The organism is Candidatus Neomarinimicrobiota bacterium (genome assembly GCA_016784545.1).
Taxonomy (GTDB): domain Bacteria; phylum Fidelibacterota; class UBA8477; order UBA8477; family JABMPR01; genus JABMPR01.
Genome location: JADHUM010000022.1, coordinates 1 through 51,877, shown reverse-complemented (window position 1 = coordinate 51,877; position 51,877 = coordinate 1). Strand labels below are relative to the sequence as shown.

Annotated in this window: 38 protein-coding genes and 1 tRNA gene; 37 read left to right on the top strand and 2 right to left on the bottom strand. The window is 45.2% G+C overall.

Annotation, left to right across the window (positions count from 1 at the left end):
* From ISR87_06640 to ISR87_06625, 4 genes are all read left to right on the top strand, one after another.
* Positions 1-263, top strand: a 263-nt coding sequence (locus ISR87_06640) for a cell division protein ZapA (GenBank protein ID MBL7025119.1), incomplete at its 5' end; no start/stop codon positions are given.
* Between the two features lie 96 nt (positions 264-359).
* Positions 360-1,916, top strand: a complete 1,557-nt coding sequence (gene rny, locus ISR87_06635; GenBank protein MBL7025118.1) for a ribonuclease Y — start codon at positions 360-362, stop codon at positions 1,914-1,916.
* Entirely contained in the window at positions 1,906-2,793 is an 888-nt protein-coding gene (gene folD, locus ISR87_06630; protein MBL7025117.1) for a bifunctional methylenetetrahydrofolate dehydrogenase/methenyltetrahydrofolate cyclohydrolase FolD, read from the top strand. Before rny ends, folD begins: the two co-directional genes overlap by 11 nt.
* Positions 2,794-2,837: 44 nt before the next feature.
* A tRNA-Arg gene (locus ISR87_06625) sits at positions 2,838-2,911 on the top strand.
* A 279-nt stretch (positions 2,912-3,190) separates the two neighbouring features.
* Here the strand turns inward: ISR87_06625 and ISR87_06620 are convergent.
* Positions 3,191-4,372, bottom strand: coding sequence for an ankyrin repeat domain-containing protein (locus ISR87_06620; protein ID MBL7025116.1), 1,182 nt, complete (start codon positions 4,370-4,372; stop codon positions 3,191-3,193).
* 358 nt (positions 4,373-4,730) lie between these two features.
* Here ISR87_06620 and add point away from each other — a divergent pair, with 358 nt between their 5' ends.
* The 19 genes from add (at position 4,731) to ISR87_06525 (ending at position 28,394) form a co-directional block, all read left to right on the top strand.
* Positions 4,731-5,753 (top strand): adenosine deaminase, encoded by a 1,023-nt coding sequence (add, locus tag ISR87_06615; GenBank protein ID MBL7025115.1) that lies wholly within the window; start codon positions 4,731-4,733, stop codon positions 5,751-5,753.
* Positions 5,754-5,967: 214 nt separating this feature from the next.
* Positions 5,968-6,963, top strand: a complete 996-nt coding sequence (locus tag ISR87_06610) for an ABC transporter substrate-binding protein (protein ID MBL7025114.1) — start codon at positions 5,968-5,970, stop codon at positions 6,961-6,963.
* 11 nt (positions 6,964-6,974) lie between these two features.
* Positions 6,975-7,805 carry a hypothetical protein gene (locus ISR87_06605; GenBank protein ID MBL7025113.1) on the top strand — a complete coding sequence of 277 codons (831 nt, stop codon included), beginning with the start codon at positions 6,975-6,977 and terminating at the stop codon, positions 7,803-7,805.
* The gene (locus ISR87_06600) at positions 7,802-8,791 is read left to right on the top strand and encodes an ADP-ribosylglycohydrolase family protein (protein ID MBL7025112.1); all 990 of its coding nucleotides are present in this window, start codon (positions 7,802-7,804) and stop codon (positions 8,789-8,791) included. The genes ISR87_06605 and ISR87_06600 overlap by 4 nt, the downstream gene beginning before the upstream one ends.
* Positions 8,792-8,827: 36 nt before the next feature.
* Positions 8,828-10,747 (top strand): TonB-dependent receptor, encoded by a 1,920-nt coding sequence (locus ISR87_06595; GenBank protein ID MBL7025111.1) that lies wholly within the window; start codon positions 8,828-8,830, stop codon positions 10,745-10,747.
* An 18-nt stretch (positions 10,748-10,765) separates the two neighbouring features.
* The gene (locus ISR87_06590; protein ID MBL7025110.1) at positions 10,766-12,964 is read left to right on the top strand and encodes a TonB-dependent receptor; all 2,199 of its coding nucleotides are present in this window, start codon (positions 10,766-10,768) and stop codon (positions 12,962-12,964) included.
* A gap of 44 nt (positions 12,965-13,008) precedes the next feature.
* Positions 13,009-14,025 carry a YncE family protein gene (locus ISR87_06585; protein ID MBL7025109.1) on the top strand — a complete coding sequence of 339 codons (1,017 nt, stop codon included), beginning with the start codon at positions 13,009-13,011 and terminating at the stop codon, positions 14,023-14,025.
* 172 nt (positions 14,026-14,197) lie between these two features.
* A complete protein-coding gene (locus ISR87_06580) occupies positions 14,198-15,421 on the top strand; it encodes an adenosylhomocysteinase (GenBank protein ID MBL7025108.1) in 1,224 nt (407 codons plus the stop codon).
* Positions 15,422-15,424: 3 nt separating this feature from the next.
* Positions 15,425-16,729: a nucleoside transporter gene (locus tag ISR87_06575; GenBank protein MBL7025107.1), complete on the top strand. Its 1,305-nt coding sequence runs from the start codon at positions 15,425-15,427 to the stop codon at positions 16,727-16,729.
* Positions 16,730-16,743: 14 nt separating this feature from the next.
* Positions 16,744-17,667, top strand: a complete 924-nt coding sequence (locus tag ISR87_06570; GenBank protein ID MBL7025106.1) for a hypothetical protein — start codon at positions 16,744-16,746, stop codon at positions 17,665-17,667.
* A gap of 22 nt (positions 17,668-17,689) precedes the next feature.
* Complete coding sequence (locus ISR87_06565; GenBank protein MBL7025105.1) at positions 17,690-19,069, top strand: metallophosphoesterase; 1,380 nt, start codon at positions 17,690-17,692, stop codon at positions 19,067-19,069.
* 40 nt (positions 19,070-19,109) lie between these two features.
* Positions 19,110-19,868, top strand: coding sequence for a GntR family transcriptional regulator (locus ISR87_06560; GenBank protein MBL7025104.1), 759 nt, complete (start codon positions 19,110-19,112; stop codon positions 19,866-19,868).
* Positions 19,869-20,143: 275 nt separating this feature from the next.
* Positions 20,144-22,600, top strand: coding sequence for a hypothetical protein (locus ISR87_06555; GenBank protein ID MBL7025103.1), 2,457 nt, complete (start codon positions 20,144-20,146; stop codon positions 22,598-22,600).
* 74 nt (positions 22,601-22,674) lie between these two features.
* Complete coding sequence (locus ISR87_06550) at positions 22,675-23,643, top strand: aldo/keto reductase (protein ID MBL7025102.1); 969 nt, start codon at positions 22,675-22,677, stop codon at positions 23,641-23,643.
* Between the two features lie 39 nt (positions 23,644-23,682).
* Positions 23,683-24,681, top strand: a complete 999-nt coding sequence (locus ISR87_06545) for an alcohol dehydrogenase catalytic domain-containing protein (GenBank protein ID MBL7025101.1) — start codon at positions 23,683-23,685, stop codon at positions 24,679-24,681.
* A gap of 15 nt (positions 24,682-24,696) precedes the next feature.
* Entirely contained in the window at positions 24,697-25,488 is a 792-nt protein-coding gene (locus ISR87_06540; protein ID MBL7025100.1) for a DUF1868 domain-containing protein, read from the top strand.
* Positions 25,466-27,019, top strand: coding sequence for a hypothetical protein (locus ISR87_06535; GenBank protein ID MBL7025099.1), 1,554 nt, complete (start codon positions 25,466-25,468; stop codon positions 27,017-27,019). The genes ISR87_06540 and ISR87_06535 overlap by 23 nt, the downstream gene beginning before the upstream one ends.
* Before the next feature lie 47 nt (positions 27,020-27,066).
* Complete coding sequence (locus tag ISR87_06530; protein ID MBL7025098.1) at positions 27,067-27,426, top strand: hypothetical protein; 360 nt, start codon at positions 27,067-27,069, stop codon at positions 27,424-27,426.
* Between the two features lie 38 nt (positions 27,427-27,464).
* The gene (locus ISR87_06525; protein MBL7025097.1) at positions 27,465-28,394 is read left to right on the top strand and encodes a glycosyl hydrolase family 32; all 930 of its coding nucleotides are present in this window, start codon (positions 27,465-27,467) and stop codon (positions 28,392-28,394) included.
* A 4-nt stretch (positions 28,395-28,398) separates the two neighbouring features.
* Here the strand turns inward: ISR87_06525 and ISR87_06520 are convergent, their stop codons facing one another.
* Entirely contained in the window at positions 28,399-29,706 is a 1,308-nt protein-coding gene (locus ISR87_06520; protein MBL7025096.1) for a glycoside hydrolase, read from the bottom strand.
* 107 nt (positions 29,707-29,813) lie between these two features.
* Between ISR87_06520 and ISR87_06515 the strand changes: the two genes are divergently transcribed.
* The 14 genes from ISR87_06515 to ISR87_06450 form a co-directional block, all read left to right on the top strand.
* On the top strand, positions 29,814-30,830 hold the full coding sequence (locus ISR87_06515; protein ID MBL7025095.1) for a LacI family DNA-binding transcriptional regulator: 1,017 nt from the start codon (positions 29,814-29,816) through the stop codon (positions 30,828-30,830).
* A gap of 4 nt (positions 30,831-30,834) precedes the next feature.
* Positions 30,835-32,832 carry a hypothetical protein gene (locus ISR87_06510; GenBank protein ID MBL7025094.1) on the top strand — a complete coding sequence of 666 codons (1,998 nt, stop codon included), beginning with the start codon at positions 30,835-30,837 and terminating at the stop codon, positions 32,830-32,832.
* Between the two features lie 16 nt (positions 32,833-32,848).
* Positions 32,849-35,344, top strand: coding sequence for a T9SS type A sorting domain-containing protein (locus ISR87_06505; GenBank protein MBL7025093.1), 2,496 nt, complete (start codon positions 32,849-32,851; stop codon positions 35,342-35,344).
* Positions 35,345-35,441: 97 nt separating this feature from the next.
* Entirely contained in the window at positions 35,442-38,099 is a 2,658-nt protein-coding gene (locus ISR87_06500) for a TonB-dependent receptor (protein ID MBL7025092.1), read from the top strand.
* Positions 38,096-41,332 carry a hypothetical protein gene (locus ISR87_06495; GenBank protein ID MBL7025091.1) on the top strand — a complete coding sequence of 1,079 codons (3,237 nt, stop codon included), beginning with the start codon at positions 38,096-38,098 and terminating at the stop codon, positions 41,330-41,332. The genes ISR87_06500 and ISR87_06495 overlap by 4 nt, the downstream gene beginning before the upstream one ends.
* Before the next feature lie 17 nt (positions 41,333-41,349).
* Positions 41,350-42,708, top strand: coding sequence for a hypothetical protein (locus ISR87_06490; GenBank protein ID MBL7025090.1), 1,359 nt, complete (start codon positions 41,350-41,352; stop codon positions 42,706-42,708).
* Between the two features lie 16 nt (positions 42,709-42,724).
* The gene (locus ISR87_06485) at positions 42,725-43,765 is read left to right on the top strand and encodes a PorV/PorQ family protein (GenBank protein MBL7025089.1); all 1,041 of its coding nucleotides are present in this window, start codon (positions 42,725-42,727) and stop codon (positions 43,763-43,765) included.
* 79 nt (positions 43,766-43,844) lie between these two features.
* A complete protein-coding gene (locus ISR87_06480) occupies positions 43,845-45,131 on the top strand; it encodes an extracellular solute-binding protein (GenBank protein ID MBL7025088.1) in 1,287 nt (428 codons plus the stop codon).
* On the top strand, positions 45,128-46,003 hold the full coding sequence (locus tag ISR87_06475; protein MBL7025087.1) for a sugar ABC transporter permease: 876 nt from the start codon (positions 45,128-45,130) through the stop codon (positions 46,001-46,003). Before ISR87_06480 ends, ISR87_06475 begins: the two co-directional genes overlap by 4 nt.
* A gap of 9 nt (positions 46,004-46,012) precedes the next feature.
* Positions 46,013-46,822, top strand: a complete 810-nt coding sequence (locus ISR87_06470; protein MBL7025086.1) for a carbohydrate ABC transporter permease — start codon at positions 46,013-46,015, stop codon at positions 46,820-46,822.
* 157 nt (positions 46,823-46,979) lie between these two features.
* Positions 46,980-47,888: a glycosidase gene (locus ISR87_06465; GenBank protein ID MBL7025085.1), complete on the top strand. Its 909-nt coding sequence runs from the start codon at positions 46,980-46,982 to the stop codon at positions 47,886-47,888.
* Positions 47,889-48,247: 359 nt separating this feature from the next.
* Complete coding sequence (locus ISR87_06460; GenBank protein ID MBL7025084.1) at positions 48,248-49,339, top strand: hypothetical protein; 1,092 nt, start codon at positions 48,248-48,250, stop codon at positions 49,337-49,339.
* Positions 49,340-49,346: 7 nt separating this feature from the next.
* Complete coding sequence (locus ISR87_06455) at positions 49,347-50,471, top strand: glycosidase (GenBank protein MBL7025083.1); 1,125 nt, start codon at positions 49,347-49,349, stop codon at positions 50,469-50,471.
* A 36-nt stretch (positions 50,472-50,507) separates the two neighbouring features.
* Positions 50,508-51,877 (top strand): laminin G (locus ISR87_06450; protein ID MBL7025082.1); only part of this gene is annotated, 1,370 nt, incomplete at its 3' end.

Sequence of the window (51,877 nt, the reverse complement as noted above, 5' to 3'; positions counted from 1 at the left end):
TATATGGAAAAACTTACACTATCAAGGGTAAGGCAGATTCCAGTTATATCAGTGGTGTCGCTAATTACGTCGATATGAAAATGAGAGAAGTTGACGATGGTCCCAATACTGCTTCGGCTGAGGGGAAGATAGCCATTCTAGCTGGAATGAACATTACTGATGAGTTGTTTTCAGCACGTCAGGAGAATGAAAAGTTAGCAAATCGATTCGAGGAGCGCGTACAGGCACTCACCGAACTCATTGACGAAACACTTAGCACTTAGGCTTAGAATTCCGTACAACGGTGTGTCAGCACCGAGTTCCTGTTTACAGGCATAAAATTCCCAGAGGTTTTCATTCTAATATGAAAGGTGAAACCTATGGATTTTTCCCAATTCCTGCCCCTCATTGCTGTCATCTTGGGCTTCGGCATCGCTATACCCCTTGTATCCTATTCCTTTAAACAAAACGCGAGAAATGCTGGTATGCTGGCTGAACAAATTCTTGCCACAGCCGAAAAAGACGCCATCTCAATCAAGAAGGAAAAAGAGCTGGAAGCAAGGGATGAAGCCATAAGTATCATTCACCAGGCTGAAGACGAGGCCAAGGTAAAACTGCAAGAAGTTCGTGAGTCTCAAAAAAACATCTCTAACCGTGAGATCAAGCTGGATAACAAATCGGAAGCTCTGGACAGAAAAGAAGTGGAGATTCGGAAAGTAGAAGCTCAGGTTTCCCAATCATTAAGTGAGATTGAAGCAGAAAAGCAACGCTACGAAGATATACTCAAGGAAGAGAATGAGAAGCTTGAGCGAATTGCCCGGATGACCCAGGAAGAAGCCAAAAATAGCCTCATTGAAAATTTAAAAGAAGTTGCCCATGCTGAAGGCGCAGTGGTTGCCAAACAAATTCGTGAGACCGCTATATCCAATGCAACCAAGGAAGCGAATAAAATTGTCATTTCTGCCATCCAAAGATCTGCTGCAGATCATACAGCAGAATCAACCGTTTCAGTTGTGGAATTACCTTCGGATCAGATGAAGGGTCGGGTCATTGGACGTGAAGGAAGAAACATCCGTACCTTCGAACAGCTTACTGGTGTTGAGCTCATTGTTGACGATACTCCTGAGGCAGTTGTGCTTTCAGGTTTTGATCCCGTCCGTCGGGAGATTGCCCGGGTAGCCCTGACAAATCTGGTTCAGGATGGACGTATTCACCCCGCACGAATTGAAGAAATGATTGCAAAAGCGACAGCCGAAGTGGACGAGGAGATGCGGGTTGCAGCAGAGGAGGCTCTGGCAGAATTACATTTGCCAGCATTCCATGCTCAAATTATGCAGCTTATTGGTCGGCTTAAATATCGGACAAGTTATGGACAGAATATCTTGAAGCACAGTATTGAGGTAGGTTGGTTAACCGGTCTCATGGCATCAGAATTAGGCCTGGATGGCGTAATGGCCAGACGTGCTGGGTTTCTCCATGATTTAGGGAAAGCAATTGACAGGAATACCGACGGCACCCACGCCTTGATTGGCGGGGAGTATGCCCGCAAGTATGGTGAACCAGAAGCCGTTATTAACGCTATTGAATCTCACCATGAAGAAGTGCCTATGACAGGACCCATTTCAGCGCTTGTTCAATCCGCAGATGCCATAAGTGGTTCCAGACGTGGCGCTCGTGGTGATACACTGGAGAGCTATATAAAACGACTTCGGAATCTTGAAGGCATTGCAACAGGTTTTGACGGTGTTTCCAAATCATATGCTATCCAGGCTGGCCGTGAAGTCAGGGTTATGGTTGAAAGTGACAAGATTGATGACACGAGAGCACAATCATTGAGCATGGAAATTGCCGGACGCATAGAAGCAGAAATGACCTATCCAGGTCAGATCAAAGTAGTCGTGATTAGAGAATCAAGGAGTACTGCACTTGCCAAATAGTCCGCTTATCCTCAGTGGAAAAGAAGTGTCCCTGGCCGTTAAGTCTGACCTTAAGGGTCGAATCGAGAAACTTGCTGAAAAGGGAATCAAGCCTGGATTAACAGCAGTGCTGGTTGGGGAGGATCCCGCCTCTCAGGTTTATGTGAGATCTAAAGAGCGACAGAGTGCCAAGCTGGGATTCAATTCTCAGGTACTTAGACTGGATGCGACAACTTCTCAGGACGAGCTATTGAAAGTTGTTCAGGATCTCAACAGAGATGATATGGTCCATGGCATTCTGGTTCAATTGCCACTTCCTAAGCATATTGATTCACAGATGATCATTGAGACCATTGATCCCAACAAAGACGTTGATGGTTTCCATCCTGTAAGTGTAGGTAAGCTGGTGTTGGATTTAGATGGATTTGTCTCCTGCACACCGGCTGGAATTCTTGAAATCATGAAGTATTATAAGATTGAAACTTCTGGCAAGCATGTTGTAGTAGTCGGTCGTTCAAACATTGTGGGTAAACCCATGGCCAATCTCATGATTCAGAAAAAGGATCTGGGAAATGCCACCGTGACATTGGTTCATACCAGGACACCTGATATGGGTGTGCACACACGTCAGGCTGATATTCTGATTGCTGCAGCTGGTGTCCCAGAATTTATCACTGAGGACATGGTCAAAGAAGGTGTAGTTGTGATTGATGTGGGGATTAATCGGGTTGATGATAATAGTACTGAAAAGGGATATCGTCTGGTTGGCGATGTTGATTTCGCAAATGTTTCAGGAAAATGCGCTGCCATCACGCCTGTTCCAGGTGGTGTGGGTCCCATGACCATCGCCATGTTGCTCTCAAACACGGTTAAATCGGCTGAGAACAGTCTGAAATAGATTTACAAGGGGAGAGGCTGAGTATACCTTGCCCTGCCATATTCGCGCCCGTAGCTCAGCTGGATAGAGCGTCGGTTTCCGGTACCGAAGGCCGCAGGTTCGACTCCTGCCGGGCGTACATCCAAACCATATACCTGCGGCATGCAGGATAAGTAGCGTTCGAACCGAAGTGTATCGGAGGAAGGCGAGCGCAGCACGTAGTGCGGAGGCACAGCCACTCCTGCCTGCCAGGCCGAAGCTTGAAAAGCGTAGGCTGGCCGGGCGTACTAATCTACGCCCCCGATTGGGGGCTACGATTAGCAATCTAATCCCTAATAGGGAATATGGTCTTTTTCCAACTATTAATATGAAGTTATTTTACTTTATATTTTCTTTCACTAAAATGATGTTATCGTCTTCATTTTGTCCCATACGCTCTCAATAAATCTTCAACATCCTTTCTCCCTTTTTTAATGGCGAGGTCCAAGGGTGTTTCATACTTAAAAATAGCTTCAGTATCTGCACCGGCTTCAAGGAGTACCTTTACCTGCTCAAGTGAGCCATACTGGACTGCTTCATGCAAAACGGGTTTCCAGAAACCATCACGTGAATTGGGGTCAGCGCCACGCTCGAGGAAGAGTTTCAGGATTTCAATCCGGCGTCCCCTACCGATGGCACTATGAATAGATATATCCTCGGTTTGAATACCATGATCCAGGAAAAGTTTCACAATATTCAGCTCTGTGTCAGGATCCAGATCATCCTGAAAGGCATAACTAAAATTACGACTATTAATCTGTGCCCCTCGGTCAAGAAGATCCTTCACAACTGATATTCTACCTTGTTCGGCAGCCCACTGGAGAGCCGTTGCCTCTTGGTAGCCAGCGAGATTCACATCCGCACCCTGCTCTAAAAGGTAGTTCACAATAATGTCATCGGCTTTCCAGATCGCCAAATTCAGGGGTGTTTCCATGTGGTAGGTTTTATTATTAACATTGACTTCTTTTGCAAGTAGATACTTACACACTTCAAAATGATTGTTTTGGATAGCTTCTGCTAGTGCCTTTTCAAGCACATTATTTTCAATCTCACCAAATTGCTTTCTTTTAAAATACTCAAACCTGAGTTTTAAGAGCTGACCTTTCTGTGCACACTGAATCAACATATCAGTGTTTTCTGCAAAAGGGTCATTGCTTGTGACGGTGTTATCTGGAAATATGGTATTTAAGATGAGCAGCAATGCACAGATGGGAATCAGCCAGATCAGACCCATTCCAATGACCTCACTTGATCCTGCTTTGTTAGCCTCTTGCTCAAGCATTTGTAGATAGGTGTCCTTCTGGGTTTTGCCATACCAGATTTGGACAGTTGCCACAGCAAGGAAAGGTATAATTCCAAGAAATGGACCATTAGGAAGAAACACTGCTACAAGTACCTCGAGCAGCATGACAACGATTCCTATAGCGATAGTTGTTTTACTTTTTTCAGGTTTGCCAAACCGGCGAAAATTGCGTGCCATTAAAATGGCAGATGCTGCCGGTGTTCCAATAAATGCAGCTAATGCGACTTGTCGCTGACTATAAAGCATGACTTGACCCATAAGATCCCCCTTACTGATATCATTTGGTGATAGTCAAATATAAATTTTCACGAGACGCTTGCCATGGTTTTTGAATTCTAATCAAGCACTATATTTTTGGAGACTTTTCGACAAAAGACATTTATTCTTGAAAATAGACCCCTGGATTCCGAGCTAAGTTTGTGTTTTGTAGCCCTGGATTAAGATATATAGAACTAAGGTTTCCAGGGCTGTTTCGTATTAATTTGAATAGGCAAGGGAGTCAAAAAAAAGAAATCGAATGTGACATGCTTCAATTCATTTCATACATTACACACCACCCTACCTGGCATGATCATCTGCCACTAAAGAGATTATTACATCTGGAGGATTTGAAAAAGTGCAATCTCAAACAGATTTGAAGTGGTTCCATAGCATACCTAAAATTGAGCTTCACCTGCATCTTGAAGGTGCCATTCCTCTATCTACGATGTGGGAGCTGGTAAAAAAGTATGGTGGGGATCAATCTGTTGCAGATATTGACGCACTTAAAGAAAAGTTCAGGTATACTGACTTCCCACATTTCATTGAGACCTGGATCTGGAAGAACCAGTTTATTCGTGAATATGATGACTTTACACTCATGGCAGAGGCAGTTGCCCGAGAACTATCGCGCACGAATATTCGCTATTCGGAAGTCTTCTACTCCCCACCAGATTTTGCAAAATATGGATTAAACCCCCAGGAAATCACCCTAGCCATCCGCAAGGGTATTGACCTGGTCCCAGAGGTTGAAGTGGCACTTATTGCCGATCTCGTTCGTGATTTTGGTCCAAAAATGGCTGAGATCACTTTGTCCCAGATAAGAGAAGTAACTGAACAGGGTGTGATCGGAATAGGTCTGGGGGGTTCTGAACAAGATTTTCCAGCTGAATGGTTTGCAGATGTATTTGAACATGCCAGAAAATTTGGATTTCGAACCACTGCTCATGCAGGGGAGGCAGCTGGATCATCCAGCATTTGGTCTGCCATCAATAGTTTAAAAGTAGACCGCATAGGTCATGGCACACGAGCTTTTGAAGATCCCAAGCTTGTTGAATTCCTGTCTGCCCATGGCATTCCACTGGAAGTATGCCCACGCTCAAATGTCTGTACTGGTGCCGTAAACTCAATTCAGGAGCATCCGGTAAGACAATACGTTGACCAGGGCTTATCCATCACTATTAATACGGATGACCCGGTCATGTTTGATACCTCGCTTCCACAAGAATACAGTGCACTTGTCAGCAACTTAAAATTTTCCCACGAGGAAATTAAAAGTTTGATTCTTAATGGCATAGAATCCTCCTGGCTGACACCAGATCAGAAGCTAAACTTACAAAAGCAGTTCGTCTCCGATCCTGCCTGGGATAGATACGAGTAAACAGTTCAATCGACCCGTACGATGGCTGAAATCCCATTTCTCTGTTAATTGATATGCTAAATTAAGCTTCTTTTAGTAAAAAAATGCTTGCGAAGGAGCAAGTGCTAATTTACGTTAGTTGTAGGGTTGTTGGTACAACGTACTCACTCATATATTTTACATTTTTCACATGACTTTTTTTTCATTTAAAAGGGGAAATACAATGAGACAAATCATGCATAGGAAATTTCAATTGTCCCTTAACCTCCTGTTATTAATCGGAATATTAAGCGGATGTAGTGGAACACCAGAAACCGAAAAAGTATTTAGAATAGTCTCCCTGGCACCAAACTGGACTCAAACCGTTGCAGAAATTGGAGCCATGGATCAACTGGTGGGGGTGACCAGATTTTGCATTTATCCCGATGAGATTCAGAAAAAAGTATCAGCAGGCGAACTGGTGAGCATCGGTGGCTTCGTTGATCTTTCAATGAGTCGTGTTGATTCTCTGAAACCAGATCTCGTTTTGACTGCGACTGGCATGCAATTGAAATATCAAAAATATCTTAGCAGTAAAAATATCCCTTACATCCATATGGAAGAAAGCAGCTTGGCCGAAACCTATGAGAAGATATTGGCTCTTGGCAAATTTATCAATATGGATGATGCCGCCCAAAAACTGGTTGAATCAATTACCTCGGAATTGGCAGCGCTGGAACTTGAGTATGCAAATTTGCCTACGGTGAAAACTTACTATGAGATCAATTATGCCTACAAATGCGCCCCGGGAGCTGACTCCTATATTATTGAACTTATGCGCATGGCCGGAGCCGATCCCATTTATGCTGATCGCAAAGGTATTGCCCCCTCCATTACCTGGGATGAAGTGCTGTCAGTTAATCCTGAAGTAATTCTGGTCCCCTGGTGGGAGACTGCCTGGCTGGAAGGTACACATTTTAAGGGTGAGCAGCGCGGATATGGAACCACCACTTTAAGTGAAATCGCAAATCGTAAAGATGCTCAAAATATTCTAGCAGTCCAGAACGGAAAAATTCGATACATTAATTCTGCAAAAACGAAACAGGCAGGTCCAATGATTCCCACAGCAGTGAAACTTTTCGCCGAAGCAATCCATGCACCTGGTCGAATTGAATCCATGGCAATGGATTATGTCCCACAATTCATGACAGAGCAGGATACTTTTCATGTGGCATTGGAAGTGGTTGAGTAAGCAGAGCATCTATGTCAAACACTTCTGATATTTTAGATATTTATGCAGGATTGAAGCGTGGGTCAATCCAAAGCAAGAATCTGATCCGCACGGTTCGGGACCTCACATTAATCAAGATATCACAGGATATTTCATTGGTAATTGCCTGTGATTCAGATGGTGGGATTGGTTCAAAACCTCATGATATCGTACAGGTACCGGAACGGATCTTGGGTCGTTTTGCCGTTCGGGTTCCACTGATGGAAACATTGGCCTCTGGTGCCATTCCTGCCCTTGTGGTGGATACTCTGGCTGTGGAAATGGATCCCAGTGGTAAGGCGATAATTGAGGGCATACGTGAAGAATTAGCACTGGCTGGTCTGGATGCAGACAATATGCTCACCGGGAGCACTGAGGACAATGTGCCCACAGTTCAAACCGGAATGGGTGTGGTTGTGCTCGGCTTTGTCAGTGAGGCAGATTTCAAACCCGGTAGATCAAAACCTGAGGATGTCGTTGTTTGCGTGGGCACACCAAAATCCGCACCCGACGATGATGTAGATCTGGACGATCCTGATATCGCCGATACAAGCTGTGTTCGTACTCTGGCTAGCTTGGAATATGTCCATGATATTCTACCTGTTGGTTCCAAAGGAGTGATTCATGAGCAAACTGAGCTGGCGAATTGTGCGGACTTAGCACTCCTACCAGATTCCAATCCAGGTGTTGATGTTCACAAATCAGCGGGTCCCTCAACCTGTGTCCTGGCATCCTTGCCAATGTCAAATCTCAAACAGCTACGCAAATCAATACAACAGCCCATCTATGTTATAGGGACGCTGGCGAGGGGAGTTAGTCAATGAGAAATAAGATTTATGGTTGCCTTCTTGGTGTAGCTGCCGGAGATGCATTGGGAATGCCTACTTCGCTTTTACCTCCTGAAGAAATAAGGCGTCTATTTCCAGAGGGTATAAATTCGTTTATGCCTGCACCAGCAGGACATCTGATTCATGACAAAATGATAGCAGGACAGATCACCGATGATACACAGCAGACCCTGCAATTGGTTGACCTTTTTCTGGAAACCGGCGGTTTTACCGCCGAAGGTGCTGCCCGGAAACTTATCGAATGGGCTGAATCTCTCAACGCCCTGGAAGGATTGTACCTGGGACCAAGTTCTGGCCGAGCCCTCAAAATGATTCGGGATGGTGTTCCAGTAACTGAAACAGGTACCATCGGGGATACCAACGGCGCAAGTATGCGCATTTCTGCAGTTGGTCTGGCCCACCCAGGTGATCTTGATGCAGTTGTCGCGGACACTGCTCTCGTCTGTATGCCAACCCACAACACAAATATCGCCATCGCAGGTGCGGCCGGGGTGGCTTCAGTCATTTCAACTGCCATTAATGATGGCAGCTTTGATGATATCATTGAAGCGTTCTTTTATGGTGTAGACCAGGGGATGAAGCAAGGTGGGCTCTGGACCGGTGCATCCATAAAGCACCGGACGGAATGGGCACTTGATATCGTTCGCTCTGGAAAATCGGAACAGCGTATTTGGACAGACCTTTATAATTATATCGGGACCGGTGTTGCTACCACAGAAGCTGTCCCCACCTCTCTGGCCCTTGTGGACTATTACATGGGTGATCCCTGGCGGGTCATCCATGCTGCTGCAAATATGGGGGGTGATTGTGATACGGTGGGTGCTATTGCAGGTAGTATGGCTGGTGCTATAAGTGGTGCCGATGCATTCCCAGATCATGTGGCTGGCATCATTGAAGAGGCGAACCACCTAAATCTTGCCGATTATGCCAGTCGAATTGTCAACAAACTTGAGTTATCTTAAGTTTATCATTGGAAAAAGGCCAAAAGGAATGAATCCATGAAAGCAATAATTACGAGTGTTCTGATATTTTCAATTGCCATGCTTGGAAGTCTAAAAGGGCAAGTGGACAGCTCCAAAGCTACCGAGGCTTCAAACACGACCCGTGTTGTGTTGACAGAAGAGGATTTTAAAATGCATAATTGTGAGAATGTCGGTGATGCGCTGAATATCATTACTGGAGTCTACATCAATTCACAGGGAGATGTAGCACTCAGGGATGTAAGTGCCTCAAAGGTTGTGGTGATCATGGATGGCCAAAAGCTAAATGTTCCAGGAAGTGTAGGGGTTAAGGTCAGCACTATTTCCATCAATAAAGTCGCTATGATCGAGTTATTGCGTGGGGGGCGCTCTGCTGAGTATGGTGCCGATGCTGTGGGAGGCGTAATCCGTATTACCACAAAATCAAAATCGGAGAGCGAGCCAGATATGAAAAGCTGGAGTTTAGGCGCCAAAGGCTCATTGGGATCATTTGGTCGGCAAATATTTACGCTGAACACTTCGAATACCCTGAATAAATTTGACTACATGCTATCTTATCGTATCGATGGTTGGGATGGAGATTACGATTTTATGCAGAATCCATACACGGATCTGGATGGCCTCATCGCTTACGGTACTGATGACAGGATCACACACACAAATAATCATGAATCGACTCAAAGTGCTTTTGGGAAAATCGGTTTGAGTTTACCAGCAGACCAGAAATTGCAGATGTCCGTTTCAAGCTATATTGCTGATAATGGAACGCCAGGTTTGTCTTACAATCTCACACCAGACGCTCGTCTCAGATTTGATACAAATTCATATAACCTGAATTATAATAAACCCGAGATTTTCAAGGGATTCTCACTGAAAGCCCAGGCCTTATATTTGACTGTCCGTACGCGATTTGATGATCCTACAGGCAGTACTGTGGAAATTCATAGTGACCATAAAAACTATGCCAAGGGTCTAGATATCAGTCAGGCGGGAAAAATTGGTGACAAACTGGATCTTTCTTACGGCTATTCATATCGCAACGATGAGATCAACAGTTCGGAAGTCGGCGACAAAACGCGAATTACAAAAAGCGCCTTCCTCACCAGTTCAATTTCTGGAGCTTTGCAGGGCTTTTTATCACAATGGGAAGCAGTCCTAGCGTTACGTTATGACGATCCTTCGGATTTTGCCTCAGAGATCAGTCCCAGGTTAAGCCTGTCCACAGGACATCAGGGGGATGTGAATGCGGATGTCACAACTCACATAACACGCTCTTATCGAGCACCTTCGTTCAATGATCTCTATTGGCCTCGTGATGCTTATTCCATTGGTAATCCGGATCTCAAATCTGAATACGGTTTGAATTATGATCTCGGTTTAAATGTGTCAGTTCCTGTATCCGGGATGAATCTGAGTACGTCTGTCAATTACTTCAGAAATGATGTAGATGATCTCATCCTCTGGGCTCAGACTGCTGAGGGGGGTCAGCTATGGACACCATCAAATCTCTCAAAAACATCAACTACAGGGGTAGAAACATCGGCAAATATCAGTATGATGGAAGACAAATTACTCTTGAACGTCGAATACACTTACATGAAAGCCTTGAACAAGTCTGAAGGGACGCTTATGGATAAATATATTATCTATCGGCCCAAGAATAAGCTTGGCGTCACTGGGACACTCAGGGTGAAAGCCATAGACTTTAATGTAATCTATAACTGGGTAGGATTGCGCTATGACCGACCAGCGAACACGGTCTGGCTCCCAGCCTATAGCCTTCTGGATGCAAACCTGAATTATCGCTATTCCCTTTCTGGATTTTCTGGAAGCGTCACACTGGAAGCCACCAATCTATTGGATGTTGACTATTGGCGTACGAAAGGAAACTCTACTCCAGGTCGCATGGTCAAACTCTCACTGGGTATAAACCTGTAGACTGTGAAATAATTACCAGTGTCCAAAATCACCACAGCACTCACAATCCTGATCATTGCCAATCTGTCTGTATCCATAGTCAGCGGTCAGGACAAGGGTATGCTGGTGGGTAAGATTTTGGACAGCGAAACAGGTGATCCACTCTTTGCTGCCTGCGTATTTATTCAAAATAGCCATCAAGGTGCTGAAACTGATCATGAGGGCTACTACTGGATCCCCGATGTACCCCCTGGGAGATATGATATTATGGCGTCAAGAATTGGATATAGTTCTGTGGAAGGATTGGTGGCGGAAATCGCTGCTGGCCAGACCACGGAATTGAATATTCATATGCAGGATGACCCGGTCTACGCCAGGGAAGAAGTGACGGTTACGGCTACCCGTGGTAATGCATTGGTGAGTGAAGTTCCAGCCTCAGTAGATATCATAACCGCAGCTACCATTGAATTGCAGAAACCGCAGAATTTGGCTGAAGTAATGCAGAATATCCAGGGGGTCAATATCAAGGACTATGGTGGCCTTGGTGGTATCAAGTCTGTTTCATTGCGTGGTTCGAGCTCTGGCCAGGTGCTGGTTATGGTAGATGGTCAGCGTATAAATGATGCTGCCTCAGGGCAGGTTGATTTTAGTCGAATCTCCGTAGAAGGTGTGGAAAAGATAGAGGTCGTCCGCGGCGGTGGGTCAGCTTTATATGGTGCCGATGCCATTGGCGGTGTCATCAATATCATCACCAAGAAAGAAAGCAGCAGGGAATCCACCAGTGCAGCTCTGGATTTCATGGCGGGATCATTTTCATCAAGTTCTGCAAAAGCAAATATCCGGCGATCCGGGAAGAAATATGCGGGTGCTTTTACATACAAGATCCTGCAAACAAAAGGAAATTTCCTATATCCACATCTTTTTCTGGATACACTCATCGAGAAAAATAATAATGAATTTGTTGCTCATGACTTCTTCACCAGTTTCCAGTATACGCTGGGTGAAAAACCTATGGAGCACATAATTGATCTCTCACATAATTACTATTCTAACGATAAAGGCAGCTCGGGTTCTACCTCTCAGCCATATGACAGTGCCCGTACAACCACTCGGACGAATCGGCTAAATCTGAATATCCAGGGAAAACTGAACCTGTTCAATTCTTACCGGCTTCAGGGATTCTTAAATCAGGCGACCAACACTTATAAGAATGCTGAATTGTCTGTGGCAGTGGATGATATTCACAAATCCTTGACCACGGGCATGGAATTACAACTCACCAGCATACTGGCGGCTAATCATACCCTCATTTATGGAACCGGACTCCGCCAGAACCAGAGCGGAGGAGACGGCTCATCCGATCCAGTAAACACCAGGACTGAACGCTTTCTCTTTGTCCAGGATGAATATTTTATCCATGCTCATGAGTCACTGGGACTACGCTCAATTGCTTTTCTGCCTGCCTTACGTTTTGATAGCTATAGTGACTTTGGAAACCATTTCTCACCTAAACTTGGATTGGTTTTCAATTTTGGAGATAGCTGGCGAACCTCGCTAAAATCAAATCTGGGCTACAATTACAAGGCACCCAGCTTCAATGATCTCTATTGGCCGGAAGATGCATTTGCTGTGGGAAATCCCGATCTCTCCCCAGAGCATGGAACGGACTGGGATATTGGTCTGCGCCTCCGCTATCCAATCCTGAATGGTATCGCTTTTGATATCAGCTACTTCAGAATGCAGCTTACTGATCTCATTATCTGGCAACAGGGGGGTACGGATAGTAAGTGGGCTCCCCAAAATGTGAGCAAAGCGCTTAATCAGGGCATGGAAAGTTCCCTGAGCCTCGAGCTATTTCCTGATGTTCTCAATCTGAGCGCGAATTACACTCATTTACTCGCAAAAAATGATGATCAGGATGATCGAAATTCTTATCAGAAATTCTTGGTCTATCGACCTGAGCACACTGCCAATCTTAATTTAGATGCCAGTTGGTTACAATTTACCGTGGGCTATAGCTGGCAATACGTGGGCTACCGTTATGTCCTGCCTGCCAATACGATTTGGCTGGACCCCTTTCAGGTATCAGATATCACTTTTGGATGGCATTCGGCACTGGGAGGGTTGGACCTGGATGTCACCCTGCAGGTAAAAAATATTTTTGATGAACTATATGAATTTGTTCAGTATCAACCCATTCCTGGTCGGGAGTTCCGGCTAAATATTGGAATCGGGTGAAATATAGTCAAATAAGGTGAGTTAATTTTAAAGGAGGAACAAAGATGAGAAAAACGATTCATTGGTTGCTGATGATTGCCATCGTGCTTTTTGGAGTAACCGCTTGCGAGGATGATCCAGAAGAACAGGAAACACCAGAAGCCGCCCTGGCATTGTATGTATTGAATGCCATCGGTGTCACCATCTCCCAGGTTGATCTTGAAACCGATGCGGTGACGAATAATGTTGGCACACTTGGCCAGTACCCAAATCAGGTGATGTATCATAAGGGTAAGGTTTATGTTGTAAACTCTGGAACCAACAATATCATGATCTTTGATCCTGATAATAACTTTGCTGCCGAAACACCCATTGCATTGGGTGATGGTAATAATCCCATGAACATGGTCTTTTATGACGATAATACTGCCTATGTAGCATGTTCGATGTCTGGTAAAGTACTCAAAGTAAATATGGCCACAAAAACCGTTGCCATGGAAATTACCGCCGGTACAGGCACAACGGGAATCACCCTGGCTGATGGAAAGATCTATGCCACCAATTCAGGGTTTAATCCTGATTACACCTATTCACCGGGTACGGTTACTGTGATCAACGGTGCCACGGGTGCTGTAGTTACCACCATCGATGTGGAACTGAATCCTCAGGCTGCTGCAACTGATCCAGACGGACTGGTTCATGTGGTTTGTACGGGTGACTGGTGGTCAACCTTTGGCAAGGTAGTGGTTATCAATCCTGCCACAGATACTGTGGTCGAGACCATTATGACCGCTGGAACTCCTGGCAGTATCGCTATTTCAGAAAGCGACGGGATAGCCTATCTCGGTGTCTGGGGCTATGGATTGCTCTCCTATAACTGGGAAACTTATGCCATGGTTAGTGACACCAGCGACTATTTCTGGGGTTCAGGCGGTTCAGGAGTTACCTGCGATACGGAAGGACATGTCTTCCTTTCAATCTGGGATGATGATCAGGTGCTCAAACTTGGAGCTGACGAAACCGTCCTAGCTACTTATGATGTTGGAGATTCGCCTTCTTCATTGGCCTTAAGAATCGAGTAGGAGTCACCGATACTATTCCGGGATAGGTTTCTCGGAGGGTGATTCTGCAGATGATGGGATGGTGGCACACAAGTCACCATCCCATACTTAAAAAATTGGTTGGCATGAAGATCCCTGACTGATCTTCATAAACATAGAATTAAGTATTCAGCATTTTACTGGAAAGTTTTCTATGATAAAAGATTTCATTGTTGAAGACCTGAGCCTGGCACCATCGGGACATGTGAAAATTGCCTGGGCTGGTCGTTGGATGGGTGTCCTAAACCGTCTAGAGAAACGATTTGCCTCCCATGGCGTGTTTCAGGGGAAGCGTATTTCCATCTGTATTCATCTCGAGGCCAAAACAGCTTATCTGGCAGAAGTGATTCAGCGGCTTGGAGCTGAAGTGTGGATCACCAGCAGCAACCCAACCTCCTCAAAAGATGATGTTTGTGCAGCCCTGGCTGAGAAAGGGATTCATGTTTTTGCACGGCATGATGCATCTGAGGCTGACTTTGAATCTTACCTGGAAGCTATTACATCCTGCAAACCACACGTGGTTGTTGATGATGGTGGCGATGTTTGTGAATATCTGGGGAAACACCCCGAGCATACAGCTAACCTCATGGGAATATGCGAAGAAACGACTACTGGCGTAAATCGGCTGCGTGAAAAGAGTAAACGTGGTGAACTTAAATATCCTGCTCTGGCTATCAATGATGCCCAATCAAAATTCTTGTTTGATAATCGCCATGGTACCGGTCAATCAACCTGGTCATCTATAATGAATTTAACCAACCTAACAGTTGTGGGCAAAACCGTGGTGGTGGTTGGATTTGGGTGGGTTGGTCGTGGAGTGGCGCACCGGGCGGCCGGTTTGGGAGCCGAGGTCATTGTCACTGAAATTGATCCCTGGAAAGCCTGGGAAGCCCGAATGGAAGGCTTCAGAATCATGACTTTGCTGGAAGCTGCCCCGCAGGGTGATTATTTCGTGACCTGCACTGGGGAAGAGCGAGTCATTCGCCAAGAACATTTTGAGATAATGAAGCGGGGTGCCTTTCTTTCAAATGCTGGACACTTTGGCTATGAGATCGACATACCAGTTCTCAAGGACATGGCGATTTCTTCACAAGTGCTGCGTGAGAAAGTTGAAGAATATCAATTGGCTGACGATAGGAAACTGTATCTGTTGGCAGACGGTGATATCATAAATATTGCAGGTGGTCTGGGTCATCCAGTTGAGATCATGGACATGTCCTTCTCCCTCCAATTGGCGGCCATGCACCATGTGTTGAGCGCATCAGATTTGACGCCTGGTTTACAAGCAGTTCCATTAGAGATTGACGAAATGATTGTCCGTGAGAAAATGGCAGTCGAAGGTTTCTCCATCGACAAAGATCCTAAGAAAGAAATTTAAAATATGCAGTATATGGTAAACATTTTTGGAATATTTGCTCTGATGGGTATTGCCTGGGCCTTATCAAACAATAGAAAAATTGTGAATTGGCATGCGGTTGGATGGGGATTGGGTCTACAATTGATATTCGCCTTGTTTGTATTCGTTATCCCAATTGGCTCTCGCTTCTTTCTCTTTATCAATGATGTTGTCCTGGCAGTATTAGATAGTGCTTATGCAGGTACCTATTTCGTCTTTGGACCTCTGGCTGTAGGTCCTGGCAGTGTGGGCCCGGGAGGGGAAACTTCATTGGGTTTCATCCTCATTACGCAAGCCCTTCCTACGATCATATTTTTCGCCGCGCTTATGGGTATACTGTATTATTTCGGTATCATGAATAAGCTCATTCAGGGCTTTTCCTGGGTATTCACACGTCTCATGAGAATCAGTGGTGCTGAATCACTCAGCGCTTCATCAAATATTTTTGTTGGGGTCGAATCTTCATTGGTCATTAGACCACACCTGGCGGGCATGACCAAATCTGAGCTGACAACTATTCTTACTGCTGGTATGGCAACAATTGCCTCCAGTATGCTGGCAGTGTATGTATTCATGCTCAGGGATCAGTTCCCTACCATTGCGGCACATCTTGTATCAGCCTCTATCATGAATGCCCCTGCAGCGATTATCATGTCAAAACTGATTTACCCTGAAAGTGAAACGCCAGAAACCCTGGGCATACATGTAAAATCTGAGTACAAACGAGAACCAAATTTCATCGCCGCCATTATTTCAAGTTCAAATGCAGGAGTAAAGTTGATCGTAGGTATCGTAACTCTCCTTCTGGCTTTTCTTGGGCTGGTGGCTCTGGCAGATAAAATCCTCATTCTTTTTGGGTCTCAGATCAATGCTTTGTTTGGAATTGGTATCGATTGGACATTGAAAGGGCTTATGGGCTATTTGTTCTACCCCATAACTTTATTGCTTGGTGTTCCCCTTGAAGATGCAGGTCATGTAAGCAAAATAATTGGTAGCCGAGCTATCGTGACAGAAGTGACGGCATTTCAAAACCTTGCAGCGCTTCTGAAAAGTGGGGTGGTTCTCGAGCCTCGAACCGTTGTAATTACTACATACGCGCTCACTGGTTTTGCACATATCGCATCACTGGCCATATTTGTTGGTGGTATTGGCGCTCTCGTGCCAAAAAGAATTACTGACCTGTCTCGTCTTGGTTTTAGAGCTCTAATAGCCGCAACACTGGCGACCCTTCTCACGGCCTGTATTGCTGGTCTATTTTATAATCCGAATTCAGTCTTAATTAATATGTAATCTTAGAGGTAATCATGGCCAATTACTCATTTGGACTCGTTGCTCTGGCAGCTCTGTCAGGCATTTCATTTTCACTTATTGGGATCACTTTTAGAATTGGGCAGAACAGGGGGGTTATCCCATTACACATTTCCATGTGCATGGGGATAGCAGGTGCAATCTTTTTTGGTCTCCAGGTGAACTGGAGTGATTTCGGAGGGCTACCCCTTTTCGTTTGGATCATGGCACTGCTTACCACGCTAGGACAAATTGGGGCCATGCACCTCGTGCGTATCTGTCTCGGCATGGGTCCCTTGTCACCTCTGTGGTCTGCCATGAATCTGACCTTTCTCCCTGTGATTATGTATTCAGCTATCGTTTTTTCTGAGAAGATAAGTTTTACCGGGTATGCCACCCTGGTGGCAGCTGTTATATGTGTGCTTTTCGCTTCTCAAGCTGGAGACGAATCCCCAGCCAAAGATGATTCAAGCCCCAAATCTGGGCTGGGTAAAAAATCAATTTATGGTGGATTATTGCTACTGGTCCTGCTTGGCAATAGTATGGTTTTTATTGTCCTGAAAGATTTGGGAACCAGGATGATTGATACCAGTTCTGAGATGACCTATTTATCGGCATACATGCCACCCATCTACTTTCTCATGTACAGTAGTTTAGCCCTATTCTCTGGAATTACTGCCTGGATGCAGAAAGCGGTTCCCAATCGCTATTCTGATCTGGTCTGGCTGGGAATCATGGCCGCAACAGGCTCTATTTCAGGATTACTCCTTATAAAAACCTGCATGTCTTTGCCAGGCAGCCTGCTGTTCACTATCAATGGTATGTTGACCATTCTAGGAGGTGTGATAGCCTCTGTGATCTTCTTTGGTGAGTCCATGAAGCCGAGTTGGTGGGGAACCGTAGGGTTTGGTTTGTTGGCTGTATTTCTTGCCAATATGTGATAGAATAATGGGAGGGAAACTAATGCAAGTAAGAATGTTTATTCGCCATGTCCGCTTGACAGTAGTCTTTTCATCTCTTTATTTGTTGATCATTGGGGGCTGTGGAGTTGACCAATCAGTGGTAAAAATTGCCATTATGGGTGATCAGACGGGTGCTTATAACCTCGATTCAGCATATTCAGTTATGGCAACCGCCGCACAGCGAATGGGCACGCATTCACCAGATCTACTCCTCCATGTTGGTGATATGACAGAAAGCCGTGTCATGGATAGCAATGAATATGTATCCGATTTTAACCAGGCAATTGGAATAATGAAATCACTGGACATCCCCTGGTATCTCACGGCAGGAGATCATGATGTCAATCCTGGTTCCTATGAACCACAATCTGCTGACAGATCGAACGAAACACGTTTTAGAGACTTATGTATAAATGCTGGGCTACCAATGCAGGATAATCTGTATTATTCGGCTGATTTACAAGGTTACCATCTGGTTTTTTTATATTCACTTGAAAATCTTCATACAGATCCTCGTTGGGGATCGATCTTCCTGAATGGCATCTCTGAGAAACAATTGGAATGGCTTCAAAAGGATCTTGAGGATAACAAGGACGCTAAAGGAATTATTGTTGTCACCCACCATCCACACTGGTATTCATGGTCAAATTGGTATCCTGTCCACAATGTGTTGAGGGACTATCCAGTTGTTGCCGTCATCGGCGGTCATTTCCATTATGATCAGGCTGATGGCTTAATTGATGGCATTAAGTATATGGTCGTGGGCGCAACAGGCGGTGTTATAAAGGAAGCGGATGCTGAATCTGGCGGCTGTCATGAATACGCCCTGCTTAGCCTCAAGGGTGGTGACATAAGTAGCTATGAGCTCCATGAAGTATTCAGCGATTCTCTTCTTAAGGAGACTTCACGTCGATCCATGGATCGAATCCAGGCCATTTCCAGTTCCATGAGTAATATCTTTGGAGATGAGAACTTGGTGATAGGGGATGGGAAAGTCTGGTCCAGAGATGTCAATGGTAGCCTCACCCATAAAACGATCATCGATATTGAATCAATTGGAAATCCCATTGATTTGCCTGTAGAATTAGCAATTAACCCCCTGGGTCCTTATTTGGGATCACCCCGGTGGGTGGGAAGCAAAGTGGGGAACAGAGGAGATACATCTATTACTCTGGAACCAGGTGAAAAAATTGGTTGGGCAAACTACTCCAATACCGGACAATGGCATAAACCGGCTGCTATCTGGCAAACAGACATCGCAGTTGATTCACTATTAACGGAGCACCCTTCAACCCTTGGTGTAAGAATCAAGATGGAATTTGTGGATATACAACCACGCTGGATTGCTACAAATATTCTTTTCCCACTCAGGGAAAAGTAGAGTCCTGGTAAACCATCTAAACCTTTAAGGATATACTGGATTGACTATACACAAATTAATATTGAACAAAATAGAATTTAATCGGAATGGAATAATTCCCATCTACTATCAATTGCAAGAGGCTTTATGGGAAAGCATCGAAGATGGCATCTATAAGCCCCATGACAAATTACCGTCTGAAAATGAAATTTGTGCTCAGCTCCATGTGAGTAGAAATACGGCCCAGAGAGCACTGAAAGCTATAGTGGACAAAGGTGCAGCTTACAGGGTTCAAGGCCGGGGAACGTTTGTAACGGATAAATCCATAACCTTCAGTGTTACTGCAAAACTTAGTTTTTCTTCGGAAATCATCGGTCTGACAAAGAAAATTCAGACAATTCTGAATTTCTCAAAAAATCAGAGTGCATCCCCACACATAGCCCGACTTCTTGAAATAGAGGAAGGCGAACAAGTCACAACGATTCAGCGTATTCGACAGGTTGATGGCACTTCCACGGCACTGATGACTTCATATATTCCTCAAAAATTGGTCCCGGGGCTGATAGATACGCTGGTGCCCGAGGCGTCTCTTTATAAAACCGTAAAAGATAGATATGGACTTGAAGTTTTATCAGCAACTGAAACGCTAAAGACGGTAAATGCTAATGAATATGAAGCCCATCTATTAAATATTGCAGAGCGGGATGCGGTCTTTCTGATTGAGCGAATAAGCAAATCTACGGCAGGACATGTCCTGGAATTGGCAAGAACAGTCCTGCGTGGGGATATTAGTAAATTTTATTTAGAATTAGGTGAGTAGGCTTAAAGTCAGCACTTACCAAGTAGTGAATAACTCTTAAGCTACTGTATCATTAAATCTCATTATTTGGATGGTGTTAGGTAGTCCTTGAGTTCGGCTTGACTTTTGGAATGCTTACGTCCATTGGACCTATGGAGTGCTATAGTTTTCTCAATGAAATCTTCCTTGCGACAGGATGACTGTGAGGTTATGCTAATATCATAGATCTAATCACATTTCATTATCTCGGCCCGGCGCACATACTTTGTGCTCAGACAGAAAGGCGGGAATCAAAAATGACCAGCTTGAAATCAACTCTGCGCATGAATGGATACCTGGTGTTTATACTCTGCCTGGGTATCCTCTCCTGCTCCCAGGAATCCTCTCCAGCATCTGTTCAACAAACTTTTGATAAAGGCTATGGTCAAATCGAGGTTGGAGGTCCCTATGCTGGTGTAGAATTTCACAAGAGCCGACCCGTCCCATCGCGTGTATCCTTCTATTATCCCGTGGCCAACAGTCTGGACCTTAGTACGGATTACTGGAAGAGATATAATTCTCAGCCACTAACTATTACCGTATTCACGGCGAGCGATTCCTTCAGTATTGGGACTGAGGGATGGAAGTATACTTATGGTCCTCATTTTGTTGAATTTGAAAAACGAGTAAATGACTATAATGTAAAAATATCCTATCGCTTTGGAGGTGATTTACCCATTGTTGCCCTGGCAATGGATATATCTGGTACTTCTAGTTCTCAGATCATCGAAAAAGTGACGGTGAGATGGGCACTCAGTCTGCGCACCAGTCATGCCTACCGCTGGCTCAATGACCCTCAACTGGAAGCCTTGCCTGGAAATGATTTTGCCGTCAGTTATTCCGATTCAGGCAGTGCCAATGCAGCTTTATTTATTTCCAATGTCACCAAAAATGCCCCATCCTGGCAACTCGATGTGGGAAGTAAGCCTGCAGTTGAGTTCAGCTACATGGTAAACCAAAATCCTCAAGCATTTCATCTGGACCAAATTATCGGCATGTGTAAAAGTGTTGAACTGGAAAGCATGGTTCCCAGGGTTAACAAGGACTGGCAAAACAGTATCAATCAATATGAGCAGGAAGTAAACGCATACGCCACAGGGGAGACCCGACTCAAAGTGAATGATGAAGCGCTTCAGAATACTGCGTATTGGTCTAAAGCTATTCAGAGAGCAAACAGGCATTTTATCGATGGATCGCTTATGCCCATGCCCTGTCCGGCAGAGTACAACTTTTTCTTTACCCATGACCTTCTGCTCACGGGCCTGGGTGTCGTTAAATATGATCTCGAGTATATCAGCGAAGGTTACAAATTCTTGCTGGAACGTACCAAAGCGGACCACGTCTTACCACATGCCTATTACTGGCGTGAAGGCGAATTTGTTACTGAGTACTGCAATTCTGATAACTGGAACCATCTCTGGATTGTGATCTCGGCTGCAAGTTATCTCAAGCACAGTGCTGACAAGGAGCTGGTCTCAGAACTTTATCCCATACTGGAACGCAGCATCAATCTTATGCTGGAAAATCTGGGTGAAGATGGTTTGATGTACGCCAAACGTCCCGACTGGTGGGATATTGGGAATGTGTATGGACCTCGCACATATATCACTGTTCTCACGGGTAAGGCCTTAAAAGATTTTGTATATATCAGCCACACCCTTGAAAAAAGTACAGAGCTGCTTCCGGCATATCTGAAGATTGCGGAAAACTTGGAAGATGAATTGGTCAAACAATTATGGAGTGATGAGTACAAGTATCTCATGAATATCATGGATGATGGAGAAATTGACTCCCATTATTATACGGGTTCCATGCTGGCAGTTGTTTATGGGATGTTGGACCAAGTGCACAGCAGAGCATTGATGGAGACAGTAAAGGATACACTGCTTGACAAGCACCTGGGCGTCCGCAACGCCATGCCCCCGGACTTTCATTTACTGGGTGACCGTTATCATTTCGCTGGCAACGAAGCTGGGGAACAGTGGGTTTACTTTAATGGGGGTGTCTGGCCCCAGGGGAATGCCTGGTATGTGAATGCCCTATGTGCTTCAGGGCAATATGAATTAGCTCTCAGCGCCATGAAGGATTTCATGACCATTGAGGGGATTGCTGCCAGCCCTAATGGAACGCCCTCGTTTTATGAATACCGTCGCACAGATCCAAATTCACCAAGATATGGGGAAATTGATAAACCCACATTTCTCTGGGCCGGGGGTTTTTATCTACAGTCACTATATCAGTTGCTGGGATTCAGAGAAAATTCATGGAACCAGTATTTTCATGTGGGTATACCAGAAAGTCTTGCGGAAACTGAAGCTGATTTATTCATCCAGGGCTCACTCTGTAGAGTTGAGACAAATGGCAAGGGTAAGTGGTTTGAGCAAATCTGGGTGGATGGGGAAAGATCATATTCTGCTGTAATATCCAAACCTGCCCGGAAGATTAAATTGGTGAGGGGAAAACTAATAAGTCCTTATCTGGCCAGTGCAGATGCAGAGATACTGGCAGTCCAGATGAGAGATTCTGTGCTAACAATCGATTTCCAGGGGGTTGTTGATCAACATTTCAATTTCGAGCTGGCATCTCCACAGCGTTTGTCCCTTTTAAATGTTGTTGATGCAACGACTATATCGGAAATAGGTCCCCAATTCTTTCAGGTTGAAGGGATGCTAAGGGAAAGCGTCAATCGCATCGAACTGCGAGTGGGGAAATAGACATAAAAATGTAAAACCTGGGGAAATCAATTCTTTAGTACTGAACAGTATTAACTTAAATCAGGAGAAAATAAATGGAATACACCCATCTCGGGAGAACCGGATTGAGCGTCAGCAGGCTATGTCTTGGCACCATGAATTTCGGTCCCCATACTGCAGAAAAAGAGAGTTTTGAAATTATGGATCACGCCCAGGAAGTTGGGCTCAATTTTATTGATACAGCTGATGTCTATGGCTGGAAGCTCGGTGAAGGTATCACGGAGCAAATTGTGGGTCGCTGGATAGCGGCATCTGGGAAACGGGATGATATTGTCCTGGGCACAAAAGTATATGGCAAAATGGGGAAGGGTATCAATGATCGTGGACTTTCAGCCTATCACATCATCCAAGCCTGTGAAGCAAGTTTAAAGCGTCTCAAAACGGATCATATTGATCTTTACCAGATGCATCATATCGATCGCACCACGCCTTGGGATGAAATCTGGCAGGCCATGGAATTACTTGTTCAACAGGGCAAGGTCCTCTATGTGGGCAGTAGCAATTTTGCAGCAATTGATATTGTCAAGGCTCAGTATGAAGCCAAAAACCGTCACTTCCTGGGACTGGTATCTGAACAAAGTTTGTATAATCTTCAAACCCGGACAGTTGAGTTGGAGCTTATCCCGGCCTGCCTTGAATATGGTATTGGCTTAATACCCTGGAGCCCGCTGGCTGGTGGACTTCTGGGTGGCATTCTGGGACCTGGCGATAAGGTTCGTCGCCAGGAGGAATCCAGGACCGCCATGATTGAGAAACATCGGAATCAAATCGAACGCTACGAGGCGTTCTGCAGCGACCTGGGGAAAGCCCCGGCAAAAGTTGCCCTGGCCTGGCTGTTGAGTCAACCTGCCGTCACTGCTCCCATTATCGGACCAAGAACCATGAATCAGTTCAAGGATGCACTGCAGTCTCTTGAAATAAAATTAACCGAGGAGCAATTGCTCACTCTGGATGAGATTTGGCCAGGTCCTGGAGGACATGCTCCTGAGGCCTATGCCTGGTAATTCATACGCATCTTCAGAGAGAACTTGAGAATATTAAGCATGCGTGTTATCGAGATAACGACACCAGGGGTCATTAAACTTTCGAATGCGGACACACCCAGCCCTGTAAGAAACCAAATTTTAATCCGAGTAAAGGCGAGTGGAATCTGTGGTACCGATGTTCATATTGCTGGTGGTGGATACCTGGGTGCTTACCCTGTTATTCCGGGACACGAATTTTCAGGTGATGTGATAGCTGTCGGTGATGAGGTAAGCAGATTCAAGTCAGGAGATCGGGTTGCAGTAGAGCCGAACCTAGCCTGCGGAAATTGTGAATATTGCCTTCAGGCGAGATTCAACCATTGTCTGAATTGGCAGGCCATCGGTGTAACACTTCCCGGTGGTATGGCTGAGTATGTACTCGTACCCGAGGACAATGTGTTCAATATTCATAATCTGGACTATGAAATTGCTGCCTTCATGGAACCACTTTCATGCATTCTCCATGGATTTGCCAAGTTGGTCTCAAACCCCTCGGCAGCAGTGCTGGTGATGGGGGCAGGTCCCATTGGAGTTATGTTTGCCCAGGTGTTGAAGCATGCTGGATTTAACAACATGCGGATACTGGAGCGTCAAACAGGCCGAGCTGCGCTAGCAGGCAAACTCCTGGGGCTGGGTGCAGACTCATCGAGCTCAAACTATTCAGCAGAACAATTTGATCTTATTGTGGATGCTACAGGGTCCATAACCCTTATGGAAATGGCATTGAATCTGGTTCGGAAGGGCGGCGAAATCCTCTATTTTGGTGTTCCTCCCAGGCAGCAAAATCTGGCAATCGATCCCTTTCAACTCTTTGAAAAGGGGCTTACACTACATACTTCATATACATCTGTGAACAATTCAAGGGCAGCCCTGAAACTGCTTTCACAGGGTCGAGTCATCGTCGATGAATTGATCTCACACCGGTTGGTCCTGGAGGAATTTAAACCAGGGATTGACCTTATTGTGCAGGGGCAGAGTGGTGTCAATAAAATCATGATCTATCCGCAGATCGCATGAATCATGGTTGAGCAAATGGAGCAGTCCACACTTTATAATGCCCGCTTGGATACCTGGAGCTTAAATCACTTCACTGGTGATCATTTGGGTGACCTTTCTCAAAAATTTACTCCTGATGGGGGGGCAAAAGCCTTCTACGGTCTGACGGTAGTGGCGTTTATTGAGTCAGAATCGTTGTTGCATAAAAAAATATGTGATTTTCAAAATAAGATAGCAGCTGCTTTGGAATCCGCAGGTGTTGGACACGTTTTCAGTATGCTCGAACCCTTATCCTTCCATATGACTATATGTGATATTGTCGCCGGATCTGCTCCCTTAGAACCTGCAAAATTGCTCGATATAGTTGAGGCCGGTCGTAGACTTTTTCCCAAACTGGGGATGGATTCCAAATTATCCTGTCAATTGACAGGTCTGGGTGTGGATATGAGTCTGGTTTTGCTTGCTGAATTCGAATCTGATGCATCTCTAAAACAATGTCTACATCTTGAAAAACAGCTCAAAAAGGGTTTTCAAGTGGACGAAAGATCATTTTTAGGTCATGTCAGTCTTGCATATTTCGTTCAACAACCGGGGACTCAGCTTAATAGAATTAAACAGGTCCTTGCTCCCTTCAGCGAGGAAGCGCTGGGTGAATTTAACTTCAATAAGATTAGCCTATGTCACTTCAGTGATATGAACACCTATACGCCGCTCATTTCTTTTGATCTGCTCGATAGAAGTTTCGAACACCACCCCAACAACCTCCATACGTTTATGCCCGCAACCGAAAGCCTCCAGGAAAATCATGAATCCCTATCTGAAGATTGATCAGCCAACCCAATCACTACATGTTGTTGATTTAAAAAACGACAGGATGGATGGACAAATAGCTGCCTGTGGTCTCCAGGGTATTATCAACCGTGACTCCACAAATAAACTCTATGTGGTCAATACCTATTGTTTCGACAATTTAAGGGGTGGAGAAACCCAGATTCAGATTGGGGAACGCTATCTGAGCATTCTTTTCCCAGATATTCCGCAAGCAAGACTGATACCCGATTCAAACCCACTTTGGCCTGGTTTATTTGCAATATTGCATCGATTTCATCGGGTCATTAAAGGACTGATCCTTTGGGATCCTGCACTGGAGGGTGCTACCATTGAGGCTGCCACCACTTTAGCAGGACAAACAGATGGTCTTATCTGTTCACCGGAGCTTGCTGAGGCCTTGGAGGGTTGGAATTTTCCCATTATAAAAGATTTTCGCGAGGATGCCTTCGTCAATAATATGGAATGTCTGGATTGGCTGTTAGAGAACTGCTTTGAAAAGAGTGAGCAAAGATTTGCCTTTACCTGGTCACACATGACGACTGACTCCCACAGTTGGGGAGCCGCAAATAAGGATTACGTCACCGCTTTAGGATTATTTAGCTTTTATTTAGATGGGAGTGTTGAGGAGGAGCGGGAAGCCTACAAGCGTGTATTGCTTCGATATCCAAAGGGCACAGCCATCCTGGGTTGGGCAGATGAAAAATGGGCCGATGCCTTCTTTGCTCAAACAGGTTATTTTATGGTACCCTACATTTCTGTGGAAAATCTGACTGTGCACGCTTCATTCCCATCAACCCGAGGGTTACAAGTTCCTCCCAAACCGGCCGAGCTTCTCCCCAATGGTGTGTATATCGCCATGCATGTGGCAGATGGTGACAATCTCCTCCACAGCATGGTCTATGAACCAGATTGTATCATGCGCAGTGAAGCCTACGGTGAAATTCCCATGACCTGGATTATTAATCCGGGACTGGTAGATCTAGCGCCACGTTTGTTCGATTGGTACTATCAGGGAATGGGCAATCAGGAAATGGCGGCCATGCTCAGCGATGGGCATCCGTTTAGCGACCGCTATGAAGCTTTTCATCAGTACTGCAATTTTTGCCGCCATTATCTAAAAGCGGCAGGCATGCTCACCCTTAAGCAGATGGAAGAATCCGAGGCTGTGGCCTGGAATGTGCAGCCATACGTCATGAATAGCGGGTATGCTGGCACTTGTCCAAAAGGCATCGGCGTACACGACTACCATATGGATGGTGAATGTTTTCATATTGGCAGTACAAAACACACCGATGCTCAAAGCATACGCACCCTTGTGAAAAATGCTCCTGAAAGGGGTCCGCTATTCTTCAACATATTCTGTGGAACTGCCATTATTGATTTACCCAAACTGGTATCCGATATCGCCAAAGAATTATGGTCAGTACAGGAGCAAGATGGCGTGAAATATTTTTTTCTGCGCAGTATGGATATGGCAGCTACCTATCGGGTCTTTAAGAATTTGCCGGTGAAACCTGTTTTGCAATGATTAATGGGCATGTCCTCTAGAATGATTAACGGATTGGAGATCAGTTTATGTTCACAGGACTGATTTTAAAAGAAAGTCTTGAAAATGCTGATGTTTTGCATGACCACAGGATAACTATAACCAAAGAGGAAAGCTGGAACGTTGGTAAACGTGCTGTTAATTGGCAACCAAAAATTTGGACAGCGATATATGTCGAAGGTTTAGAAGCAGACATGGCAGAATTTGCAGTGACAGTTTCTCATTCAATTTTGAATAAATGGTATGCTAACTTGTCAGATTCAAACAGCGAGTATGTCATATTTCATAAGAAAATATTTACTTATCCAAGGGAAGACAATGAGACCAAGCAAAAGGCCCAGCATTACGGAAAATCCATGGGTGTGCCTGATCATCAATTGGACTGGTAATCAAAGAATTAACTGCGAGTATAACAACTGAGGATCACATGCTTGAATTTGTTGACAAATGGGTCTGGGATTTCTGGCTATACAAGGAGGATGATCAGCATCACATTTTCTTCCTCCAGGCACCCAAATCATTGGGAGATGAACGGCTCAGACATTTTAATGCATCAATTGGTCATGCCAGATCAACGGATCTGATTAAATGGGAAATTCTACCTGATGCGCTTGCCCCTGGAGCCCGAGGTGAGTGGGATGATGAAGCCACCTGGACTGGCTGCACCTATAAAAATGGCGATACATACTATCTGTTTTATACAGGTGTGAATAAAAGGGAAAAGGGATTGGTTCAAAGGATTGGCCTTGCTACATCTAAGGATCTGATTCATTGGGATAAGTATTCTGGAAATCCAATTATTGAAGCTGATCCGCGATGGTATGAACTTCTCGATCTGGATGCCTGGCATGATCAGGCCTGGCGCGACCCCTGGGTTTTTGAGTATGGAGGTGAATTCCACGCCTATATCACTGCGCGGGTAAACGCTGGAATACCGGATGGTAGGGGAGTCATCGCTCATGCTGTTTCCAATGACCTGCTCAATTGGAAAGTTCAACCACCTGTAACACAACCTGGTCATTTTGGGCAACTGGAGGTTCCACAGCTTATTGAAGTTGATTCAAAGACCCATTTGCTTTTCAGCACCGATAGGTTTACACATTCAAAAGCCCTTCTGGATCGGACAAATAAACCACCCGTGACGGGATTCGCCTCTTATCACGGAGATACACCCCTGGGACCATTCACACATACCGATGATCCCTGGTTGTTTAGCGATAAGAATGGGCTGCTATATAGCGGGAAGTTTATCGATTCAAGTGAGGCAGGCTGGAGGCTTATGGCTTTTGAAAATTATGGTAACGATGGCGAATTTATCGGTCGTATACCTGATCCATTTACAGTAAAGAAGCGCTGAGGGTTCAGCTATATCCCGATTCAATCAAATCCAGTACCAGCGCTGCAGTCCATGAAAAATTATCACTGCCCAAACCCTGACCCGTATCAGAATTAAAGTATTCAAAGAATCCGAATTTATCCACCAGATCAAGCGTCTCATGGGCCAGACATTTCGCCAGTTGTGGACGATTGTATTTTTCCAAACCCTTAGTGATCATCCAGTTTGTGTTGATCCAAACAGGTCCGCGCCAATAGCATTCCAGATCAAAATCAGCGCTGCTTCTAGCTTGGGTGCAGATACCCCAACCCTTTTCAGGCCAATAGTCTTGAGACTGCAGTCTGGAAATTATGGCTTCAGCTTTTTCAGCTGGGGGTATCCCGGCAAAGAGGGGTAGAAACTGGCTGATATTGTCGGTCTCAATCAGAGCATTTCCACTCAAGTCATAATCCAGATACCTCTGAGAATCCTTGTCCCATAGCTTGTTTTCAAAGCTTTCCAGACTTTGTTGGATTCTTTGGTTAATTTTGTCACTCGGCATATCCACAAGTTTAGCGATCCTGGACAAGGCCTTCATGGATTCCAGCTGAAGCACATTGAAGAGGACTGACTGGACTTGAAACAGATTTAGGTCCAGGATTTTTGACTGGTCCCAGTTCACACCGGCATAGGCTTGAACCAGATAAGAGTAGCGGGAGTATTCATCATCGCTGGGTCGCTGATTTGCCGGTATGTCCTTTTTATCCTTGCGCATGAATTCGGGCTTAAACTTCATTTCAAAATTATTGAGGGGAATATCCCAACAGGGAGAGTTGTCCATACCACTTTCCCAGGGATGACAAATAAAGGAAAGCCCACCCTGAGAGGGGTCACGTTCGTTATAGAGGAAATTTGTTTCTTTTAATAATGCAGGGTAGATCTCCGATAGGAAAGCTAGATCTGCAGGAGATTTGGCTGAATTCTCATAGACCCCCAGAGCTGCCTGTGCAAGGACGGGGGGTTGGGTAATGCCACTGGTTCGAATTGTGGCTGGGGCGTCTGTAATTTGTGTCCCCCAATATTCAGGACCGGGATGGTAATTGATAGCCTCTGGGTTAAAAACAATGTGCGGGATCATTCCTGTTTCCCACTGAGCCTGTACCATGGATTTGATTTCCGTTTGAGCCCGATTTGTATCGGAATGTGATAGACCAAGAGCAATAAATGCTGAATCCCAGTTCCATTGGTGAGGGTATAGTTTGGGGGAGGGTTTGGTGGAAGTCCCCAGGTCATTCAACTTCAGGATGCCCCGGGCCCGTAATGCCAACCCTTGCAAGTCTATGTTATTATACAATCAAGGCTCCTGAATTTAGGTAAACATTAAAGGTTGACATCTAAACAAATATAAATATCTTTAAACCGATTTAAATAACTTTAATAAAACTTTAAGACTTTTTGGAAATGAAACCTACCATTAAGATGATCGCGGACCAAGCCGGTGTTTCCACCGCTACCGTTTCGCTTGTCCTTAATAGTCGTCCCGGTGTAAACGCTGAGACACGTAAGCTGGTTCAGGAAACCATAAAAAAACTAGATTATCATCCAAAGCGGTCTGCCAGCCAATTGGCTCGTAAAACCACAGGGAATATCGGATTTATTATCTGGGAAGATCACTTCTCTGAGATAGAGATGTTCTACTCCCAATGTTTCCTGGGCATGGAGCTGGCTACCCGAGACAGTGATTATTATATCCTGTTAACAACCGTAAAGCTGGATTTTAATACATCAACTGATTTGCCGCGTTTCCTTAAATTTAATGATGTGGACGGCGTTGTGCTTGCCGGAAGAGTCCCTCATAATCTGGTTGCCTTGCTTGAAAAACGTAAAATTCCATTTGTTCTGCTTGATTATGACATACCCGGCAAAAATTATAACAAGGTACTGGTTGACAATTACAACGGTGTATACACTGCAATCCAAGAATTAGCAAAAGCAAAGCGGAAACATATTGCATACGTTGGTGGATCAGCAGACCACCCTTCAATTAGGGAACGCTATAGAGCATATGTAGCAGCAAATCGAGATTTGGGGTTGATATCTGAAGGACAGATTTCTGACCTCGTATTTCAATCGAATCAAGAAATTACCCGTGAATCAGGCATCGAAGGTATGAGACAATTATTGGCAAAGAAAATGCCCATCGATGCCGTCTTCTGTGCCAATGACACGCTGGCCATTGGTGTCATGGAAGAGTTGAGACGCCAGAAAATAGAGGTGCCAGGAGATATCGCAGTCATAGGATTCGATGATATCTATGCTGCTCGTTTTCACTCACCGCCTCTTTCGACTGTCCACGTGCCCAAAATGGATCTGGGTAAAGAAGCTTATAAACTCCTTATAGAAATAATAAACAATACAGCACAAAGACCACAGACCAGAACCATCGGTGTAGGGTGCGTGTGTAGAGATACTTCCTAATAAGATGAACCTGCTGAGTAATAATCCCTTCAAGATTGGCGTCAATTACTGGCCCGCTTCCACTGCGATAAAAATGTGGTCAGAATGGGATTCAGCAGAGGTCCTCCACGATTTCCATCAAATGAGCGATGCAGGTATAGACCTGGTCCGCTTTTTCCTGTTTACCCCCGATTTTGTAAAGCAGGGTCAGATTGATCCCCAACAATTAGAGCATTATAGGAGCGTTCTGACTCATCTTGAGGCGGCTGACCTGCAGGCCCTGCCAACGCTATTTGTAGGGCATATGTCTGGTCAAAATTATCGCGTGGATGGTTGGGATGATGACCATTTCTTCTCTGATCCTCAGGTGTTAGCAGAACAAAAAGCATTCATCAAAACCATTCTGGATCTTTCTGCTCATTCAAAACAGATCGCTGGGTGGTGCCTGTCAAATGAGATGCCCAATGACTTCCCAGGAAAAAATGCTGACGAAGTTACCAAGTGGTTTACGGAGATTATCAGGTTCATCAAGGAAAATGATTCCAGACCTGTCGTGATAGGTGATGGGGTGTGGTCGCCTGAGATAACTGGTATCGGCAGGGAAAATAATTTAGAGCCTTCTACCCATTACAAATTGAGGGAGCTAGCGCCTCTACAAGACATTCTAGGTGTCCATTTTTATCCACGTTATGACGACTATTGGCCACAGGCCTATACTTCGGGATTTAGAATTCTCATGGCCAAATCCTGGAAAAAGGAAATATTTCTGGAGGAGTTTGGACACTCCATCTCCATGGGTTCTGAGGAGAACCAGGCTCTGTATTACAAGGAGGTCATTTTTTCAGCATTGCAAGCAGGGGCAACAGCTGCCCTGAATTGGTGTTGGACCGATTTTGAGAAGTCAAATTTAAGACCCTATCTCCACAATACTTTTGAAAATCGATTTGGTCTACGTCGATCTGATGGAAGTTTTCGACCCGCATTGGATGAAATGCAGAAAATTTCACATCTTTCTCAGGAATTGTCTGCAGACAATTGGGAACTGGCTCCTCGCGACAGCTATTTGATCATTCCCTCCAACTTTTATTATCCATACCCCTTTGATTGGGATCGGGATACTGACGAAAAATACGATTTATATCTACATACTTACGGCGCACTGGCCAGTTCCGGTGCTTTGCCAACGTGTATACATGAACCTGGAGTTGAATACCGTTCCCAGGATCATGACATCCACTTCACGCATCACGCCTCCTTCGTGTTAACGCAAGCCACTTTGTGGCTACCTGCATTGAAACGGCTGAGTGCGCCATTTTGGGAGCAAATCCTGAAAAATGTAGATACTGGGGGAGTGCTTTACACAAGTTTCGCTAATGATCACTGGATGGTGGATCTGGATGAAATAATGGGTGTGGAATCAAATTTGCGTTTTGGTCTCCCTGATTTTTATCCTGATGAGACCATGACCATCTCCAGCCCCTGTTCATGGGGTCCTTTCGGAACCACATCAATAAACATCGATCTGGGTTTTTTAAAAAACATGCGCTCCCTGGCCTATCTACCTGCTGAAGTAAAATCTGCTGATGTGTTATTGCAAGACGACCAAGGCCGTCCTGTCTTGGTGAGAAAAGCCCGAGGATTGGGCTTTATTTATTTTTCACTCTTCCCTTTTGAGATGCTCATGATGCAATCCTGCCACGATGATCATCGGGATCTGATCACCATGATTTATGCTGCCATTCGAGAAGAGAATATGAGTGCAGGTTCCAGCTGTGTTAACTCAGCTGGCGAATTTATGCGCTTCACGCGCAACCATGAAACCAAAGAATTTTTGTTTAATCACGCCTGGGAGCCACGTGCTTTCGACGTGCGATTGAGGAATAAAACGAAAACCATCAAGAATTTTCGGGTTGAATTGCCCCCGAAGTCTTTTTGTCAAGTCGTAGATACTGAACAAGCTGTAGCCAGGGAAACGGAGGATGCACTTGTGGGGAGTATCACGGAAAACCACAATGGCAATTAATAGAAGGAGAAAGAAAATGGCTATGCGTAAAATCGCTACCACGTTACTCCTGGTCTTACTGAGTTTTGTCTTTGCAGAAGAAAATCTGTTAGTCAATCCTAGTATGGAAGACCAGACACCAGCTTTCTGGACGCCCCTTAACGGTACTTTTGGTACTGATGTTGGTGTGACAGATGCAGCAATGGCTTATGGAGGGATGCATTCATTCATGATTACCAAAGCCGCCGTTGGTGCCAATATGGTTGGATGGCAATCTGCCAACAATGCCAACCTGTATTGGAATAATGCTCAGGCAGGTACCTACAATGTTGGTGCCATGGTAAAATTGGCCGGTGTGAATACTAGCCCAGCCAATGATGATGCCAAAATTGGTGTCATGTTTGAATTCCTGGATGGATCAGGCAATGTGCTGGGCACAGAAAATGTCTGGGCTGACCAGACTGCTGCCGACGCAGATTGGGCTGAGCTCTCAGCTATCACTATTATCAGTGCCGAACCAGCAGAAGTAAATATCAAACTCATTATGGGTAAGGATGCTACTGGAACTGCTTATTTTGATAATGTGGGCTGTAACACCACTCCTGATTGGAGCATGGGTCCATTTAATGGCAATGCTGAAACCATCACGGGTTGGCTGAACTGGTATGCAGGTGACAATGGTTCCTATGGTACCGTTACCAATAATGATGCACATACAGGTTCCTATTCAGCAGAACTCTTTAAACCAGATACTACCAGTTCGACCTCTGAGATCGTTTATTACTCGATTCCAGTTCCTGCCGTAGCAGGCGATTGGTACAAAATCGGTGTCTGGGTAAAGACTGTTGGCGTGAATTTCGATGGTGCCTTTGAAGGTACCTTTATTCGCAAAGAACGTCTGGATGAACGTCTCGGCCTATGCTTTTTCTTCCATAACGATGCAGTTCTGGATGAAGGCTTCAACACCACAGGCGGAGACAAATATGTCTATGTCGATCAAGTGACCACAGATAATGACTGGACCTATTATACCGTCATGGAACGTGCTCCAGAAGATGCCACTGGTATCTCAGTAAGGGCTCGTTTTACCTCAAGTCCTACAGGACTCGCCTATTTTGATGATTTCTCAGTAGTACATATGAGTGAAGTTGGCGGTGAGGAACTGTTGAGTAATACTGGTATGGAAGATCAGCTACCAGCCTTCTGGTCACCACTGAACGGTACTTTTGGTACCGATGTTGGTGTAACAGATGCAGCAATGGCCTACGGCGGCATGCACTCATTCATGATCACCAAAGCGGCAGCTACTGCCAATATGGTGGGTTGGATGTCTGCTGATAATGCCAATCTATACTGGAACAATGCTCAGGCCGGTACCTATAATGTCGGTGCCATGGTCAAATTAGCCGGTGTGAATACTAGTCCCGCCAGTGATGATGCCAAAATTGGTGTTATGTTTGAATTCTTGGATGGATCAGGCAATGTGCTGGGCACAGAAAATGTCTGGGCTGACCAGACTGCTGCCGACGCAGATTGGGCTGAGCTTTCAGCCGTTACCATTGTCAGTGCAGAACCAGCAAGCGTTAACATTAAGCTCGTCATGGGTAAAGATGCCACGGGAACTGCTTATTTTGATAACGTATCCTGTAACACCACTCCTGATTGGAGCATGGGTCCATTTAATGGCAATGCTGAAACTATCACGGGTTGGCTGAACTGGTACGCCGGTGACAATGGTTCCTATGGTACCGTCACCAACAATGAAGCCCACAGCGGTAGCTATGCCCAGGAACTTTATAAACCAGATACAACCAGCTCAACCTCTGAGATCGTATATTATTCGATCCCTTATCCTGTTGAAGCTGGTGAATGGTATAAAGTTGGTGTTTGGGTTAAGACTGTAGGTGTGAATTTCGACGGTTCCTTTGAACCTACCTATACTCGAAGGGAACGTCTTGATGAACGTCTGGGCCTCTGCTATTTCTTCCATAACGATGTCGTTCTGGATGAAGGCTTTAACACTACAGGTGGCGATAAATACGTCTATGTTGATCAGACAACCGCCGATAGTGACTGGTCATTTTATGAAGTTGCCGAGCAGGCTCCAGAAGATGCTACAGGAATTTCTGTTAGGGCTCGTTTTACCTCAAGTCCTACAGGAACAGCCTATTTTGACGATTATACTGTCAAGCATTTGATTGAAGCTCCAGGTGGTGTTGCCATTGATCCAGATTTTGATGTGGCAATAAATCCAAGTGAGTACCGACTGAATCAGAATTATCCCAATCCTTTCAATCCAAGCACCACTATTGGATATAGTGTTCCTCAGGATGGGCTGATCAGTTTGGATATTTACAATGTTGTCGGTCAGAAGATCAAGACCCTCTACACTGGATATCAATCAGCTGGTAGTCACAGCCTCGTTTGGGATGCAACCAATGCATCTGGCGAAGCCGTGCCAACAGGCATTTACATCTACTCTTTGAACGGTGCAAACGCACACGTCACTCAAAAGATGGTTCTGATTAGATAGTTTTTCTCATCTAATCTGTACACTATGGCCGGGTTGTACGCCAAAACCCGGCCATAGATTGAGTAAAATATTACAATGAAATGAGGAGGTCATGTCCATGACGTCTGTAAAATGGTACAAGTTAACCCTATGTATGCTTACGCTATTGCCTCTAGCTGTGTTCGCAGGTATGACGGGTAAAATTACAGGTAAAGTGGTTGATGCCACCACGGCAGAACCCCTCATTGGCGTAAATATTATTGTGGAGGGCACAGGTATGGGTGCCGCCACAGATATTGATGGATATTATACAATCATCGGCATCACTCCGGGAACTTACAGCCTGAAGGCTGGATATATTTCCTATTCAACAACCCGAATCACCGATGTCAAAGTGATGGTTGACCTGACCACAGAGGTCATCATACAGCTCCAGGAAGAAGTCCTGGTGGGTGATGTTGTCACCGTGGTTGCCAAAGCGCCCACCGTGAGAAAGGATGTTACCTCTACATCCTATCGAGTCAGCGCTGAAGATATTGAAGCGCTTCAGGTCGAATCCCTGGGTGATCTCATCAACTTACAGGCTGGTGTAATAGAAGGCCATTTTAGAGGAGGCCGTGGAGGCGAGGTTGTCTATATCGTGGATGGGATTCCCATCAATGATGGATATTCTGGCGATGTGCCTCTGGATGTAGAAAATGATATGATACAGGCCATGGAAGTGATCAGCGGTACCTTTAATGCGGAATACGGACAAGCTATGTCTGGCATCGTTAATATCGTGACCAAGGAAGGCCAGGATTATTTTGCTGGCAAGCTTTCAACCTATATTGGTGATTATGCTTCCAGTCACGACGATGTCTTTCTTCACATCGATGAAGTAAATCCACTGGCTACCCATAATGTGCAGTTAAGTCTGAGCGGACCTCTGCCATCCTTTCTGGGAAGTGCCTCAAATTTTTCAGTTTTATTGCGACAATCTGCTGGAGAGGGTTATCTCTTTGGCGAACAACTATTTTTGCCTTCCGATTCCTCAAATTTTGACAATCCAGATAATCCTTATATCGAAGCAACAGGGAGTGGGGACGTGGTCGCTCTTAAGCCCCATGCCCGTGAAACGGTTCAAGGAAAATTAACCTTCAAGCTTTATAACAAGGGTAAGCTGAATGTATCTGGTTATTACCAATCAGAACAATATCGTGATTATGACCACTCTTTTAAATACAATCCTGAGGGGAATTACCAAAAAGTTAGTGGTGACTATCGGGGTTCTCTGCAATTTACACACCTATTCAGCTCAGAGTCATTTGTCACTCTGAATGCATCCAAGGGTTTTACTGAATTTGGTCAATATGTCTATGAAGACTGGCAGGATCCCCGCTATGCGCCCCTGTCAAATCTGACCAGTAATGGATCAAATGGGTTTTCCACTGGGGGTATGCGCATGTGGCAGCACCGTCGAAATACTGGTGATGTGATTGGCAAAATGGATTATACCAACCAAATATCATCCCAACAAAAAATTGGTCTTGGCGTCAGTCTGAAGCAAAGCAATCTCTGGCTCCATGAATATTGGATTTATTTTGATGATAGCAATCTTGTGAATAGACCGCCGGATTCATCTGCATATAACAATAGCTACCGGCATAAGCCCGTGGAATTTAACGCCTATTTCCAGGATAAACTTGAATTGGGTGAAATGATTCTGAACGCCGGTTTACGCTTTGACTACTTTGACCCAGATGGTGTGGTACCTGAAGATTTCCGGGACACGCGCCTGTCTGTTAAACGACCTGCAGAAGCCTCTTCCCAATTCAGTCCTAGATTGGGGATTGCCTATCCCATCACCGATAGGGGTGTTATCCATTTCAGCTATGGGCATTTTTTCCAGGTTCCAGCTTATGAGCATCTTTATATCAACCCGGATTTCGAAGTATCCTTAATCCAGATCGAAGGCGACCAGCCACCACGTGGTCGCTATAACTCCATGGGGAACGCCGAATTGCAACCCCAGAAAACAGTGAGCTATGAGATCGGATTAAAACAGGGACTGACAGAAGATCTGACCATCGATATTACCGGCTTTAACAAGGATATTCGCGATCTTATCGGCATGGAAGTTCGTGATGACATTTATGGCGGGCGCTATTTCCGATTTATCAACAGGGATCATGCCAATGTGAAGGGGCTTACCCTGGCTCTGGAACAAAGACAGTTGCCTGGTGGTTTTGGTTTTGGTGTTGATTATACCTATCAGGTTGCCACGGGGAATGCCTCGGACCCGACTGAAGAATGGGAAAGGCAGAGAGCAGATCCACCCATTGAATCAGAGAAAAAACGGGTGATTCTGGATTGGGATCAAACCCATTCCCTGAATTTAAGTGCCACGACAACCCAGGCTGGCTATCATATTAGTGTAATCAGCAAGATGGGAAGTGGATTGCCCTATACCAGATCTTCAGCCCGATACTCGAATCGGATTTATAATGGCGAACGTAAACCGCTAACCATGACCCTGGATTTTCATATCACCAAGGATGTCTTCATCTACGGTTTCAACCTCTCCCCATACTTAAAGATATATAATCTCCTGGACAGAAAGAATGTCCACGACGTCTATAGCTCCAGCGGCTCAGCCGAATTTGACTACGACATGAATTTTCAAACCTATCGGGGCATCAAGACTCAGGAAGAGTATTATACGCGGCCAGAATTTTATTCTGAACCCCGCAAAATACTATTTGGATTGTCTTTGAAATTTGGAGGTCCCTCATGAGTAACCTGACCAAGCGTTTCAGCATCCTCCTGATTTTGGGGTGTATTCTTTTACCAGGGCTCCATGAGCTCCAGGCCCAGACCCCTTTTGATCTGAGAGGTAATCGTCTCTATCGACGGATCGGAACCATGGATGGCAATCTGGTACTGACAAAATATAAGAACTATGGGGAAGTGACTGATTACCCCAATGAGCCCTCTGGCAATTGGCCCACATATGGTCGTCATTATTGTGATGGTGTGGCCCTCATTGTTGCAGCTGAAGTCCAAAATGGGTATGGTCAATTGGTTCATCCCATGGAAACCCAATACCGCGAATTCGTGGATAGTTCCCCAACGGGCATCCCCTGGGGCTTTGAACCGCGACCATTCTGGTTCAATGGTGATCAGCAGGAGAACTTTATTCCAGCCGTAAGCAATGAACCCATTTCCTGGCCAGATGGTTGGCCTGATAAACCCAGATCCTGGGATGGCTATTGGAATGGCTATTTCGGCAAGGGCATTTTCAATGCAGATCTGGAGACGGTCTTCGTTTTCGATGATGATGCTGACAAAGAATATAACCGTCAAGTTGAGGGGAGTACCAACTGGAACTACTGGTGCGATGACCTTGACTCTACACGCGGTGGTCTCGGGCTGGTAGTCAAAGCCAGAGGCTTTCAATGGAGTCATGTACTTGCCGAAGATTGTATTTTCTGGCTGTATACTATTAGTAATGAATCCACCCATGACTATGAAGAAACTTTCTATTCTCAGTACATCGACTGGGGTGTAGGGGGTGTTGAAGATGGTGCTGATGATATCGGCGAGTATGATGCTGAATTGGATATTGCCTTCGCTTATGACACCGATGGCTATGGGACTCCAGGTAATTGGTCACCCGTAGGTTATGCCGGCTATGCCTTTCTGGAGAGTCCAGGTATTGGTACAGATGGGATAGACAATGATGGAGATGGCATCACTGATGAATTGCGCTTCAGTGATGACCCAGGAGTCTGGATTGATACAGCGCCCTATGGCTTCGATGGAGCTGCCTGGGATGATTTTGTCGAGATGTTCCTAAGAGAGCCCACCGCTCACTGGTCAACCGATGAGGATTGTGACTGGGATGGCTACACTGATATGAATGGCAATAATGTCTGGGACTTCGACGAACCTCTGAATGACGACCTTGGAGCAGATGGCGTGGGTCCCTATGATGTTCATTACATCGCACCCGATGAAGGTGAAGGCGATGGCTTTCCCACCAATGGTGAACCGGATTATAACGAAACCGATCCCGACGAATCGGATCAGATAGGTCTAACCGGTTTTGATATCTTTGCAACACATGATTATGAGCTCACCAATGATGAACAGAATTGGGGGGTTTTTGCTAGAGCACTGGTTCCTGTGCATGAACTGCTGCAGCCCAATAATCTGGCTATGTTTTTCTCGTCTGGAACTTTTCCACTGAGGGAGGGCATGACTGAACGCTATTCCATGTCCTTGCTATTCGGCGAGGACCGGGATGATCTGTTAAAGAACAAGCGCACGGTCCAGCAGATTTATAATGCGGATTACCGCTTTTCAAAACCTCCTCTGAAACCCACGCTTACCATATATCCAGGGGATGGAGAAGTGACTCTGGCCTGGGATGATATCTCAGAACAATCTTTTGATCCCTTTTTACAGGAATATGATTTCGAAGGTTATCTGATCTATAAATCTACGGAGGCTCAATTTCTGGAGAATAAGATTATTACCGATTCATATGGAAATTTGACCTTTCGCCAACCCGTTGTTCAGTACGATCTTGATGACGAGTGGTTTGGTCCCCACCCCATTGATATCTATGGAGTGAAATTTAACATGGGGGAAAATACTGGTCTCAGACATACCTGGATAGATACGGATGTTTACAATGGGCAGACCTATTATTATGCTGTCGTGGCATACGATTATGGCCTGGTTGACTACAATAATGGTCCTCCTGAAGGCTTTTCCCCAAGCTTATGCTCATCTATCATCAAGACGGATGCTTTTGGTAGAGTGACCTTTCAGGATGTGAATTGTGGTGTTGCAGTACCACGGCCCTATGCGGCAGGCTACACACCACCTCAACTGGATGCAGGAATACAACACGAAGGTCCTGCCACAGGCCATATAGCTGTGGATATCATTGCAGGTTTTCAGGTTCCCAGTGGCAGTGTTACTTATGAGCTTGAGTTTCATGATTCTACCTTGTTCCACACTGAAATATTCCCAGAATATACCCTGAGGGACGTGGTTCAGGATACGCTGGTTATCGATACCACACGTCTGGTTGCACGGGGACAGGAAAGCCCTCTCTTCAATGGGAGCCTGATTACCTTCGAAAATGACACTAGTCTTGTCTATGATCTGGTGAACAGCGGTTGGATCGAGGGAGAATCGGATTACACCACACGAATTCGACTAAACCCTGATTGGGAAGTTGTGGCAGGGCGTCGCTTGAATCTCAATATGCCCGCCGATTTTGAGATCGAATTTCTGGATTCCAGTACAGTTCAAACTGAGAATGCCTTTGGCCTGAGTTCACGCATGGTGAATGTGAGCATCACAAACACCACAGATTCCTCAGCTGCATCCTTTGCCCTTTGGGATCACAACGGCAACCAGGCCTACAATCATGGAGATGATCTGGTCATCCTGGTTCCTGATCCAGACTTCATCTTTAATAGACATACCTCATGGGTCATTCGCTTTGAATCCAAATTCTCTGTGGATACGGTCTGGGTAGGAGGAGTGCCTGGACTGGATACGACGGTAATTACCACCGATCCGCCCATGGCAGGTGACAAATTCCTGTTAAGTACCAGGAAATCTTTCAGGGATGGCGAAAAATACCGTTTCACCATCAATGGTCCAGATTCAAGTAACACGCTGGCTAAAAGTGAGTTGAGCGACATACATGTGGTCCCCGATCCTTATGTTGTTGCAGCCTCATGGGAACCTCAAAATTACTTCAGGTTTGGACGTGGTGAACGACGGATTCAATTTTTTAATCTACCCAGTAGATGCACCATTCGAATCTATACTCTGAATGGCAATTTGGTGGATGTTCTGGAACATGACGCGTCTGCTGACAATGGCATGGAAGCCTGGGATCTGCTTACCAGCGAAGGGAGCGAGATCTCTTTTGGTACCTATTTCTATCATGTCGATGCACCAGATGTCGGAACGCATGTTGGACGTTTTAGCGTCATCAAGTAAGGGAAGCAGCTAACATTATGAGACCAGCACCCCTATTGTTGATAGTTATCTACCTGCTGATTGCTTGTGGGCAAGACTCTCAGCAGTCGGTCTCTCAAGTCAATGGCCGCAGCATTGGTGTTGACGAATTTATCTTCGCTTATGAAACCAGTCCTCGCTCTGTGATAGCCGGTCCCAAGGCATCTGCTTATGGAAAAGTCCTGGATCGGATTACTGAGCGCGTCCTTTTGGCGCAGGAAGCGGAAAGGAGAGGCCTGGAGAATGACCCCACCACACGGCGGGAGCTTAAACAGCTAGAGGATTCAGCCATTCGGCGAGAATTGTTCAGACAGCAGATACGCAGCAAGGTTGTGGTATCAGAGACGGATTGTCGGGATGCTTTTATGAAAGCCCAACAAACCCTCTGGGTTCAGCACGCAATTCTTGACCAGGAACCACCCACCGAAACGGAAAGCTGGAATCCAGAATGGGAACAAGTCTCCATCAATGGCGCAGTCAAGTCCATGAAAACATCAGAATATGGCTTGGTAAATCTGGTCTCCTGGAATGACCTTGATCAGAATCTGGAAGATATTTTGTTTTCACTTGAAGTAGGTGACCTTACAGCTCCTCTCATTAAGAACCAGGCTTACCACATCTTCAGACTGGTGAACATTGAAAGCAATCAGATACTCTCTGAAAATGAGTTTTACCTGCAGCAGGAGCACTATCGCAGCGCTATTAGCAAACGTCGTGAGCATGCGCTGGCATTTCAATTCGTTCAGGATGTGATGCAGACAGAACAATTGATCATTCGTCGGCAGACAATGGATCAACTAAGCCACTTTCTCTGGCAGCAGGTGGAAGCAGAAAAGATCAAAGTGGAATCTCCCGGTGAGCTGAATCCAGAGCCCAATACTCTGGAAGCCATGAGCGGGGATGAATTGGCAACATATGCATCTGGAAGGTTGACTGTTGAGGACTTCAGATTTTATTACAGAATGAACCCCTATGAACTCAGTGATAAATCACTGAATGACCTGCAGAATTCACTGGTCAATGCCATTGGCATATATGTGAGGGATATTGTCTTTGCTGAGAAGGGGAGAGCTGAAGATTTAGCCAGGCTTCCCAGCGTACAGGAAGATTTCAGCTACTGGAGAGAACGTCTGCTGGCTGGAAAACTGGAGAATAGCATCAAAGAAAATCTGGTGAATACTACAGGAACAGAGCCTGAGGATGCTGCACAAGCCGCTAGTCTGGAATTCGAGCAGCTATGCGAAAGCTTGACAAAAAATGCCAAAATCAAGATTAATGAAAAAGTATTGATGTCCATTCAGACCAGTGATGAAGGTCTGGGTCGTAAAATAGATTTTTTTGCGGGCTACTTAAATTGAGAATCGGAGCACGGATATGATAAGAAAGAATCTAATAGCATATGCAATAGTGATCTTCCTTGGTGGAGGATTGCTGGTAAATGCGGTTTCTGCTGGTGACCGATTAACAAATCGGGGAACGACTGCTGCTTCATTTCTGGAAGTGGGTATCGGTGCCCGAAGCATGGGTATGGGTGGTGCCTATGTGGCAGTCGCCCAGGACGCCATCGCCATGTATTGGAATCCTGCCGGACTCAGCCGTATCCAACAGGCCAGTGGTGTTTTTGAACAGGTCGATTGGGTTACTGATGTGAGCTTTAATTTTTTGGCAGCGACCATCCCACTTGGTAATAATGTTGGGTCCATGGGAGTATTTATCAATTCCATGAGCATGCCCAATCAACCCGTCCGGACGGTACAATATCCTGATGGTAATGGTGAGGAGTATTCAGCTTCGAGCCTGGTTGCAGGTCTGTCCTATGGACGCAATTTGACGGATCGCTTTTCCATGGGAATCAATGCCAAATACATCTCAGAACGAATCTGGCATGAGCAGGCCAGTAGTTTTGCCTTTGATATCGGAACCCTTTACGACACCGGGATTGAAGGATTACGCATCGGCGCCTGCATTTCGAATTTTGGACCGGGGTTAAAGTTGGCCGGGAGTGATCTGCTGATCTATTACGATGTAGATCCGCAACATCTGGGAAATAATGACAAGATCATGGCAGAATACAAGATGGATGAGTGGCCACTGCCCTTGAACATGCAGTTTGGTCTTTCGTATACGCAGAATATCAGTTCTGGTGTTGCCCTGCTTGTAGCTCTGGATGCTCTCCACCCCATCAATGCAACCGAGAGCGTCAACCTGGGGACAGAGTTGACCATGTTTAACATGTTGTATTTGCGTGCTGGTTACAATGCCTTGTTCCTTGAAGATTCTGAAGCAGGTTTGACCATGGGAGCCGGTCTGAATTATCGATTGTTTGGTGCTTCCAATATTCGGATTGACTATGCCTATGCAGATCTGGGTCGTTTGGGTGATATTTCACGTTTCACACTGGGCTTGATGTTCTAATTCAATGAAATATTCATCCCATCGTTTCGCATCAATAAATTGTATAACATCGATATTCTATCCCAGATTATTGATCCCAATGATGTTTGTGCTTTTTCTGCTCAACTGCTCAAAAGATGATAGCGTAAAAAAGGTGAATCCAGATGGCACTACCACCTTGACCTATTGGTGCTCATCCAATCCCCATGAGATGGAATTGGCCAGGATCCTGGTTGATGACTGGAATGCTGAGAACCATACAGTCAAAGTGCATCTCCAACCCATTCCTGCCAGCCAATCCTCAGAAGAGGTACTCCTGGCAGCCATTGCAGGCGGAACCACACCAGATCTATGTTCCAACATGTGGCCTGGTGCCATGGATGAGTTTATCAATGCCGGCGGTCTGGTTCGTCTCGATCAATTCGATGATTTTTTTGAGTTCAACCTGGCACGTGTACCTGGAGAACTCATGAAAACCTTTGCAGCCAGTGATGATCATTATTACCAGTTGCCTTGGAAAACCAATCCCATCATGATCATGTACAATAAAACCATGTTCCGGGATGCAGGTATTGACACCTTGCCACGAACTTACTCCGAATTGCTCGAAGCAGGAGAAAAGCTGACTTTGGATAAGGATGGCGATGGTCAAATGGATCAGTGGATGGGCTACCGCAATATCAAGCCGATCTGGTGGCAGCGTTTCTTTGATTACTATGCCTTTTATGTAGCTGCCTCAGGAGGACTATCTCTCTTTGATGGTGATAGTTTGATATTCGAGAATGCAGCATCGGTAGAAGTGTTTGATCTCTTTCGGAAGATTTACAAAAGAGGCTATTTCCCCATTACAGACATGCTGGGGGATAAGTTTATTGGCGAACAAATAGCAACCTCAATCACGGGACCCTATTCCATACCTCATGTGGAAAAATTTAAGCATAAAGGATTCGAATACGATTTTTTCCCCATACCGATCCCTGATGACTATGTGGGACCGGTCTATACCTATGGGGATCATAAAAACATCTCCATTTTCAGCACCACCGACTATCCTGCAGAATCCTGGGAATTTGCCAAGTTCCTCATCTCAGAAAAGGCAGACAGCCTGTTGTTGGTGCTAACCAGTCAAATTCCCATCCGGAAAAACCTCACCAGTGATCCCCGCTATGCAGACTATTTCTCTATGAATCCCGGAATGATCAAATTCGCCGATCAGGCTGTATTCACCAGGGGAGTTGATGGCGCGTCTGAACTAAAAGAAATCTTTGATGCGATCTCACAGGAATTTGAAGCCTGTGCTGTTTTTGATGCCCGAACACCTGAGGAGTCCATCCACCTCGCAGCAGAACGATCTCAGGTAATCATCGACTGGAATCGAGCAAAATGAAGAAACTCCTAAACAGAATGAAAGGGGAGAGCTTCACGGGTCATGTGATGTCTTTGCCCTATGTCTTGTACTTCTCTGTATTTATCGCTTTCCCGATAGGATTTTCCTTTCTGCTCATGTTTCACAAATGGAATATTATCACACCTATGGAATGGGTTGGGTTGAGGAATTTCGCTCGGTTGGCCAATGATGCTCAGTTCTTCAAGGCAATTTGGAATACCCTCACCTTCCTGGTCATACATATACCCTTGCAGATCGTCGTGGCCTTACTACTGGCAATTGCCTTGAATCAGAAAATTCGCTTTCGGGGCTTTTTCAGATCCCTGTATTTCATGCCAGTCATCGTGTCTGGTGTGGTCATCACCATTCTATGGCGTCAACTCTATGGATTTGAAACCGGTCTACTGAACATGCTGCTCCTAAAAATTGGGCTGGATAAAATTCCCTGGATAAATGATCCCAATTGGGCCATGCCATCTATCGCAATTATGGCTACCTGGAAGAATGTAGGGCTTTATGTCATTCTGTTTCTGGTGGGTTTGCAAAACATCCCCAGATTTTTATACGAAGCTGCAGATATCGATGGTGCAGGCCCCCTTCAACAATTTTTTTATATCACCATTCCTTCTTTGAATAATACCGTGGTGCTGGTGATGACACTTTCAACAATTGGCGGATTCTCCCTTTTCATTGAACCTTTTGTCATGACCGGTGGGGGACCGATGAATAGTACGCTTTCAGCCATGTTATACATTTATAATCAAGCCTTCTATTTTGGGCATATGGGCTATTCGGCAACGCTGGGGATATTCTTTGCGGGCATAGTGCTTATGGTCATTCTCATTCAGAAAAAATTTGTGGAGCAGGATTAAATGCGCGGCATGAAAAACTTACCTGTTTATTTGGCCCTTACCGTTGGGGGGATCATTTTCGCATATCCATTTATCTGGATGCTTTTCTCCACCTTCAAACCTGAGATGGAACTGACAGGTATCGGTCTCTGGTCACCTAACATGAGTCTGGACAATTATAGAACGGTTCTCACAAAAATTCCAATTGCACGGGCACTGATGAACAGCATGTTCGTCTCCCTGTGTGTCACGACTTGTGTCCTGTTTTTTGGTTCTATTGTAGGCTATGCCTTGGCCAGACTCAAGTTTTTAGGCAATGAATTGATATTTGCAGTCATTTTGTTTACCATGGTGATCCCTTTTCAGATAACCTTGATCCCCATGTATATCCTCATGGTAAAATTTGGATGGGTTGACACCTATTTAAGCCTCATCGTTCCAGGGATGATTAATTCATTCGGAATCTTGCTGTTCAGGCAGTTTTTCCGCGATATACCTCAGGATTTGATTGATGCGGCTCGAATTGATGGTTGTAATGAGTTTCAAATACTCTTTCGCATTATCTGGCCCTTGTCCAAACCCGTGCTCATCACTGTTGGGATTCTGTCATTTATGGGATCCTGGAATGATGTCCTCTGGCCGTTATTGGTTATCAGGCTTGAAACAATCATGACCATGCCTCAACTGGTAACTTTATTTGCTATTGGCGGGCAAGCTTCCAACCAAATGGGTGTCCAGTTAGCCGCCACAACGCTTTTGGCAGCGCCCATCATCATTATTTATTCATTCTTCCAGAAATATTTCATAGAAAGTATGGCGACATCGGGATTGAAGAATTAGTTAGAAGTTAGAAGTTAGAAGTTAGAAGTTAGAAGTTAAAAGTTAAAAGTTAAAAGTTAAAAGTTAAAAGTTGGAAGTGGGAAGTGGGAAGTAGGAAGTAGTAGAGAATTGATAATTCAATAGACGATTATTTTGTAATAAGGAAAAAATATACTCAATGAAATTAACAAGGTATTCACGGGATCCTGTACTCAAGACTGTTCCTGAACATAAATGGGAAAGAGCTGCTGTCTTCAATGCAGGAGCCGTTTATGATAATGGAAAATATCACATGATATATCGTGGAACTGATATTGGCGGTCATGAAAAATTTGGAGAGTATATAAATAATCTCGGTTACGCCTGGAGCGAGAATATTGTCGATTGGCAAAGACTTCCTGACCCAGTATTGAAAAACGATGTACCCCAGGAATTGAGAGGTCCCGAGGATCCACGGATTGTCAAGCTGGATGGTCGCTTTTATATGACCTACACGGGTTTTGGCGGTCGTTTCCTTGGAGATTATCGAATTTGTTTGGCCATAAGTGATGACTTTAAAACCTGGGATCGCCAGGGTGTATTGTTAGACGAAGAGAATAAGAACTCAGCTTTCTTCCCTGAAAAATTTGGTGACAAATATCTCCTCCTCCATAGACGTGGGGTTGACATCTGGATAGCAGAAACTGAAGACTTTAAAACATTTACAAATCATACATCCATCATGGCGCCGATTCCTGGGACCTGGGAATCCAGAAAAATTGGTATCGCCGGACCACCGGTATTGCATCCCCAGGGCTGGTTACTCATATATCACGCTGTGGATGAAATATTTCAATACCGACTGGGTGCTGTGCTATTGGACCGTGATAATCCAAGGAAAGTGTTGGCTCGTTTTAATCAACCACTGATTGAATCTGAAGAGGAGTGGGAGAGACAGGGTCCCGTTCCCAATGTCATCTTCAGTTGCGCAACCATGGAGATGGAAGACAGATATGATATCATTTATGCTGGTGCAGATAGCCTGATTGGAGCGGCATATATAAAAAAAAGTGATGTGGTTTTTGAAAAGGAATTTTGGTTGGTATGATTGAACAGCAAAATCTTTAGGAGGGTATATAGGTGGCTGAGATTAGCAGTATAATAAGGAACGTGTCATACTTCGACAGGCTCCAGTCTACGCCTCGCGGCTACGACCTGGCAGGCAGCAAGACACTATTTAATTGGCCTGTCTCCCTGAGGCGTCACACTGAGCTCGTCGAAGTGCTCTCGAAGGGACACAATACAAGCAATCTATGGAAATCAATATCACAAATATCATTTGCTTGTATGGTAATCTTTGCCAGTATTAGCTTCTTAGTAAATTGTAGTCCACAGGAAGCAAAATTATTACCTGTAAACATTAATCATGGGCTTTACCTGGTTGATAGTACAGAAGTAGACAGTGTTATGCTAAAGTGGATTGCGATCTACGCAGATGCTCCCAGTTACGCTCATATTGATGCTTCTGGAGAAGGAGTTACCTGTGTGGACGATGTGGGTCGCTTTCTGGAGGTCCTGGAGTTTGAGATCAATCAGCATCAGCGTAAAGATCTCCTACCAGTGGCTGAAGGTATGGTTGAATATTTATTATACCTGAGCCGGGAAGATGGTTTATGGTACAATTTTATCTTTGAAGATGGTTCCATTAATCGGGAATATCGAACAAGTGTCGCATCTTTTCAATGGTGGGCTGTACGAGGCTTGAGAGGCTTAGGTGCTGGGTATCGAATCTTTGCACCCCTATCTGAGTACAATCAATTTTCAGAAAGAATTGAAAACAGATTTTCTGCATCTCAACCGCAGCTTGATTCACTATTTTCCAGTTATCCACAAATGATTGTCGCTGATGATGGTTCAGAACGACCGGGTTGGAATCTGAGTGGTGCGCCTGACCAATCATCAGAATTAATAATTGCTCTGGCCGGTGTACATGGTCTGGGTCCTTTCAACTACAAAAAAGAAATACAGTATTTGAGTGAGGCCCTGTTAGGGTGGCAGTACCTGGGCGAGAATGAAGAATATCGGGGCATGTATTACTGTTGGCAGAATACCTGGCACGGCTGGGGGAATAATCAGGCTTTGGCACTCCTGCAAGCTTATCTGATTCTCGGGGAGGAAAGCTATCTAAAGAGTGTGAAAATATGGGCTGATCATTTTGTCCCCACACTCATAGAGAAAGATTTCCCGGCTGAAATTACCCTGGACTCATCGGGTACCTGGCAAATCAAGAATTTTTCCCAAATTGCCTATGGCATTGGCTCAACGTATCGGGGCATGAAGGTATTGTCAGCAATCACAGCTTCCCCAGAATATGCAAAAAGCGCTGAGAAAGTATTTGCCTGGTTTGCCGGACAAAATATCGTCAATACTCAGATGTATGATCCAGAAACAGGTAGATGTTTTGATGGCATCAATTCCATGGATGCTGTGAATCACAATTCAGGTGCTGAGTCAACGATTGAATGTCTCCTGGCAATACAAAGCCGCGGGGGTTGGTAATATCTCAATGGAATTTCCTTTTGATAAAATCCTCTTTTCACCTGGGGATGTTGATATCAACCAGCTGCCCATTGGCAAAGCCACTGGACTGGAAACATATGTGTTGGGAGCTTTCAATCCCGGATTCTGTCGATTACCAGGTGGAAATACCATGATGATGGTGAGGGTGGCTGAAGCCTTGACCCAGCCTCGCTCCGGCCATGAACTCCAGGTATTGAGATATGATCCTGCTATAGATTCATTCACATATGATATTTATGATACTGATCGTATCGATTTTTCTGATCCGCGCAAATACAAATTCAAAGGGACAGAGGATGTATATGCACTGACGTCGCTCTCCTGGTTGTTACCAGTTGAGTTGGATCAGGACGGAAAAAATATTGTGAAGATTCACTATGATAAGACGATCCTCCCCCAAAACGAGTCTCAGGAATACGGGGTGGAAGATGCCCGTATCACCACGATCGACGAAAAATACTATATGACGGCATGTGCAGTATCTTCAGGCCGCCACTCTACGGTTCTATACACATCCAATGATGGATTGAACTATAGCTACCAGGGTCTCATACTGGATCATCAAAACAAGGATATGGTGTTTTTCCCTGAGAAAATAAATGGGCTGTTCCATGCTCTCACCAGACCCCAGGGCGAATTGTATTTTATGGATCATCATCCAGAGAATTTGTCAGGTCCCGGGATCAATATTGCCACTTCTCCCGATACACTCCACTGGAGACCAGTTGCCCCAGTGCTTCTGAAACCAAGAAAGGACTCAGTACTGTCTCGTAAGGTGGGAGGGGGATCCACACCCATACGCACCCCTGAGGGTTGGTTGATCCTTTTCCATGCAGTCTCAGATGAGGGACAGGTTGGTATCTACAGAACGATTTGGATGGTCCTTGATCTTGAAGACCCTTTAAAAATCATCCATGAAGAATTTTCTGTGCCACTCATGGAGGCAAATCCAGATTTGACAAAACATCTTCAAGATTCCATTTACCTCCCGGATGTAGTATTTACTACTGGAGTCGTTGAGGCTGATGAAATTTACATTGTGGCCTCTGGTGAGTTGGATCTATGCTGTAGAATTACACACATCCCTATCTCCACATTTTCATTAAATTAAATCGATATGTTACTATCAGAATCATACGGAGTGAAGATGCCATCCAAAGTTAGAAATGTTCTCATCATCATTTTGTCAACCGTAGGTGTTTTTGGCCAGCAGATCAATATTCCCCGGGTCGAGTTAATGCCCAACTTTCCGCAGCCCTACGAAATGCGAGATTGGAAAGCTGTGGCACAGGGCTATGATTCACTGGTCTTCGATCAGAACGCCATAGGGACATATCTACCGCTTACCTGGATCCAGTCCAGTACTGTCAACTATCCAGACAACGAGAGTTTTGGTCTTCATACAGTGGTGGGGACGCCCCACACTACCAATGCTGAGGGGATAAATTGTATTCCCGCCCTGGTGGGAGCCAGTCTGGTTGGTATTGATAAATCCAATCAAAACGGCTTTGACTATGTCTTAGGTAGCCAGGAATGGTTTAATAATCGTCCCAGTGAAAATGTTTATTTGAATGGGTATACTGCATCCAGTGGCAGCGACTGGTGGTATGAAACCATGCCCAATATATTTTTCTATCAACTCAAATCCTTGTATGAGGATTATGGGGTTTCAGACCAGCAGTTTGAGACCGTCGCTCAGCGCTGGTTGGAAGCTGTGGGACATATGGGTGGGAGCATTTACCCCTGGCGCTATGGCAACTTTCAGCATCGAGCCTGGTCATTGTCTACCATGACACCTCTGGACGGTGGTGTTGTTGAACCTGAAGCTGCAGGCGCTATTGGTTGGCTATTATATATGGCCTATTCTCAGTTGGGAACAGATAGTTTGAGAATGGGGGCAGAATGGGCTCTGGAGTTCCTCAATACACGCAATAGCAATCCGTCCTATGAGATTCAGATGCCTTATGGTGCAGTCATTGCCGCTCGCATGAATGCAGAATTAGGGACGAGTTATGATGTAGAAAAAATGCTTAACTGGTGTTTTGATATCACCTATTTACGTGATTGGGGTGCCACACTGGGCACCTGGGGTGGCTATGATTGTGACGGATTAATCGGCGAAGCCCGCTATGACGGATACGCCTTTGCTATGAATGGATTCCAACATGCTTCTGCTTTGGCACCTCTGGTCCGGTATGATGACCGTTTTGCCAGAGCCATGGGAAAGTGGATTCTGAACCTAGCTAATGCATCAAGACTCTTTTACCCGAATTACCTCCCTGCGGCAAATCAGGATAGCGAAGACTGGTCCTATGAATTTGACCCAAACTCCTATATCGCCCATGAATCCATGCGAGAGAATTGGATGGGGACGAGTCCTTACGCCACAGGTGATGCCATCAGCGGGGGCTGGGGAGCTACCAATCTGGCTTTATATGGATCTTCTCACGTGGGTTATCTGGGAGCGCTAGTTGATACGACAAACATCCCTGGAATTCTTCAGATTGATCTCCTGGC

Excerpts from the sequence above, each read along its gene's own strand:
- rny (MBL7025118.1), top strand. The coding sequence starts at position 360 with ATGGATTTTTCCCAATTCCTGCCCCTCATTGCTGTCATCTTGGGCTTC.
- ISR87_06620 (MBL7025116.1), bottom strand. The coding sequence starts at position 4,372 with ATGGGTCAAGTCATGCTTTATAGTCAGCGACAAGTCGCATTAGCTGCA.
- ISR87_06610 (MBL7025114.1), top strand. The coding sequence starts at position 5,968 with ATGCATAGGAAATTTCAATTGTCCCTTAACCTCCTGTTATTAATCGGA.
- ISR87_06605 (MBL7025113.1), top strand. The coding sequence starts at position 6,975 with ATGTCAAACACTTCTGATATTTTAGATATTTATGCAGGATTGAAGCGT.
- ISR87_06600 (MBL7025112.1), top strand. The coding sequence starts at position 7,802 with ATGAGAAATAAGATTTATGGTTGCCTTCTTGGTGTAGCTGCCGGAGAT.
- ISR87_06595 (MBL7025111.1), top strand. The coding sequence starts at position 8,828 with ATGAAAGCAATAATTACGAGTGTTCTGATATTTTCAATTGCCATGCTT.
- ISR87_06585 (MBL7025109.1), top strand. The coding sequence starts at position 13,009 with ATGAGAAAAACGATTCATTGGTTGCTGATGATTGCCATCGTGCTTTTT.
- ISR87_06580 (MBL7025108.1), top strand. The coding sequence starts at position 14,198 with ATGATAAAAGATTTCATTGTTGAAGACCTGAGCCTGGCACCATCGGGA.
- ISR87_06575 (MBL7025107.1), top strand. The coding sequence starts at position 15,425 with ATGCAGTATATGGTAAACATTTTTGGAATATTTGCTCTGATGGGTATT.
- ISR87_06570 (MBL7025106.1), top strand. The coding sequence starts at position 16,744 with ATGGCCAATTACTCATTTGGACTCGTTGCTCTGGCAGCTCTGTCAGGC.
- ISR87_06565 (MBL7025105.1), top strand. The coding sequence starts at position 17,690 with ATGCAAGTAAGAATGTTTATTCGCCATGTCCGCTTGACAGTAGTCTTT.
- ISR87_06555 (MBL7025103.1), top strand. The coding sequence starts at position 20,144 with ATGACCAGCTTGAAATCAACTCTGCGCATGAATGGATACCTGGTGTTT.
- ISR87_06550 (MBL7025102.1), top strand. The coding sequence starts at position 22,675 with ATGGAATACACCCATCTCGGGAGAACCGGATTGAGCGTCAGCAGGCTA.
- ISR87_06545 (MBL7025101.1), top strand. The coding sequence starts at position 23,683 with ATGCGTGTTATCGAGATAACGACACCAGGGGTCATTAAACTTTCGAAT.
- ISR87_06540 (MBL7025100.1), top strand. The coding sequence starts at position 24,697 with ATGGAGCAGTCCACACTTTATAATGCCCGCTTGGATACCTGGAGCTTA.
- ISR87_06535 (MBL7025099.1), top strand. The coding sequence starts at position 25,466 with ATGAATCCCTATCTGAAGATTGATCAGCCAACCCAATCACTACATGTT.
- ISR87_06530 (MBL7025098.1), top strand. The coding sequence starts at position 27,067 with ATGTTCACAGGACTGATTTTAAAAGAAAGTCTTGAAAATGCTGATGTT.
- ISR87_06525 (MBL7025097.1), top strand. The coding sequence starts at position 27,465 with ATGCTTGAATTTGTTGACAAATGGGTCTGGGATTTCTGGCTATACAAG.
- ISR87_06515 (MBL7025095.1), top strand. The coding sequence starts at position 29,814 with ATGAAACCTACCATTAAGATGATCGCGGACCAAGCCGGTGTTTCCACC.
- ISR87_06510 (MBL7025094.1), top strand. The coding sequence starts at position 30,835 with ATGAACCTGCTGAGTAATAATCCCTTCAAGATTGGCGTCAATTACTGG.
- ISR87_06505 (MBL7025093.1), top strand. The coding sequence starts at position 32,849 with ATGGCTATGCGTAAAATCGCTACCACGTTACTCCTGGTCTTACTGAGT.
- ISR87_06500 (MBL7025092.1), top strand. The coding sequence starts at position 35,442 with ATGACGTCTGTAAAATGGTACAAGTTAACCCTATGTATGCTTACGCTA.
- ISR87_06495 (MBL7025091.1), top strand. The coding sequence starts at position 38,096 with ATGAGTAACCTGACCAAGCGTTTCAGCATCCTCCTGATTTTGGGGTGT.
- ISR87_06490 (MBL7025090.1), top strand. The coding sequence starts at position 41,350 with ATGAGACCAGCACCCCTATTGTTGATAGTTATCTACCTGCTGATTGCT.
- ISR87_06485 (MBL7025089.1), top strand. The coding sequence starts at position 42,725 with ATGATAAGAAAGAATCTAATAGCATATGCAATAGTGATCTTCCTTGGT.
- ISR87_06480 (MBL7025088.1), top strand. The coding sequence starts at position 43,845 with ATGATGTTTGTGCTTTTTCTGCTCAACTGCTCAAAAGATGATAGCGTA.
- ISR87_06475 (MBL7025087.1), top strand. The coding sequence starts at position 45,128 with ATGAAGAAACTCCTAAACAGAATGAAAGGGGAGAGCTTCACGGGTCAT.
- ISR87_06470 (MBL7025086.1), top strand. The coding sequence starts at position 46,013 with ATGAAAAACTTACCTGTTTATTTGGCCCTTACCGTTGGGGGGATCATT.
- ISR87_06465 (MBL7025085.1), top strand. The coding sequence starts at position 46,980 with ATGAAATTAACAAGGTATTCACGGGATCCTGTACTCAAGACTGTTCCT.
- ISR87_06460 (MBL7025084.1), top strand. The coding sequence starts at position 48,248 with ATGCTAAAGTGGATTGCGATCTACGCAGATGCTCCCAGTTACGCTCAT.
- ISR87_06455 (MBL7025083.1), top strand. The coding sequence starts at position 49,347 with ATGGAATTTCCTTTTGATAAAATCCTCTTTTCACCTGGGGATGTTGAT.